At 65.7% G+C, this 56,931-nt stretch carries 53 protein-coding genes and 2 pseudogenes (1 of these 55 only partly in view); 25 read left to right on the top strand and 30 right to left on the bottom strand.

Features of this window, described 5'->3' with window-relative positions:
- The 5 genes from VGT77_RS01885 to VGT77_RS01905 form a co-directional block, all read right to left on the bottom strand.
- Window positions 1-328 (bottom strand): FAD-binding oxidoreductase (locus tag VGT77_RS01885; protein ID WP_327459019.1); only part of this gene is annotated, 328 nt, incomplete at its 3' end.
- Window positions 328-1,560, bottom strand: a complete 1,233-nt coding sequence (locus VGT77_RS01890; protein ID WP_327459021.1) for an MFS transporter — start codon at window positions 1,558-1,560, stop codon at window positions 328-330. The genes VGT77_RS01890 and VGT77_RS01885, both read right to left, overlap by 1 nt.
- The gene (locus VGT77_RS01895; RefSeq protein ID WP_327459023.1) at window positions 1,557-2,273 is read right to left on the bottom strand and encodes a hypothetical protein; all 717 of its coding nucleotides are present in this window, start codon (window positions 2,271-2,273) and stop codon (window positions 1,557-1,559) included. The genes VGT77_RS01890 and VGT77_RS01895 overlap by 4 nt, the downstream gene beginning before the upstream one ends.
- Window positions 2,270-2,719 (bottom strand): VOC family protein, encoded by a 450-nt coding sequence (locus VGT77_RS01900; RefSeq protein ID WP_327459025.1) that lies wholly within the window; start codon window positions 2,717-2,719, stop codon window positions 2,270-2,272. Before VGT77_RS01900 ends, VGT77_RS01895 begins: the two co-directional genes overlap by 4 nt.
- Window positions 2,720-2,939: 220 nt before the next feature.
- On the bottom strand, window positions 2,940-5,516 hold the full coding sequence (locus VGT77_RS01905; RefSeq protein WP_327459027.1) for a TonB-dependent receptor: 2,577 nt from the start codon (window positions 5,514-5,516) through the stop codon (window positions 2,940-2,942).
- A gap of 131 nt (window positions 5,517-5,647) precedes the next feature.
- On the opposite strand from VGT77_RS01905, the gene VGT77_RS01910 reads away from it, so the two are divergent.
- Genes VGT77_RS01910 through VGT77_RS01935 form a run of 6 tightly spaced genes read left to right on the top strand, consistent with a single transcriptional unit; the run spans window position 5,648 to window position 11,142 of the window.
- Window positions 5,648-6,322: a hypothetical protein gene (locus VGT77_RS01910; RefSeq protein ID WP_327459029.1), complete on the top strand. Its 675-nt coding sequence runs from the start codon at window positions 5,648-5,650 to the stop codon at window positions 6,320-6,322.
- 43 nt (window positions 6,323-6,365) lie between these two features.
- Window positions 6,366-7,196, top strand: a complete 831-nt coding sequence (locus VGT77_RS01915; RefSeq protein WP_327459031.1) for a CoA ester lyase — start codon at window positions 6,366-6,368, stop codon at window positions 7,194-7,196.
- Window positions 7,189-7,698 (top strand): MaoC family dehydratase, encoded by a 510-nt coding sequence (locus tag VGT77_RS01920; RefSeq protein ID WP_327459033.1) that lies wholly within the window; start codon window positions 7,189-7,191, stop codon window positions 7,696-7,698. The genes VGT77_RS01915 and VGT77_RS01920 overlap by 8 nt, the downstream gene beginning before the upstream one ends.
- A 2-nt stretch (window positions 7,699-7,700) precedes the next feature.
- Window positions 7,701-8,879 carry an acyl-CoA dehydrogenase family protein gene (locus VGT77_RS01925; protein ID WP_327459035.1) on the top strand — a complete coding sequence of 393 codons (1,179 nt, stop codon included), beginning with the start codon at window positions 7,701-7,703 and terminating at the stop codon, window positions 8,877-8,879.
- Window positions 8,876-10,069, top strand: a complete 1,194-nt coding sequence (locus VGT77_RS01930; protein WP_327459037.1) for a CoA transferase — start codon at window positions 8,876-8,878, stop codon at window positions 10,067-10,069. The genes VGT77_RS01925 and VGT77_RS01930 overlap by 4 nt, the downstream gene beginning before the upstream one ends.
- On the top strand, window positions 10,069-11,142 hold the full coding sequence (locus VGT77_RS01935; protein WP_327459039.1) for a CoA transferase: 1,074 nt from the start codon (window positions 10,069-10,071) through the stop codon (window positions 11,140-11,142). The genes VGT77_RS01930 and VGT77_RS01935 overlap by 1 nt, the downstream gene beginning before the upstream one ends.
- On the opposite strand, the gene VGT77_RS01940 is transcribed toward VGT77_RS01935, so the two are convergent.
- Window positions 11,139-11,882: a GntR family transcriptional regulator gene (locus tag VGT77_RS01940; protein WP_327459041.1), complete on the bottom strand. Its 744-nt coding sequence runs from the start codon at window positions 11,880-11,882 to the stop codon at window positions 11,139-11,141. The genes VGT77_RS01935 and VGT77_RS01940 overlap by 4 nt on opposite strands.
- 38 nt (window positions 11,883-11,920) lie before the next feature.
- Here VGT77_RS01940 and VGT77_RS01945 point away from each other — a divergent pair, with 38 nt between their 5' ends.
- The 9 genes from VGT77_RS01945 (at window position 11,921) to VGT77_RS01985 (ending at window position 20,736) form a co-directional block, all read left to right on the top strand.
- A complete protein-coding gene (locus tag VGT77_RS01945; protein WP_327459043.1) occupies window positions 11,921-13,138 on the top strand; it encodes an MmgE/PrpD family protein in 1,218 nt (405 codons plus the stop codon).
- Entirely contained in the window at window positions 13,135-14,487 is a 1,353-nt protein-coding gene (locus VGT77_RS01950) for an MmgE/PrpD family protein (RefSeq protein WP_327459045.1), read from the top strand. The genes VGT77_RS01945 and VGT77_RS01950 overlap by 4 nt, the downstream gene beginning before the upstream one ends.
- On the top strand, window positions 14,484-15,848 hold the full coding sequence (locus tag VGT77_RS01955) for a phenylacetate--CoA ligase family protein (protein ID WP_327459047.1): 1,365 nt from the start codon (window positions 14,484-14,486) through the stop codon (window positions 15,846-15,848). Before VGT77_RS01950 ends, VGT77_RS01955 begins: the two co-directional genes overlap by 4 nt.
- A 94-nt stretch (window positions 15,849-15,942) precedes the next feature.
- Window positions 15,943-17,130 carry an amidase gene (locus VGT77_RS01960; RefSeq protein WP_327459049.1) on the top strand — a complete coding sequence of 396 codons (1,188 nt, stop codon included), beginning with the start codon at window positions 15,943-15,945 and terminating at the stop codon, window positions 17,128-17,130.
- The gene (locus VGT77_RS01965) at window positions 17,127-17,435 is read left to right on the top strand and encodes an REDY-like protein HapK (protein WP_327459051.1); all 309 of its coding nucleotides are present in this window, start codon (window positions 17,127-17,129) and stop codon (window positions 17,433-17,435) included. Before VGT77_RS01960 ends, VGT77_RS01965 begins: the two co-directional genes overlap by 4 nt.
- Window positions 17,432-18,229, top strand: a complete 798-nt coding sequence (locus VGT77_RS01970) for an SDR family NAD(P)-dependent oxidoreductase (RefSeq protein ID WP_327459053.1) — start codon at window positions 17,432-17,434, stop codon at window positions 18,227-18,229. The genes VGT77_RS01965 and VGT77_RS01970 overlap by 4 nt, the downstream gene beginning before the upstream one ends.
- Window positions 18,226-19,095 (top strand): polysaccharide deacetylase family protein, encoded by an 870-nt coding sequence (locus VGT77_RS01975; protein ID WP_327459055.1) that lies wholly within the window; start codon window positions 18,226-18,228, stop codon window positions 19,093-19,095. The genes VGT77_RS01970 and VGT77_RS01975 overlap by 4 nt, the downstream gene beginning before the upstream one ends.
- Window positions 19,092-19,847: an enoyl-CoA hydratase/isomerase family protein gene (locus VGT77_RS01980; RefSeq protein WP_327459057.1), complete on the top strand. Its 756-nt coding sequence runs from the start codon at window positions 19,092-19,094 to the stop codon at window positions 19,845-19,847. Before VGT77_RS01975 ends, VGT77_RS01980 begins: the two co-directional genes overlap by 4 nt.
- A complete protein-coding gene (locus VGT77_RS01985; protein WP_327459059.1) occupies window positions 19,837-20,736 on the top strand; it encodes a VOC family protein in 900 nt (299 codons plus the stop codon). Before VGT77_RS01980 ends, VGT77_RS01985 begins: the two co-directional genes overlap by 11 nt.
- Here the strand turns inward: VGT77_RS01985 and VGT77_RS01990 are convergent.
- The 3 genes from VGT77_RS01990 to VGT77_RS02000 are packed head-to-tail and all read right to left on the bottom strand — an operon-like array spanning window position 20,733 to window position 22,328.
- Entirely contained in the window at window positions 20,733-21,707 is a 975-nt protein-coding gene (locus VGT77_RS01990) for a quinone oxidoreductase (protein WP_327459590.1), read from the bottom strand. The two genes, VGT77_RS01985 and VGT77_RS01990, sit on opposite strands and share 4 nt — an antisense overlap.
- Window positions 21,708-21,714: 7 nt before the next feature.
- Window positions 21,715-22,017 carry a YciI family protein gene (locus VGT77_RS01995; RefSeq protein ID WP_327459061.1) on the bottom strand — a complete coding sequence of 101 codons (303 nt, stop codon included), beginning with the start codon at window positions 22,015-22,017 and terminating at the stop codon, window positions 21,715-21,717.
- Complete coding sequence (locus VGT77_RS02000; RefSeq protein ID WP_327459063.1) at window positions 22,017-22,328, bottom strand: DUF1330 domain-containing protein; 312 nt, start codon at window positions 22,326-22,328, stop codon at window positions 22,017-22,019. The genes VGT77_RS01995 and VGT77_RS02000 overlap by 1 nt, the downstream gene beginning before the upstream one ends.
- Window positions 22,329-22,453: 125 nt before the next feature.
- On the opposite strand from VGT77_RS02000, the gene VGT77_RS02005 reads away from it, so the two are divergent.
- The gene (locus tag VGT77_RS02005; protein WP_327459065.1) at window positions 22,454-25,024 is read left to right on the top strand and encodes a TonB-dependent receptor; all 2,571 of its coding nucleotides are present in this window, start codon (window positions 22,454-22,456) and stop codon (window positions 25,022-25,024) included.
- A gap of 40 nt (window positions 25,025-25,064) precedes the next feature.
- Here the strand turns inward: VGT77_RS02005 and VGT77_RS02010 are convergent, their stop codons facing one another.
- Window positions 25,065-25,964 carry a DUF1838 family protein gene (locus VGT77_RS02010; RefSeq protein ID WP_327459067.1) on the bottom strand — a complete coding sequence of 300 codons (900 nt, stop codon included), beginning with the start codon at window positions 25,962-25,964 and terminating at the stop codon, window positions 25,065-25,067.
- 88 nt (window positions 25,965-26,052) lie between these two features.
- On the opposite strand from VGT77_RS02010, the gene VGT77_RS02015 reads away from it, so the two are divergent.
- From VGT77_RS02015 to pepN, 4 genes are all read left to right on the top strand, one after another.
- Entirely contained in the window at window positions 26,053-26,793 is a 741-nt protein-coding gene (locus VGT77_RS02015; RefSeq protein WP_327459069.1) for a hypothetical protein, read from the top strand.
- The gene (locus VGT77_RS02020; RefSeq protein ID WP_327459071.1) at window positions 26,790-27,404 is read left to right on the top strand and encodes a chromophore lyase CpcT/CpeT; all 615 of its coding nucleotides are present in this window, start codon (window positions 26,790-26,792) and stop codon (window positions 27,402-27,404) included. Before VGT77_RS02015 ends, VGT77_RS02020 begins: the two co-directional genes overlap by 4 nt.
- A gap of 300 nt (window positions 27,405-27,704) precedes the next feature.
- Window positions 27,705-30,071 (top strand): transketolase, encoded by a 2,367-nt coding sequence (locus tag VGT77_RS02025; RefSeq protein WP_414713346.1) that lies wholly within the window; start codon window positions 27,705-27,707, stop codon window positions 30,069-30,071.
- A 66-nt stretch (window positions 30,072-30,137) separates the two neighbouring features.
- Complete coding sequence (pepN, locus tag VGT77_RS02030; RefSeq protein WP_327459073.1) at window positions 30,138-32,714, top strand: aminopeptidase N; 2,577 nt, start codon at window positions 30,138-30,140, stop codon at window positions 32,712-32,714.
- 147 nt (window positions 32,715-32,861) lie between these two features.
- Here pepN and VGT77_RS02035 read toward each other — a convergent pair whose 3' ends face one another.
- The 11 genes and pseudogenes from VGT77_RS02035 to lgt form a co-directional block, all read right to left on the bottom strand.
- Window positions 32,862-33,410 (bottom strand): ABC-type transport auxiliary lipoprotein family protein, encoded by a 549-nt coding sequence (locus VGT77_RS02035; protein ID WP_327459075.1) that lies wholly within the window; start codon window positions 33,408-33,410, stop codon window positions 32,862-32,864.
- A gap of 98 nt (window positions 33,411-33,508) precedes the next feature.
- Window positions 33,509-34,450 (bottom strand): MlaD family protein, encoded by a 942-nt coding sequence (locus VGT77_RS02040; RefSeq protein ID WP_327459077.1) that lies wholly within the window; start codon window positions 34,448-34,450, stop codon window positions 33,509-33,511.
- Window positions 34,450-35,250, bottom strand: a complete 801-nt coding sequence (locus VGT77_RS02045; RefSeq protein ID WP_327459079.1) for an ABC transporter ATP-binding protein — start codon at window positions 35,248-35,250, stop codon at window positions 34,450-34,452. The genes VGT77_RS02040 and VGT77_RS02045 overlap by 1 nt, the downstream gene beginning before the upstream one ends.
- On the bottom strand, window positions 35,247-36,356 hold the full coding sequence (locus VGT77_RS02050) for an ABC transporter permease (protein ID WP_327459081.1): 1,110 nt from the start codon (window positions 36,354-36,356) through the stop codon (window positions 35,247-35,249). Before VGT77_RS02050 ends, VGT77_RS02045 begins: the two co-directional genes overlap by 4 nt.
- A 47-nt stretch (window positions 36,357-36,403) precedes the next feature.
- A complete protein-coding gene (locus VGT77_RS02055) occupies window positions 36,404-37,717 on the bottom strand; it encodes a cystathionine gamma-synthase family protein (RefSeq protein WP_327459083.1) in 1,314 nt (437 codons plus the stop codon).
- A gap of 49 nt (window positions 37,718-37,766) precedes the next feature.
- Complete coding sequence (gene pgeF / locus VGT77_RS02060; RefSeq protein WP_327459085.1) at window positions 37,767-38,528, bottom strand: peptidoglycan editing factor PgeF; 762 nt, start codon at window positions 38,526-38,528, stop codon at window positions 37,767-37,769.
- Entirely contained in the window at window positions 38,525-39,040 is a 516-nt protein-coding gene (locus VGT77_RS02065; protein ID WP_327459087.1) for a GNAT family N-acetyltransferase, read from the bottom strand. The genes pgeF and VGT77_RS02065 overlap by 4 nt, the downstream gene beginning before the upstream one ends.
- The gene (locus tag VGT77_RS02070; protein WP_327459088.1) at window positions 39,037-40,092 is read right to left on the bottom strand and encodes a class I SAM-dependent methyltransferase; all 1,056 of its coding nucleotides are present in this window, start codon (window positions 40,090-40,092) and stop codon (window positions 39,037-39,039) included. Before VGT77_RS02070 ends, VGT77_RS02065 begins: the two co-directional genes overlap by 4 nt.
- Window positions 40,093-40,166: 74 nt before the next feature.
- Window positions 40,167-40,286, bottom strand: a pseudogene (locus VGT77_RS15565) (PEPxxWA-CTERM sorting domain-containing protein); the annotation flags it as partial.
- A 162-nt stretch (window positions 40,287-40,448) separates the two neighbouring features.
- A pseudogene (locus VGT77_RS02075) lies at window positions 40,449-41,633 on the bottom strand (esterase-like activity of phytase family protein); the annotation flags it as partial.
- Window positions 41,634-41,713: 80 nt separating this feature from the next.
- Window positions 41,714-42,574, bottom strand: coding sequence for a prolipoprotein diacylglyceryl transferase (gene lgt / locus VGT77_RS02080; RefSeq protein ID WP_327459094.1), 861 nt, complete (start codon window positions 42,572-42,574; stop codon window positions 41,714-41,716).
- Window positions 42,575-42,636: 62 nt separating this feature from the next.
- On the opposite strand from lgt, the gene VGT77_RS02085 reads away from it, so the two are divergent.
- Window positions 42,637-44,334: a class I adenylate-forming enzyme family protein gene (locus VGT77_RS02085; RefSeq protein ID WP_327459096.1), complete on the top strand. Its 1,698-nt coding sequence runs from the start codon at window positions 42,637-42,639 to the stop codon at window positions 44,332-44,334.
- 7 nt (window positions 44,335-44,341) lie between these two features.
- Here the strand turns inward: VGT77_RS02085 and VGT77_RS02090 are convergent, their stop codons facing one another.
- The 3 genes from VGT77_RS02090 to VGT77_RS02100 form a co-directional block, all read right to left on the bottom strand.
- Window positions 44,342-44,803 carry an SgcJ/EcaC family oxidoreductase gene (locus tag VGT77_RS02090; RefSeq protein ID WP_327459098.1) on the bottom strand — a complete coding sequence of 154 codons (462 nt, stop codon included), beginning with the start codon at window positions 44,801-44,803 and terminating at the stop codon, window positions 44,342-44,344.
- 126 nt (window positions 44,804-44,929) lie between these two features.
- Window positions 44,930-46,042, bottom strand: a complete 1,113-nt coding sequence (locus tag VGT77_RS02095) for a LuxR C-terminal-related transcriptional regulator (RefSeq protein WP_327459100.1) — start codon at window positions 46,040-46,042, stop codon at window positions 44,930-44,932.
- 170 nt (window positions 46,043-46,212) lie between these two features.
- Window positions 46,213-47,091, bottom strand: coding sequence for a PEPxxWA-CTERM sorting domain-containing protein (locus tag VGT77_RS02100; protein WP_327459102.1), 879 nt, complete (start codon window positions 47,089-47,091; stop codon window positions 46,213-46,215).
- Between the two features lie 385 nt (window positions 47,092-47,476).
- On the opposite strand from VGT77_RS02100, the gene topA reads away from it, so the two are divergent.
- The 4 genes from topA (at window position 47,477) to VGT77_RS02120 (ending at window position 52,267) form a co-directional block, all read left to right on the top strand.
- Window positions 47,477-50,014, top strand: a complete 2,538-nt coding sequence (gene topA / locus VGT77_RS02105) for a type I DNA topoisomerase (RefSeq protein ID WP_327459104.1) — start codon at window positions 47,477-47,479, stop codon at window positions 50,012-50,014.
- A gap of 171 nt (window positions 50,015-50,185) precedes the next feature.
- Complete coding sequence (locus VGT77_RS02110; RefSeq protein WP_327459106.1) at window positions 50,186-50,944, top strand: histidine phosphatase family protein; 759 nt, start codon at window positions 50,186-50,188, stop codon at window positions 50,942-50,944.
- The gene (locus tag VGT77_RS02115; protein WP_327459108.1) at window positions 50,941-51,816 is read left to right on the top strand and encodes an NAD(P)H-hydrate dehydratase; all 876 of its coding nucleotides are present in this window, start codon (window positions 50,941-50,943) and stop codon (window positions 51,814-51,816) included. The genes VGT77_RS02110 and VGT77_RS02115 overlap by 4 nt, the downstream gene beginning before the upstream one ends.
- A gap of 52 nt (window positions 51,817-51,868) precedes the next feature.
- Complete coding sequence (locus tag VGT77_RS02120) at window positions 51,869-52,267, top strand: hypothetical protein (RefSeq protein WP_327459110.1); 399 nt, start codon at window positions 51,869-51,871, stop codon at window positions 52,265-52,267.
- Here the strand turns inward: VGT77_RS02120 and VGT77_RS02125 are convergent.
- The 6 genes in view from VGT77_RS02125 to ubiB are tightly spaced (at most 30 nt apart) and all read right to left on the bottom strand, a layout consistent with a single transcriptional unit that may run on beyond the window.
- On the bottom strand, window positions 52,264-53,034 hold the full coding sequence (locus tag VGT77_RS02125) for a HesA/MoeB/ThiF family protein (protein WP_327459112.1): 771 nt from the start codon (window positions 53,032-53,034) through the stop codon (window positions 52,264-52,266). The genes VGT77_RS02120 and VGT77_RS02125 overlap by 4 nt on opposite strands.
- Window positions 53,035-53,041: 7 nt before the next feature.
- Window positions 53,042-53,509, bottom strand: a complete 468-nt coding sequence (locus VGT77_RS02130) for a DUF29 domain-containing protein (RefSeq protein ID WP_327459114.1) — start codon at window positions 53,507-53,509, stop codon at window positions 53,042-53,044.
- 30 nt (window positions 53,510-53,539) lie between these two features.
- On the bottom strand, window positions 53,540-53,977 hold the full coding sequence (gene dut / locus VGT77_RS02135) for a dUTP diphosphatase (protein WP_327459116.1): 438 nt from the start codon (window positions 53,975-53,977) through the stop codon (window positions 53,540-53,542).
- On the bottom strand, window positions 53,974-54,396 hold the full coding sequence (locus tag VGT77_RS02140) for a DoxX family protein (RefSeq protein WP_327459118.1): 423 nt from the start codon (window positions 54,394-54,396) through the stop codon (window positions 53,974-53,976). The genes dut and VGT77_RS02140 overlap by 4 nt, the downstream gene beginning before the upstream one ends.
- Window positions 54,393-55,628, bottom strand: coding sequence for a bifunctional phosphopantothenoylcysteine decarboxylase/phosphopantothenate--cysteine ligase CoaBC (coaBC, locus tag VGT77_RS02145; RefSeq protein ID WP_327459119.1), 1,236 nt, complete (start codon window positions 55,626-55,628; stop codon window positions 54,393-54,395). Before coaBC ends, VGT77_RS02140 begins: the two co-directional genes overlap by 4 nt.
- A 4-nt stretch (window positions 55,629-55,632) precedes the next feature.
- Window positions 55,633-56,931, bottom strand: partial view of a 2-polyprenylphenol 6-hydroxylase gene (ubiB, locus tag VGT77_RS02150; RefSeq protein ID WP_327459121.1) — the 3' portion only. It continues 234 nt past the right edge of the window; only the last 1,299 of its 1,533 coding nucleotides appear in the window; its start codon lies off the right edge, out of view; the stop codon is at window positions 55,633-55,635.

Raw genomic sequence — 56,931 nt, forward strand, 5'->3', positions numbered from 1 at the left:
CTTCGACCGTCACCAGCATGTCGATCGGATCGATGTCGAGGATGCGATCCATCCGTCCGAGATCGACGATCAGCGCGCCGGCCTCCGGGGCGACATAGCCCTTGGTGTAGCTCATCCCGCCGCCGCGAGGCACGATCGCGAGGCCCCGTGCCGCGGCTGCCTTCAAACCCTGCGACAACTCGTCGATGTTCGCCGGGCGGAACACTGCGCAGGGCTGTGGACCTATGCTGTGCACATCCTGCGCGTAGAAGGCGCATTCAGCGGGACCGGTGATGAGCGCGCCGGACGGGAACAGGTCCGCCAGATCGCGTTCCAGCACCGCCGCCATCACGCCACCTGCGGCTTCAGATCTGGGGCCGCGTCCGGATAGCGGCCGAGCAGCAGCAGCAAGGCTCCCCCGATCACGAACATCAGCATCGCGGCCATCAGCATCGGGTCATAGGTGCCGGTCCTGTCGCGCACCATGCCGTAGACGATCGGGCTGATCGCCGAGCCGATGCCGAAGGGCATGTAGAGCGCACCGTAAATCTTGCCGTAATGCGCCATGCCGAAATAGCGGGCGGCGAGGAATGCGATCACGTCCGATTCCGCGCCCGCGGCGAAGCCGAGCAGAAACCCGCCGAGCATCACTTGCGGCAGGTTTGGCGCGGTGCCCATCAGCAGGAAGCAGGCGACCGCCGGCAGCAGCATGGCGGGGGCTGCGACTCCAGGCGCCCAAAAGCGGTCGAACAACAGGCCGACGATGATGCGCCCCGCCAATATGCCCAGCGCGACGACCCCCAGCACGCTCGCCGCCACGGCGGGCGAGAAGCCGTGCAGTCCGACGATCTGCGCCATATGGATATGCGCCCCGCCGTAAGCGAGTGCGATGACGAGGATGGAAGCGAGCAGCACCCAGAAGCGATAGCCGCGCAATGCCTCGCCGATGGTGAGGCCAGTCAGCCGGCCCGTGGCATCAGCCACGCCGGCCGGGCGTTCTTCCGGCCGCGGCTCACGAAACCAGAGCAGGGCCAGCGGGATCGCCACGAGCAGGGGCAGCAGCGCGGTCGCAGGGAATGCGGCGCGCCAGCCGAAGCGCGCAATCGCCGCCTGCGCGATCTGCGGCACGATCAGTGCCGACAGGCTCGTGCCGAGCAGCATGATGCCGAGCGCGAGGCCGCGGTTTTTCGAGAACCACATGCTGACCGCGCGGCTCCAGGTGACGGGCGTCGACCCGATGCCGACCACGCCCAGCACCGCCCAGAACAGATACCAGCCGCCAAGACTCCCCGGCAGCAGATAGAAGCTCGCAAAGACGAGCGCAAAGGCGAGCAGCGATCCGATGGCGACCGGCCGCACCCCGAACCGGTCGGCCAGCCCGCCGAACACCGGTGCAAGCAGTGAGGCAATGATGCCGAAGATGGTCACGCCCGCAGCCGCCTGGGCAAAATCCCAGCCGAACTCCACATGCACTGGCCCGAGCACCAGCGGCAGCACGTTGAACGGCACGGGAGAGGCACCGCAGGCGACGCCGATCAACGCCGCAGCAAGTGGCCGCCAGCCCCGTGCGAACTCGCTCACAGCGCCGCTCCTTTCAGCTCGGCCAGCTCGAACACCGAGTCCATATAGCCGCCGACCTCCCCCTTCACATAGATGAAGTCGCCGTCGCGCGTCAGCCACATGTCGTAATCGGGATGGTTGTTGGTGAGGCCGACAAAGGCGATGCGGTGGCAGTCGAAGGTGCCGGCGGGAACGGTCACCGTCTCCGGACCGACATAGCGCAGCCCGCTCTCGCTGGTGACGATGAAGGGTCCGGTCGCACCGAAATGGTGGAGCGAGTGAAGCAGGTTGCGCCCGAAGAACTGCACGTGGCCGGGGCCCTTGTCGTACGGGAAGGTCGCGCCCAGCCAGCCATCACCTTGCACGGCGTGAATGCCGAAGCCGCGGATCGGCCGCCTGATCGGCATGCGCTGCGATATGCGGCCTTCCGCCTCCGTCCAGCTCTCGCAAGTCGCTTCCGTATCGCTGAACAGGAACCAACCCGTGCCCGTCAGCCGCCCCTGACGCATGATGCGGACATAGGCGTCGCGCGGGTGGAAGTCGGCCTGAACCGAGAGGACGCTGTCGCGCACCACCTCCTCTTCGCCGAACCGCATCTCGCAATGCGCGGCAAAGACGCGCCGTCCGTCGGCTCCGCGCGTGATGCGGATCTCGTCCTGCCCCCACAGCTCGCCGGTGCCGCGCTTCCGATACTCGATCCGGCCCGTCCGGCCGGGGAGGGGGGTGTAGCTCATGCGTTGCGGTGGTCGCGTTCGATCACGTTGATCAGCTGATCGTCGGGCCCGTAGAAGGTCATTTCCCGGAAACGCGGCGTCAGATTGACCGGTGGACAGACGACCTCCCATCCGGCGGCGCGCACCCGTTCGGTGAGCAGGTCAAGTTTCGGCGCGTAGAAGACCAGCACCGCCTCGCCGATGCTGACGGTGCCACGCTTCTTCCTTGCGCGTGGGCGGCTGCCCTGGACCTGGAACAGCCCGATCATGCCGAATGCCGGGCCATCCGCCTTCACGATGCAGGCATCGACCTTGTCAGTCGCCTTCAATCCGATCAGCCGGCCAAGCACTTCGCCCTCAAACCGTCCCTCGAATACGATCTGATCGAGCCCCAGCAGGTCCTTGTAAAAGGCTTTGGCCTTGGCGAGGTCGGACACGAACAGCGCCGTCCGCACGAGGCGGCTCACGTCCAGATCGTTGGCGGCGTGAGCGGGCGCGGCAAGGGAGGAAGCCGCGCCCGCCACCGCGGCAGCCGCGATCAGCTGCCGCCGCGATAGGGAGTGGATGGGCTCTTTTCGCTCGTCCCGAGCGAAGTCGAGGGGCGCCTGCTCCAGGGACCACGCCCCTCGACTAAGGCCTTCGGCCTCCGCTCGGGACGAGCGGGGTGAGTGACCGCTCACAGCGGGCTCAGAAGTTGTAGCGGGCACGGGCCATCCACATCATTGGCGGGTTAATGTAGCTGTAGTTGCTGAGCGACGACTGGTTGTAGACCTCGTCGAAGCAGTTGGTGCACTCGAGCGTGAAGCGCCAGCGATCATTCGGCGCTGTGAGCGCGATGCTGGCATTGACCAGCCATGTCGCAGGCGTCGCCGAACCCGTGATGTAGTTGCCGTTGCCGAACGGATTGGCGGTGAAGCTGCCGTTGACGCCGCTCGACGGCTGGTCACGGATGGTCAGGTTGGCGATCGCCACTTCCTGGCGCGAGCGGTAGCTGGCGTTGACCGACGGGGTTACCGACCAGCCGCTGTCGCCGAACAGGAGCTCGTAGCTCGCGCCCAGGGCGAGCGACCATTTGGGTGTCCGGACGGGGGTCGCGATCGTCCCGTTCGCCGTCACCACACCGTTTGCGCAGGCGGGCGCGTTGTTCGGCGGCGTGCCGGTCGGTGCCGTGTTCGCGCCGTTCGGGATTTGGCCCGCAGCTAGCGCCGCGAGGCAGGAGGCGACCTGGGCGGATACGGACTGAATGCCGTAAGCGTCCGTCGCGGGCGAATTCCGCGGAATGCGGTAATTATCATCCTGCCAGCCGACATTCAGATAAAGGTTCAGCCGGTCGACGGGCACGAAGGTGAATTCGCCTTCGATGCCCTTGTTGCGGTAATCGGCAAAGTTGCGCGTCAGAAAGGTGATCGCGCCGGTGGTCGGGTTGAGCAGGCCGGCGATGATCTGCAGGTCCGTCACGTCGAGGTAGAACGCGGTGACGTTTGCGCGGAAGCGGCGGTCGAACCAGTCGGACTTGAAGCCGACTTCATAGCTCCAGACCTTTTCGGGATCGAAGGGCAGCAGCTGGTTGCCAGCCGTGCCACGTGCGTTCCAGCCGCCTGATTTGAAGCCGCGCGTCGCCGAAGCGAAAGCCAGAAAATTCTCGTTCGGCTTGTAGTTCAACGCGAAACGGGGCGTCCAGATGCTGACGCTCTGCTTCTCGGGGATACGGGTGCCGTTCAGCGCAACAAGGTTCTGACTGACGAGGCAGTTCGCCTCGATGGTGCCATCGTTGCACGAGGCGCGATTGTCGCGGATATTGAAGGTCTTTTCCTCGTCGGTGTAGCGCACGCCCGCGGTCAGCTTCAGCTGATCGCTGACGTTGAAGTCGGCCTGGACGTAGCCCGCGATCGCCTCGGTTTTGTTCTTGAGCGTGCGGTCGGCGAGCAGGAGCGAGAGGTTCGGCGCGACGCCGAAAATGTCGGCAAAGTCGGTGCGGTTGCGCTCGTCGATGTAGAAGATGCCGGCGACATAATCGACGAAGCCGTTGCCCAGCGTGCCGTCGAGCTTGATCTCCTGGCTGAACTGCCGGTGCGTGCCGTCGTTCAGGATGACGAACCCGCCCTGCGGAAAGCCGCGCACCGCCGGCCGCGGATTGGCGACGCTCGGCCCTGCGCGCCCGTCGAAGAAGTCGAGGCCGAATTGCTGGCCCAGATTCACATAGCCGGTGATGAGCGAGAGGGTCGTGTTCTCGCCGATATCGAACTGCAGGTTCGACGTGATGATATCGGTTTCCGCCTTCTGGCCAAGCCCATAGGTCGCCTTTCGACCGGTGATGGCGATCGGCACAGTCGGCGCGACCAGCAGATTGCCGAAGCGCGGCGCCGGCAGTCGTTTTTCCGAATAGCCGGTGGTGACGAAGCGGCCGCCGCAGTCGGTCGGGTTGGCAGGATTGCAGTCAAAGTTGAGGATGTTCTCGCCTTCGGACACGATGCGGGTGTAGCTGCCGCGCCACCGCGCCCAGTCGGCCATGTCGCCCTTGAGGTCGAGGCGGACGCCCCAGCCGTCGTCGTCGTTCAGCCGCTCGCCGGTGGTGATGTTCCTGGCGTAGCCCTTGTCGTCTTGGAAATAGCCGCTGACCTTAGCCGAGAAGGTCGGTGCCAGCGGCAGGTCGACCGAGGCACGGGCGACGATCTTTTCGAAACGACCATAGCCGATCTCGGCAAAGCCGCCGAACTCCTTGCCGGGCTCGCGCATGATCACGTTGATCGCGCCGCCGGTCGTGTTGCGGCCGAATAATGTACCCTGAGGCCCGCGCAGCACCTCTACTCGTTCGACGTCAAACAGCGACAGGTTGTTGGCGTTCTGTCGGGAAAGGTAGATGTCGTCGATATAGGTGCCGACCGGCGGATCGAAGGTCGCGATCGTCTCGGTCGAGCCGAGGCCGCGGAGGAAGTAGCTGTTGGCCGAGCCGATGCCGGTATTGTTCTGCGCAACGAGATTCGGAACGAAGTTGCCGATTTGCAGCGTCGACGAAATGCCGCGCGACTCGAGCTGAGCCGAGGACAGCGCGGTGATCGCGATCGGCACATCCTGCACGCTTTCCTCGCGCCGCTGCGCGGTCACTACGATGTCGGCGATCTGGCTCCCATCGTCGGTTAGGGACTGGGATGCCGGCGGCGCCGCCGGTCCCGAGCCGGACTGGCTCGGCTGGTCCTGGGCGAAGGCCGGATACGCAAGGCACAGGGCCAGACAAGCCGACGATCTCAGCAGCACGGTCCGCATGGTCGATCCTCCCGAGTTGTTCTGCGAGGGGCCTTGTTTCGATGACCCTTTTATGATTTGTCCGGACAACTTTGCCGAAAAGCAAAGGCTGCTGTCAAGCGTGCTTGACGTTGTCCGGTAGGGAGGTGTGCATGGAAGGGCTCGGCTATCCCACGCTCGTCTGGGTGCATGTGCTGCTGTTCGTGCTGTGGCTGGGTGCCGATGTAGGCGTGTTCCTGCTGGGCCAGCATTTCCGCAAGCGGCAGATCTATTCGCTCGACCAGCGGCTTACGCTGCTGAAGCTGCTGGTGCTGGTCGATATGACTCCGCGCTCCGCCTGGGCGCTGATGGTGCCGGTCTCGATTACCCTGTCCTGGGCGGGCGGCTGGTGGGAGGTGCCGGACTGGCTCGTCTGGACGAGCTGGATCGTCGGCGCTTTCTGGCTGTGGCTGGTGTGGGACGCGCATGCGCATGACCAGACTCCCCGGGCCGCCCGCAACCGCCGGATCGAGAACATCCTGAAGTATCTGCTGACCGCCTTTTACCTTTGGCTTGGGCTACAGTCGCTAACTGCCGATCGGCCGATCGAGCCGGACTGGCTGGCATGGAAGGCGACTTTGTTCGGACTGATCTTCGCTGCGGCGATCATGATCGACGTGGCGTTCAAGCCAGTCGCCCCGCTGCTCGGACGATTGCTCGCCGAGGGGTCGTCAGACGCGACCGAACTGCCGTTGCTCCGCCAGATGAATCGGACCCGCATCTGGGTCTGGTGCGTCTATCTATTGCTGCTCGCCACCTCCTGGCTCGGCACGGTGAAGCCGTTCTGAACGCGCTTGACTTCTAAAGTTGTCCGGACAAATCATGCAGGCGATGACCAGGGGAACGGAGGGTGGAGCGCTTGCGGCGCGGATGCAGAGCCTGCTCTTCGTGCCTGGCTCCCGCCCCGACCGCTTCTCCTCGGCACTCGCGTCAGGCGCGGACGCGGCGTGTATCGATCTCGAGGACGCAGTGCCGCCCGACGCGAAGGAAGAGGCCCGGCGCGCGGCCCTCGACGCGCTCGGCGATACCCCTCTTGCGCTCAGGATCAACGCTCTGTCCACTGATCACGGGCAGGCCGATCTCGACTGCCTCGGCACAGCTTCGTGCAAGCCGGCTTTGCTGCTGCTGCCGAAGGTCGAGGACGCCGCGGAGATTGCTCCCGCCGCGGCGCTCGACGTGGGGCTTGTGCCGCTGATCGAGACTCCGCGCGGGCTCAGGCGCGCTCACGAGATTGCCGCTGTGCCCGGTGTCGTCGCCATGATGTTCGGCGGCGGCGACTTGTCGGCCGAGTTGGGTGTGGACCTCGCCTGGGAGCCGCTCGCGGTGGCTCGGGGCATCTTCGTACTCGCCTGCGCAGAGGCCGGCATCCCCGCGATCGATGTGCCTTATCTGCACTTGGACGATGACGAAGGGCTGGCGGCGGAGACGAGCCGTGCCCAGGCGCTCGGCTTTACCGCCAAGGCAGCCATACACCCCAAGCAGATCGCCACCATTCACCGCGTGCTGCGCCCCTCGGCCGAACAGATTGCCGAGGCGCGCGCCGCCGAAGCGGCTTTTCAGGCGGCGGGCGGTGCGGCAGTGCGCTGGAACGGCCGCATGCTCGAAGCCCCGGTCATGCGCCGCTACCGCCGGATACTGGAACAGGAACAAGCTCATGCGTGACGGTTCGATCGAAGTGGCGCCGCGCCGCTATCGCGAAAATTACGGCCGCTATTTCGAGGAGTTCGTCGAAGGCGATGTGTACGAGCATCGCCCCGGCCGCACCATCACCGATGCCGACAATGTCTGGTTCACGCTGCTGACGATGAACACGCATCCGGCACACTTCGACTATGCGTTCGCCGCGAAGACCGAGTTCAAGAAGCCCCTTGTCTGCTCGCCGCTGACGGTTGCGATCATGGTCGGCATGAGCGTGTCGGACGTCAGCCAGAAGGCCGTCGCGAACCTTGGCTGGCAGGACATCAAGCTGGTCCACCCCCTCTTTCCTGGCGACACGCTCTACGCCGAGAGCGAAGTGGTCGAGAAGCGCGAGTCGAAGTCGCGGCCCGAACAGGGCGTGGTGACGATCCGCACCATCGGCAAGAATCAGGACGGCGTCGTCTGCTGCACCTTTCTTCGCACGATGCTGATCTGGAAAAAGGGCTTCGGCCCAATGGACGACTGATCATGGCCACTGCTCCTTCAACCTACCGACCTGCGATGGACCCGGACGAGGAAGCCGCCTTTCTCGAGGCAATCGACAAATGGGTGCAAAAGGAAGTGCGCCCGGTCGTCATGAAATACGACCATGACGATGTCTGGCCGGCCGAGCTCGTCCAGCAAATGGCCGAAATGGGCCTGTTCGGCGCGACGATCAGCCAGGATTATGGCGGGCTTGGCCTGCCGGCGACCACCTATGCCAAGATCGTGGCGCACATCGCTTCCTACTGGATGGCGATCACCGGCATCTTCAACTCGCATTTGATCATGGCCGCCGCCGTGGAGCGATTTGGGACGACGGCGCAAAAGGCCAAGTGGCTGCCCAAGTTCGCGACCGGCGAGATCAGGGGCGGCCTTGCGCTCACCGAACCCAATGCCGGCACCGACCTGCAGGCGATCCGCACCACAGCCGTCCGCGACGGGGACGATTACGTCATCAACGGTACCAAGACTTGGATCTCCAACGGCATTCAGGGCTCCTGCTTCGCTCTGCTGGTCAAGACGGACCCGAAGGCCGACCCCCGCTATAAGGGCATGAGCCTGATGATCGCGCCCAAGGGGCCAGGCTTCACGGTCGGCAAGAAATTCGAGAAGCTCGGCTATCACGCGATCGACAGCGCCGAGCTGATCTTCGAGGATTACCGCATCCCGGCCGATCAGCTGATCGGCGGGGTCGAGGGGCAGGGCTTTTTTCAGGCGACGGGCGGGCTGGAGCTCGGCCGCATCAACGTCGCTGCGCGCGGCGTCGGGCTAGCCGAGGGGGCGCTGCGGCTTGCGACGGAATATGCCCAGGTCCGCCAGACTATGGGCAAGCCAATCGCCGAGCACCAAGCGATCCAGCTCTATCTGGGCGAGATGGTGACACGGGCCCGCGCCGCGCGGCTGCTGACCTTCGACGCCGCGGAGGCCTATGACCGCGGCGAGCGGTGCGACATGCAGGCCGGCATGGCCAAATATTTCGCTTCAGAGGCTGCCGTCGAGAACAGCCAGACCGCGATGCGTATCTTCGGCGGCTACTCCTATTCCAAGGAATACGAGATCGAACGCTTTTACCGCGACTCCATGCTGATGTGCATCGGCGAAGGCACCAACGAGATGCAGCGCCTCATCATCGCCAGGCAATGGCTGAAGCGGAACGCCATTTGAGCTTGAAACTCCCCCTTTCCGGCTACCGGATCCTCTCCGCCGAGCAATATGGCGCGGGGCCTTACGGCACCATGTTCCTGGCCCAGCTCGGGGCGGAGGTGATCAAGATCGAGCCGCCGGGTGTTGGCGATACGGCGCGGGCGGTGGGGCCACATTTCCTGCGGCCGGGGGAGAGCGTCTATTTCCAGACCTTCAACCTCAACAAACGGTCGATCACGCTTGACCTGACCAAGGCCGAGGGGCAGCAGGTGCTGCACCGGCTGGCGGCGGACGCTCATGCCGTCGTCAATAACCTGCGCGGCGACATTCCCGACCGGCTTGGCCTCACCTATGCCGGGCTTTCAGTCAGCAATCCGGCGATCGTCTGCGCTCACCTGTCCGCCTATGGCCGCGACAATGAGCGGGCGCGCTGGCCGGGATACGACTATTTGATGCAGGCAGAGGCGGGCTATCTGTCGCTGACCGGAGACCCGGACGCAGAGCCGACCCGGATGGGCCTGTCGATGGTCGATTTCATCACCGGCACCATCATGACTATCGGGCTTCTCTCCGCCTTGATTGAGGCGAAGGACTGCGGGCGTGGCCGGGACGTCGATATCGACCTGCTGTCGGCGGCGCTCCACCAGCTGAGCTATCCGGCCATGTGGTATATGAACGAGGGCGATGTGACCGGCCGCACCCCGCGCTCCGCCCATCCTTCGGTCACGCCAAGCCAGATGTTCCGCACCGGCGACGGCTGGATGTTCGTCATGGCTCAGCTGCCGAAGTTCTGGACAATCCTGTGCGACCGGATCGGGCGGCCCGATCTGGCGACCGATCCCCGGTTTGCCACCCCCGCAGACCGCCTCGCCAACCGTGCTGCCCTGACTGTCCTGCTGGACGAAATCTTTCTCGCAAGACCTACCCGGCATTGGCTCGACCTGCTGAAAGGCCATGTGCCCGTCGCGCCGGTGTTCGATGTCGCGCAGGCGATCGACAATCCCTATCTCGCCGCGACCCGCATGCTCGGGACTGTCGCGCACCCCGACCGGGCGGACCTGCGCGTGCTCAACAATCCCATTCGCCTTGACGGCCAGCGGCTGCCCAACCGGGCCGCGCCCCTGCTCGGCGCCGACACGGACCAGGTGCTGCGCGAGGCGGGTTATGCGGCCGAGGACATTGCCGGGCTGAGGGCCGCGGGCGCGATCTGATGGGCAGGCTCAGTGGCATCAGGGTGGTCGATCTGACCGTGTTTCTGCCCGGCCCGATGATGACGCTGATGATGGCCGATCAGGGGGCCGATGTGCTGAAGATCGAGCCGCCCGCCGGCGACCCGGCGCGCGACCAGGCGCCGTTCGAGGCCGGCCATAGCGTCTGGTTCCGCAACCTCAACCGGGGCAAACGGAGTCTTGCGCTCGACCTCAAGACCGATGCGGGGAGGGAGCGGCTCTGGCAGGAGATCGCCGGGGCGAACGTGTTCGTTGAAGGCTTTCGGCCCGGGGCTATAGGGCGTCTCGGGTTCGGCTATGACGAGGTCGCCGCGCGCAATCCGCGGATCGTCTATTGCTCCATCTCCGCCTTCGGCCAGACCGGCGCCCTCGCGCATCACCCGGCTCACGATCTGGCGGTTCAGGCGCTCGCCGGATTCCTGTCCGTCAACAATGCACCGGGCGGAGCGCCGGTGGTGCCTGGCGTTCCCGCTGCCGATGCCGCCGCCGGGCTGACGGCGCTCTCGGCCGTGCTGATGGCGCTGATCCAGGCACAGCGGACGGGGCGGGGAGACTATCTCGATATCGCCATGTTCGACAGCCTGCTGCCCTGGAGCGCGCATATCGCCGGCAGCGCGATCATGGGCGGCGAAACTCCGCTGTCGGACAATCAGCGATCCTTGGGCGGCGCCGCCTTCTACCAAATCTATGAAACGGCGGATGGCCGCCATGTCGCGCTCGGCGGGCGCGAGGAGAAATTCGTCCGCAATTTGCTGACGGCGCTTGGCCGAGAGGAGTTGATTCCGGCCGGTCTGGCGCCCGCGGGTGAGCAGGGCGAGCTGATCGACTTCCTCCGCCAGACATTCGCTGCCAAGACCCGTGAGGAATGGGTCGCCTGGTTCGCGGACAAGGACGTCGCCTTTTCCCCCGTGCTCGATTTCCGCGAGGCGCTCGACCAGCCGCACGTCGCAGAACGGGGGCTGCTGGTCGAGCATGAAGGCGCGCACCACATCGCCCCCGCGATACGGACGGCGGATTGGCGGCCTAGCGAAGCGCCGGAGCTCGGCGGATGCTAGCCATCGACGTCGATGTGCATCGCATAGGCAAAGCGGTCGCCAGGATGGTGGCTCGCCGATATCTCGAACAGGCGGCCGGTCGAATCGATGTAGCAGCGCAGGATGCGCAGGCAGGGGGAGCGGCGCGCGATCTTCAGCTCATGCGCGATCTCGGCGGTCGCGGGCACGGCCTGGATGTCCTGCGTCACCGTGGCTATGCGGAGCCCGGCAAGCTGTTCCAGCTGCCGGAAGATCGTCGCCCCGGTAATATCCACCTGGTCCGCCGCCTGCTTCAGCTCCGGATGGATGAAGGCGTCTGTCAGCGCGATCGGTGCGCCCGCCGACTGGCTGACGCGGCAGCCCCGGAAATGCGTCCAGCGGCCTTCCGGCGGCTGCGGCAGTTGCTCGGCGATCTTCTTGGGCACCGCTGCATCGGGCATGCGGGTGAAGTCGATGCGGGTATCGCGGGCATATTGAAGCAGCTCGCCGACGTTGGACAGCGGCTGGTGCAGCGCGCCGCCCCGCGCGGTCGCCGGCTGGATGATCGTTCCCGAACCGCGCTTGCGGGCGATCAGGCCTTCGCTCTGCAGCGCGCGCAAGGCCTCCCGCACCGTGAACCGGCTGACAGAGTAGCGGGCGCAAAGCTCATGCTCCGTTGGAAAGCCGTCCGCCGGAAAGTCGCCCCGCACGATCGCCGCGCGCAAATCGTCGGCCAGCTGCTGGTAACGCGGTTTCCGGGACTCCGGGTCGAGACGCGCCAAAGTTTCTCCTCCGATCGGGCCTTTCACGAGGCGCAGCCATGCCGAGCCTGACGGAGCGGCTGGCGGCTCACCTGCTGCGCCCGGTAGCGGCGAATGTCCAGACAAGAGCGCGGCTGCACCTGCTCGATTGGCTCGGCTGCGTGGCGGCGGCACGGCGGAGCGAGCAGGCGGAGGTCGCCCGGCGCGCCGAGCCCGATGTGCTGACGCGCGCGGCGCTACTCGGCAATGTGCTCGAAATGGATGATGTCCATCGCGGCGCGCTGCTCCACCCGGGCCCGGTGGTCTGGCCTGCGGCGCTGTCGGCGGCGCGCGAGAGAGAAGCGAGCATGGCGGCGCTGCTCGAAGGCGGGGTGCGCGGCTATGAGGCCGTGATCGCGGTCGGCGCCACGTTCGATGCCTGGCATTATGCGCATTGGCACAATAGCGCCAGCGCCGGTGCGTTCGGCGGCGCCGCCGCCGCTGCGTCGGTTTTCGGGCTCGATGCCGAAGCGATCGCCGATGCGCTCGGCCATGCGGGGTCGCTCGCCGGCGGACTGTGGCGGATGCGGCACGAGGCCGGTATGACGAAGCAGCTGCACGTCGCCCAGGCTTCGCTGACCGGGCTGTGGCATGCGCGCCTCGCCCGCGCCGGCGCAGCCGGACCTCGCGCGATCCTGGAGGGCGAGCAGGGGCTCTATGCCGCCATGACGAGGGCGCCGCGACCGATGGTGTTTGGCGCGGGCTGGCAGATGATGGAAGTGAGCTTCAAGCCCTGGGGCGCGTGCCGCCACGTGCATCCCGCGATCGATGCCGCCCTCACGCTCCGCCAGCAGGGGCGGCTATCCGCGCCGGTGCATGTCCGCACCTATGCCGATGCGCTGGCCTTCTGCGATCGGCCCGAGCCGAAGAGTGTGATCGACGCAAAATTCTCGCTGCAGCACGGCGTCGCCATCGTGCTCGACAAGGGCGAGCCGGAACTCGCCGACTTCGAGCCCGGTGCAATCGCCCGGCTGGCGCCGCTGCGCGCACAGGTGACGGTCGCGGAGGATGCCGCCTTCACCGATGCCTATCCCGCGCATTTCGGTGCCGCGATCGGCGACCTTGTGCTTGCGGACACGCTCGGCGATCCGGAGCGGCCGCTCCCGGCCGATCAGGTGGAGGCAAAGGCGCGTGCGCTGATGCAATGGGGCGGCGTCGATCCCGGCCCGCTCGTAGAGGCGGCGCTGACCGGGATGGCGCCCTCCCGCATCCTCGAACTGCTCGAGGCAACCGTGTGAGCGCCACCGCCGCACTTCTCGACTTCGCCGCCGCCGACCACAGGCTGCCGCCGGGCGTGCGCGCCGACACTGAGCGGCTGCTCGCCGATACGCTCGCGGTCGGCGCGGCCGGCGCGACTGCCCCTGGCGCCGATGGCGTGCGCGCCGCTGCTGCCGCCTGGGGGGCGCGACAGGAGGCGCGGATCATCGGCCTGCCGCAGCGTCTGCCCGCGCCATCGGCCGCCTTCGTCAACGGCTTTCAGATCCACTGTCTCGAATGGGACGCAGTGCACGAGCCTGCCGTGGTGCACGCGCTGTCGGTCGTCACGGCGGTGGTGATGGCAGTGCTGGATCGCTTCCAATCTCGTCATTCCCGCGAAAGCCGGAACCCAGTTTCGCCCGCGCCAGGAGAAGAGAGCTGGGTTCCCGCTTCCGCGGGAATGATGAAGGATAGGGAACAAGCCCTGACTGCCCTGGCCACTGGCGTCGACATTGCCGCCGGTCTCGGCCTCGCAGCCGACAGCGCCCTAACCTTCTTCCGCCCCGCCACCGCCGGCTGCATCGGCGCGGCACTCGCCGCGGCGCGGCTCGAGGGGATCGGCCGCGACCGGCTGCCGGACGTGCTCGGCCTTGCTTACTCCTTCTGCGCCGGCACGATGCAGGCGCATGCCGAAGGTTCGATCGCGCTGCCGCTGCAGATCGCCAACGCCGCACGCTCCGCAGTCATGGCCATCGATCTGGTCAAGGCGGGGCTCACCGGCCCGCACGACGCGCTCGAGGGGCCGATGGGCTATTTCACCCTCTTCGAACAGGGCAATCTAGATCGCTACGCCCGCGACCTGGGGCATGTCTGGCGCATCTCCGAAGTCAGTGCGAAACCTTATCCCTCCGGTCGCGCCAGCCATGCCGTGCTCTCCGCACTTGCCGAGCTGCGCGGCGAGGGCGAGATCGTCAGCGTCGAGGCCGAGGTTCCGCCGCTCGTCGCTCGGCTGGTTGGCCGCGCGCCCAAGCCGGACATGACGCCGGCCTATGCCCGGCTCTGCCTCACCACTCTCGCCGAGCTGATGATCGAAGACGGCAGGATCGATCCGCGCCGCTTCGACGACTTGCCGGTTCATCAGCACCGGCTGATCCTGACCGCAGATCGCAACCCTGACCCCAACGCCCTGTCACCACAGCGGCTGGTCGTGCACTTCGCCGACGGTCGTAGTATCGAACGGACGATCCCGCACACGCTCGGCGCGCCCGATGCGCCGCTCGACGCTGGGCAGGCAGCGGCCAAACGCGCGCTTGCCCGCGAACTGGCGCCGCCCGGCCATGACCCGTGCATCTTCGACCAGCCCCTGGCCTACCTCACGGAAAGCGCATGACCTACCCGACCTATTTCGAGGCGCTGGACGCCCGGCAGCTGCTCGCCGACTATCCTATCGGCGAGGCGTTCGTTGAGCGCTACACCGCCATGTCGCGCGACGAACTGCGGGCGCGCCAGGAGCGCGATTTCGCGCGGCTGATGGCGCGGGGATGGCAGGTGCCCTTCTACCGCCGCTTGTGGAGCGCGCGCGGAATCGAGCCCGGCGATATCCGCGGCCTGGACGATATCGGCAAATTGCCCGTCTATGACAAATCCGACCTGATGGCCTCGGTCGCCGAGCATCCGCCGTTTGGCGATTTCGGCGGCGTCGACGGAGCGGACCGCCCGCCCGTCATCTTCCACACCACCAGCGGCACGACCGGCCGCCCTCAGCCCTTGCTGTTCGGGCCCAAGGGGCGCGAGGTGGGCAATCTGCTCGTCGGGCGCATGTATCGCTGGCAGGGACTGCAATCGTCGGACATTGTCCAGTCCGTCTATGGCCACGGCATGATCAATGGCGGCCACTATATCCGCGAGGCCGTCACGCATTTCACAAACGCAATCTTCCTTTCGGCCGGCACTGGGATCGAGACGCGCTCGGCGCAGCAGGTCGGGCTGATGGCTGATTTCGGCGTGACTGTCTTGGTCGGCTTCATCGACTATATCCGAAAGCTCGCCGAAGTCGCGCGGGACGAAGGCTTGCTGGAGCAGCTCCAAGTCCGCATGATCTGCGGCCATCTCGGCACCGAGGATCGCGCCGGCGTGGAGGCCGTCTGGGGCGGTGCCAAGGCGTTCGATTGGTACGGGGTCGGAGACACCGGCTGCATTGCGGGCGAGGGACCGGAACGCGACGGCCTCTATGTCTGGGAAGACGCGCACTATCTGGAGCTGCTGGACGTGGACAGCGGCGCTGAGGTGAACCGCGGCGACACTGGCGACATGGTGGTCACCTGCCTCTACAAGAACGATGTCGCGCCCTGCATCCGCTTCAACACCCACGACATCACGCACGAGCTGGCGGGCACGGGCGAGATCGCGTTCAAGCGCATCGCCGGCTTCAAGGGCCGCAGCGACAATATGGTGAAGCTGCGCGGCATCAACGTCTTCCCCCATGCGATCGGCGCCTTGATCGAGAACCGCGCTGATCTGACCGGCGAATATATCTGTCGCCTGCGGCGCGAGGAGAGCGGGCGCGACGCGATGCTGGTGGTGCTCGAAACCCGCGGCGGGTCGGACCGGGATCAGCTCTCGGCACTGCTGCGCGAGGGCCTCGGCGTGGAGGTGGAGGTCGACTTGTGTCCGCCAGGCGGCACGGCCGCTGCTACCCAGATCGACGTGCGACAGAAACCGATCCGCTTGATAGATGAGCGGGGCCGGTGACGCTGCTTTCGTCATTCCCGCGAAAGCGGGAACCCAGCCCCTCTTGCCTTCTCCACTGGCTCCCCGCTTTCGCGGGCATGACGAGGAGGACAAAATGAGCATCGACTGGCCCAGCCTCGAAACACGAAACCAGCCGCTGAACGCGTTCGTGGACTTCGACCGGTCGGCCGATCCGGGAGACGGCCCGCTTGCGGACCTGACGATCGGCATCAAGTCCAACATCGCGGTCAAGGGACTGCCCTGGACCGGCGGCATGGCGCTGCGCCGTGATGTGGCCGCAGAGCGAGATGCAGCCGTGGTCGCGAAGCTGCGCTCGGCGGGCGCCGCGATCCTCGGCACGCTCAACATGCACGAGGCGGCGCTGGGCGCCACGACCGACAATCACTGGTTCGGCCGCACCCATAATCCGCACCGGATCGGCTATACGCCAGGCGGCTCCTCGGGCGGCAGCGGCGCGGCGGTGGCGGCCGGCCTGTGCGACGCCGCGCTTGGCACCGACACGCTGGGATCGGTCCGCATCCCCGCAGCCTATTGCGGCGTCTATGGCCTGAAGCCGAGCTGGGGCGCGGTCGACAGCAGCGGCCTGGTCTTCCTCGCCCGGCGCTACGACACGATCGGCCCGCTCGCCCGCAGCCTTGACGTCCTGGAGCGAGTGTGGCGGGTGATCGGCCCGTCCAACGGCGCGGCGAGGCCTTTCGATCGCCTGGTGCTGCTAGAGGATCTCGGCGGCGTCGAGGTGCAGCCTGCGGTACGGTCGACGTATCAGAAGGCGGTCGACGCCGTCGGACTGTCGCGGACCGGGCTGACCTTGCCTGGTACTGCGGGTGCCTTGCGGCTCGCGGCACTGGCCGAGATTGCCCGCGAGCTGATCGCGGACCTCGGCTCCGATCGGCATGAGAAGGCGGAGCTGATCTCACCCGAACTCACCTTCATCCTGAATGCTCTCGAAGGTCTCGAGCCGGACCCCGGCCTGCTGGCGCAAACGAAATCCGCGCTGACCGAAGCGCTTGGCCGCGACGGCGTGCTGGTCCTGCCGACCACGCCGCAGGGTGCTTTCGCGCATGGCGGCACGCCTCCCGCCAGCCAAGCTGACTTTACCGGCCTCGCCAACATGGCGGGCCTGCCCGCGCTCGCCTGCCCCGCCGGCAGGGATGCGGAGGGGTTGCCGGTCAGCGTGCAGTTGATCGGGCCTGCAGGCAGCGAGAGCCGCCTGATCGCGCTCGCACGTCAACTCGAATCCGCGCTTGGCGGCGCGGTCTTGCCGGAAGGAGTGGTCCCATGAAGATCATCGCGCTGTTCAATCTGAAACAAGGCGCAAGCCGCGGGGCTTATGAGGCCTGGGCACGCAGCCGCGACCTGCCCGACGTGCGCTCGCTGCCTTCGGTGCAAAGCTTCGAGGTGCTGCGGGCGACCGGCGTGTTGTTTTCCGAAGCCCGCCCCCCTTACGACTATATCGAAGTGCTGGACGTCAGCGCGCTCGACGCATTCCTTGGCGATTGCGGCAGCGACAAGGTGGCAAAGCTTGCCCAGGAGATGGGCGCGTTCACTGATGGCGCCACCTTCATCACCACCGAGGCGCTGGGATGAGCCGGTTCGCGGGCAAGACGATCGTCGTCACCGGCTCGGGCAAGCGCAAGGGGCTGGGCGAGGCCATCCTGCGGCGCTTTGCCGATGAGGGCGCCGCCTGCGTTGTCTCGGACGTGACGATCGACGCGGAGGCGGAGGAGATTGCTTCCGATCTGCGTTTCGGTGGGGCAGAGGTCGAGGCGGTCGCTTGCGACGTCAGCGACGCAGCGCAATGCCACGCGCTCGTCGAAAGGGTGATGGCGCGCTTCGGCCGGCTCGACATCTTCGTCAACAATGCCGGGATCGGTTTCATGATGAAGCCGCTGCTGGAGGTCGAGCCCGCCGATTGGGACAAGGTGCTCGCAGTAAACCTGTCCGGCGCCTTCTACTGCACACAGGCCGCCGCCCGCGCGATGATTGCAGGCGGACGGGGCGGGCGCATCATCAATATCGCCAGCCAGGCAGCCAAGACCGGCTTTCCGCACTTGCCGGCCTATGTGAGTTCCAAGCACGGCATGGTCGGGCTGACGCGGGCAAGCGCAGTCGAGCTCGGCGCGCACGGCATTACCGTGAACGCCGTCTGTCCGAACCACGTTACCACCGGCCTCGGGGCGCAGCAGAACGCCTATTTCTCAAGGCTGCTCGGCTTTTCGAGTGTCGAGGATTATCTCGCCAACATGGCGCGCAAAAACCCGATGGGGAGGCCGGGCCTCGCCAGCGACACCGCCGCCGCCTGTGCCTGGCTGGCCAGCGATGATGCCATTTACGTCACCGGCGAAGCGCTCAACGTCTCGGGCGGGGAGGAAATGCATTGATCCGGGAAGAGCGGCTCGACTGGCCGAACGGCGCGAAGATCGCGCTGTCCATCGTCGTCAATGTCGAGGAAGGCTCGGAAATGACGGTCGCGCGCGGCGACAAGGGCATGGAGCCGGTCGATGAGCTCGGCATCCACATCAAGGCGCCGATCCGGAATTACGGCAACGAGTCCAACTATCTCTACGGCATCAAGGCGGGCGCGCCGCGGGTGGCCAAATTGCTCCGCGACTATGGCGTGAAGGCGAGCTGGACGGTCGCAGCGATGAGCCTCGAAAACCATCCCGAGATCGCCGAGACGATCCGCGACCTGGGGCATGAGCCGGTCAGCCATGGCTGGCGCTGGATCCACCAGTTCAAGATGGACGAAGAGGCGGAGCGCGCCTTCATCCGACGCGCCGCGGACTCGATCGAGCGCACCACCGGCACCAGGCCCAAAGGTTGGCTGAGCCGCTATTTTCACACCGACAATACGCGCCGGCTGTTGATAGAGCAGGGCTTTGCCTACCACATGGACGATTATTCGGGCGACGTTCCCTTCTGGGACGGCGAGACGGTGCCCGGACGCCCGATCGTCATCCTGCCCTACCAGCTCGACACGAATGACATGAAGATGTGGACCGATCCGGCCTACACCCCCGCAGCCTGGCTGGACTATGCCCGCCACAGCTTCGACCAGCTCTACCGCGAAGGCGAGCGGGGCAATCCCAAGATGATGAGCCTGGGCCTGCATCTGCGCATCATCGGCCGCCCAGGCCGGATCTGGGCACTTGAACACTTCCTCCGCCACGTCCGCGCCTGCGAGGACGTCTGGGTGACGACACGCGCCGAGATCGCGGATTGGTTCGCGCGCGCGGTGCCAGCGTGAGCCTAGCGCTTGGAATCGAGGGTTCCATCGCCCGCCTGCGCATCGACCGGGCGCAGAAGCGGAACGCGTTCAACCAGGCGATGTGGGAGGCACTTCCCCGCCTGGTCGGGCAAGCCATGGCAGACCCCAAGGTCCGCCTGCTTGTACTCGAGTCCGCCACGCCCGGCATTTTCTGCGCCGGCGCGGACATCTCCGAGCTCCTCGACAAGTCACCGGACGCCAGCTGGCGCGCCGCGAACCATGCGGCGATCAACCGCGCCCAGTATGAACTCACGCGCGCGTCGAAGCCGACCCTCGCCTTCATCGACGGCGACTGTGTCGGCGGCGGCTGCGGTTTGGCACTCGCCTGCGACTTGCGCGTCTCGACGCCGCGCGCCCGTTTCGGCATCACCCCGGCCAAGCTCGGCCTTGTCTATCCGCTGCACGACACCAAGCTGCTGGTCGATCTCGTCGGCCCGTCCCAGGCCAAGCGGCTGCTGTTCACCGGCACGCTGATCGATGCGGACGAGGCGCTCAGGATAGGTCTGATCGACCGTATCGCCGACACCCCCGACGCCGAGGTCGAAGCGATCGCCGCCGCGTCGCCGCATAGCCAGCGCGAGACCAAGGCGATGATCCGCCGCATCCTCGACGGACAGACCGATGGCGACGAGGCGACCCGCGCCGCCTTCGCCGATGCGTTCACCCTACCGGACTTCCAGGAGGGGGTGCGCGCATTCACCGAGAAGCGGAGGCCGAGCTTTGGCAACTGATTTCCTGACCCATGGCCGGATCCTGGGCGGCGTGATCGCGACGCCCGATCTTGACTTGGCGCTGTCGGACTACCGCGACAGGCTCGGCCTGCAGCTGGTCGGGCAGGGCCCAGTCGCGCAGGTTCTGGCGGAAAGCTGGGGCACGCCGGGCGTCGCTGGCGCTCGCTCGGCAACGCTGCGGCCGGCGAGCGGCGCGCATTGCTTCATCCGCCTCGTCGAACAGCCGCTGCCGCCCGGCTTCCGCCCCACCCGCACCTTCGGCTGGGCCGCCTATGAGATGACGGTGCAAGACGTGTACGGCTGGCCGGACCGTCTCGCCGGCTCGGGCTTCGAGATCGTCGGCCCGCCCAAGCCGATCGAGGGCCTACCCTATTTCGTGCCGATGCAGGTCGTTGGCCGCGGTCGGGAAATGATCTATCTGAACCAGGTCGCCTGCGACACGCCCAGCTCCGACCTGCCAATGGCACAGTCTCCCACCGATCACATCTTCATCGTAATCCTCGCGACGCCCGATCGCGAGGCGGCAATGCGCTGGTACCAGCGCTGGCTCGGACTCGATGCCGGCGGCGTCTACACGCTCGAATATACGATGATCAACAAGGCCTTCGACCTGTCCGCGGGCACGCAATCGACGATATCCATGCTGCAAAAGGGTCGGCTGCCGATCATCGAAGTGGACGGTTATCCGCCCGCCGCGACCGAAAGGGAGACGAACGCCGGCATGCTCCCCCCCGGCAACGCACTGGTGACGCTGGCCGTGGACAGCCTCGATCTCGGCCTGCCTTTCATTGCCCCGCCGACGCGGCACGACGGCTCCCTCTATGGCGGCCGCCGGAGTGCGACCGTACGGGGACCCGCCGGGGAACTGCTGGAACTGGTCGAGCTCTAGGGAAGCAGCACCGTCGATCCGCTCGTCTTACGACCTTCCAGATCGCGGTGCGCCTGGGCGGCATCCTCCAGCCCATAGCGCTGCCCGACCGTGACCTTCACTTTGCCCGACCGGATCATCTCCCACAGCCGCTCCAGACCGGCACGGCGTTCTTCCGGCGTGGCATAGTAATCGAACAGCGTCGGCCGCGTGTTGTAGAGCGAGCCCTTGGTCGCGAGCACGCCCAGGTTGATCCCGCTGACAGGCGCCGAAGCATTGCCATAGCTGACGATCAGCCCGCGCCGGCCGGTCGCGTCCAGCGACGCCTCCCAAGTGTCCATGCCGACTCCGTCGAACGTCACCCGAACGCCGGCGTCGCCGGTCAGTTCGCGCACGCGCTTGGCCGTGTCCTCCCGCGTGTAGAGGATGACATGGTCGGCGCCCGCCTCGCGGGCAAGCGTGGCTTTTTCCTCGCTGGAGACGGTGCCGATTACTTGGGCGCCGACCGCCTTCAGCCATTGCACGAGGATAAGGCCGACGCCGCCGGCTGCGGCGTGGACGAGCACCGGCCAGGCGGCCTCCACCTTGGCGCAGCGCTCGACCAGAAACTCGGTCGTGCAGCCCTTGAGCAAGGCGGCGGCGGCGATCTCGTCCGAGACATCGTCGGGGATCGGCAGCAAGGCGTCGGCGGCAATGTTGCGTTCGCTCGCATAAGCGCCACGATGCGGGCCAAAGGTGCCGACCCGGTCACCGACTGCCCAACCGGTGACCCCGTCGCCCACGGCCTCGATGATGCCCGCCGCTTCAAGCCCGAGCCCGGAGGGCAGCTCGACCGGATAGATGCCGCGGCGGTGATAAGTGTCGATGTAATTGAGCCCGACCGCCGTCTGCCGGACCCTGACTTCGCCGTGTTCAGGCGGCGGCAGCTCCACGTCTGTCCATTCGATCACCTCGGGACCGCCGGTCCGCTCGAAACGTGCAATGCGCGCCATCATCACCTCACCAGATCTTGCCGCCAATCCATGTCCCTGCCGCCGCAAGGAAGGGCTGGATTTCAATATCCGCCCACACGCCCGCCGCGAAATAGGGATCGCTTTCCAGCAGCGAGCGTGCCTCGGCAGCGTCGGCCACGTCCAGCACGATCAGCGAGCCGATAATGACACCTTTGTCATCCTTCAGCGGACCCGCGACCGCGACCTGGCCCATGATCTGCTCGACCCGGGCGAAATGCGCCGCACGATGCGCATCCCTTTTCGCGGCGCTGTCCGGTGCATCGCGAGCGATGATCGCAAAGTGGGGCATCAGCTTGCTCCGTTGATCGAAGGCGCCTCGATCAGCAGCACGCGGCAGTCGGCAAGGCCCTCGCGCAGCTGCTTCGCCTCGCCATATTCCGGGCTGTTCCAGAAGGCGAGGGCGGCCGCACGGTCCGGCCATTCTGAGATCACCACGGAGCTCCCCTCGGCATCGTCGCCCTCCAGCACCAGCGCGCCCGGAGCCCGCAAGACGTAGCGTCCGCCGAACTTCGCCACGAGTTCAGCCGCGCGCGGAGCATAGCCGGCCAGGAACGCCGCCCGGTCCCGAATATCGGCAGTGACGATCAGATAGGCAGCCACACGAACCTCCTGTTGCAAGATTGCGACACTCTCGCCCTCGCTATCCATCCTCCGGATAATTTGTCTGGACAAATTTTGCTGCGAGTGGAAGCTTTGGAGTGAAACGAAATTAGGGGGAGATGCAAATGCGCGGCATTGGGAAGGCCATTCTGCTCGGGATGACGGCGCTGTCAGGGTCGGCCGCTTGGGCGCAGACGGATACGGCCGCAACCGAAGACCGCGGCGGCATCGAAGAGATCGTCGTTACCGCGCGCAAGGTTGAGGAGACGCTCGCTGACGCCCCCGTGACCGTGTCCGCCGTCACGTCCCGCCTGATCGAGGAACAGGGACTGCGCTCGATCGACGAGTTCGCGCGCCAGGCAACCGGCATCAGTTTCAGCCAGGCATTTGGCCGCTCGACGGATCGCCCGGTCATACGCGGCCAGTCGAACGTGCTTGCCGGCGTGCAGTTCGGCGTGGAGACGGGCGCCGCTTATTTCGTCGATGGCATCTATTATCAAGGCGACATTCAGGGCTTCGACCCGGAATCGATCGCTCGTGTTGAGATCATCAAGGGGCCGCAGTCCGCGCTATACGGACGCAACACCTATGCAGGCGCGATCAACTACGTGACCAAAGATCCGTCGGAGACGCTGACCGCCACGATCACCGGCCGCGCCGCCGAATACTCCGAGGCCGATATCCTCGGCTCTATCTCCGGTCCGATCCTCGGCGACAAGCTCGGCTTTCGCGCGGGCGCCCGCTACTACACTTATGGCGGCCAGTATCGGAACCAGCTGACCGGACGAAAGGTGGGGCAGGAAGAGACCAAGTCCGCCTATCTGACGCTCGTCGCCGAACCCACGGACGACATCCGCATCCGCCTGCGCGGCCAATATCAGGAGGACCGCGACGGCCCGCTCGCGCTCTTTCTCACCGGGGCCGAGAACAACAACTGCAAGCCCGGCTTCCGCTCCCTCGCCTTCCGCCAGCGCAACCTGCCGCCGCCGGCGCCCGGTCCGATCTTCCAGCCTTCGCTCTACGGCATCAGCAACAACAATAATCAGTATTTCTGCGGCGCCATTCAGCCGCGCCCCAACGGCGTGAGGCTCAACACCGACCCGGTGCAGACGGTCGGCTTCGGCGTGCGCGACGGCACGGCTTTCGACGGCATCGAGAACAAGCAGTTTCTCGCCTCCGCCATCGTCGATTGGGATATTGGCGGGTCGGGCTGGGTGCTTTCCAGCATGACCGGCTACCGCGACAACCGTAACCGGTTCGGGACGGACTCGGATCATTCGGAGGCCTTCTTCTTCCTCTTCCCGCCGATCCCCGGCCCGGAAGTGGAGCCTGCCTTCACCAACTCGAACCGCGACAAGACCTGGGACCTGAACCAGGAAGTCCGGATCACCTCGCCGCAGGACCGGGCGCTGAAGGGCATGATCGGCGCCTTCTATTTCAAGCAGGAGATCGAGACGGTCGACCTGACCTTCGCCAACCCAAAGCGTGGTGAACCTCTCGGCTCAAACAACTCGTCGATCTCGACGATTGAAAATGTCGCGCTGTTCGGCCTGCTCACTTGGGACGTGACCGAGCGGCTGAGCATCACCGGCGAACTCCGCTATTTCGAAGAGACCAAGCGCCTGATCGACCGTGTCGCGGCGACGTCGCAATTCTGCGCGGGCGTCGGACAGTCGCAGCGAACCCAGTTCGGCTTCACCGGCACGTGCCTGCCCAAGGGCAAGTGGGACGGCCTCGATCCGCGCGTCACGATTAACTTCAAGCCCAACGACGACCTGCTCCTCTACGCAATCTACGCGCAGGGGCGGAAGCCGGGTGGCTTCAACGGCACCGGCGGCCTGTCCGCGCTCGCCCAGACCGGCGAGGACCTGACGCTCTACGATCAGGAAACGGCGAAAGGCGGCGAACTCGGCGTGAAGTGGAACACGCCGGACGGTATGTTCGGCCTGACCGCGGCGGCCTTCTACAACCGCCTGTCTGACGTCCAGCTGACCCGCTCCATTCCGCCCTCGGCACCGGGGCAAACCACGACCTCCGTCGCCGTCAACACCGGCGACGCCCGTACGATCGGCTTCGAAGTCGAGGCCCGGATCGCGCCGGCCCGCGACCTCAACATCTATCTCGGCGGCAGCTTCACCGACGCGAAGTTCACCAAAGGCTGCGATTTCGACTTTTTCGTGCTGAACTCGGGCGGCCTGCAGCCGAACTTCAGCACGGCGAACCCGACCGCGGCCGGCCTGCCGCTCTGCAATATCGACGGCAAGCGGCTTCCGCTCGCCTCCAAATGGATCTTCAACGGCTCCATAAACTGGGAGCCGCCGATCACGGACGAGATCCGGCTGGTCGCGAACACCAGTTTCAGCCTGGAGGATCGCAAGTTCATCCAGACCGACAATCTCGCCTATGTGCCTGGTGCCTTCATCATGAACGCGCGGCTTGGCTTTAAGACCGACCGGTTCAGCATCGTCGCCTTTGCGCGTAATCTGACCGACGAGGACGCGCCGCCGCTCGCGACGCGCTGGTTCGACTATCGTTACGGTAACGGTGCGCGAAATCTGCCGGCTCCGGTGGGCGGTCTGCGCCTCGGTACGTTCGACGGCAAGGCGGCCGTGATCGACACCGGTGCGCCGCGCGCCTTCTTCACGGCCTTGCGTAAGGGCCGCACCTTCGGCGTCGAAGGCTCGCTGCGCTTTTGAAGTTTGGCCGCCCCGGCGTTCTGACCGGGGCGGCCGCTATTCAGTGGTTCGGCGCCTTGGCCGGCACATCGCCATTCTTCGCGTCGACCTTCTTCTTGAACACGGTCCAGGTGGTTTCGTTCGGCCGCGCATCGTCGCCCGGCGGCGGTGAGGTATAGGCCGGATAGTTGGCCGCGATTTCCTGCTTTAGCACGGCAGGCAGCTCGTCATAGCTTTTCAGTTTGGCGCCCATCGCGTTGAAGATGATCAGGCCCTGGCGACTGCCCATCTTCATCCACGGCATCCAGTTGGAGATGCGCACCCAGGACACGGAAGGATAGGCCGTCGGCTTGGACGTATCGAGCAACTCGTCGGCGCGCGCCGCAAAGTCGAAAATCTCCATCGCGTGATAGTCGTTACCGACATAGGCCTGATAGTCGCCGCCCAGCACATTGTGATAGAAGAGCGGCACTTCGAGCGGCATCTGCACCCAGGGGCCCATCCGCTTCATATTGACCGTATAGGGCTTGCCGTCGGCGCCAGTCGGAAAGCTCGGACGGCCGTTCACGGGATCGTTGGCGATGTGCATCACCTCCACCGTCTCACCGGTCCAGGGATTTTTCCATTCGCGCAGCACCTGGCCGGTCGCCGGATCGAGATAGAGCATGACCTCGCGGCTGACCTGGCGATAGCCTTTGCCGCGCTGCGGATCGGTGACGGCGACGCACTGGCGGATGTTCATGCCTTCGCCCGTGAAGAGCAGCCGGTCACGCTCGCCCTCGACGCGCGAATAGACCTTGCCAGACCAGTAATAGACCGCCGGCTGGCCGTCCTTCTCGCCGCATTGAGTGCGCTTGGAGATTTCCAGTGCATCCTCAGGCTTGCTCGGGTCGAGCATGCGCGCGGCGGTCGGCGTTGCGGCGGCGCCGGCCAGCAGCAACGCGGTGATCAACTTGGTCATTCAGACTCCCCTTCTCCTCGTCGCAAACAGGCTATCGTAGCGAGCGTCAAATGCAATATGTCCGGACAACTTTGAGGAGAGAGGGGTGATGCTGACGACGATCGGACTGGCGGCCGCGGCATTGCTGGCCGGCGAGGAGATACTCGACCGGGCCGCGGATGCGGCTGGGGGTGACGAGTGGCTCAATGCGAGGACCCTGGTACTGAGCGGAACGGCCGTCTTCTACGGACCGGCCGGTTCCGAGCCCCGCTCCCGCGCGACCGATTACCGCATGTGGCGCGTCTTCGATCCGGCTCGCAGCGCCGCCCATGGCGCCGAGGGCAAGGTCCGGATCCTCGCCTGCGACGGCAAGCGCCAGCTCTTCACCGTCGGCTATGACGGCAAGACTACGTGGACGGAGCGGGGCGTCACGCCCAAGGCAGAGGCCGATGCCTTCTGGGCGTCCAATTTCGGGTTCGGGATCATCCGCCACGCGCGCAAGCCCGGCTTCAAGGCGGAGCGGGTGCCCGACGACATCGTCGGCAACCACAGGCTCTATATGGTGCGCCTCACCGACCCGGCGGGCGGCACCACGCTCTTCGGCGTCGACAAGCAGAGCTTCGCCATCCGGCTGATGGGTTTCGCGAGCCCGCGCGGCTGGCATGTCCGCACCTATGACGATTTCTACCGCCTGCCAAACGCCCGCTGGCTCCAAGCGCGCAAGGTCACGCTCTACTATAACGGCGTCAAGGCGAACGAAGTGATGTGGCAGCAGGCCAGCGTCAACTTTCCGATCGACGATGCGCTGTTCGCACCCTCGTCCAAGCTCGCTTGCGGAGACGATCGATGATGCTTACCCTGCTCGCTGCCGCTGCGCTTGATCCGCCGCTGGAGGAATATGCGGCGCTGGCCACCGGCCACTTTTCGAGCGCCGCCCAACATCGCAGCGATCCGCGCTATGACGAGGTCGAAACGCGGGTGGTGCGGATCTGGCCGGAACGGACGGACGGCCTCTGGCTTTATCAGGAGCAGGCGATCGTCAATCAGCCTGGCAAGACGCGCGCGCAGGCGCTGGCCTCTCCCTATTTCCAGTTCGTCGCGAGGATCGTTCCGCTGAAATCCGGCAGCTTCAGGCGGGACAATCACCGCGTCCGCGAGGGCGCCCGCTTTGCCGGCGGCAAGACCGGCACCCTCACTCAGGCCGACCTGATGGAGGCGGGCTGCCACAACCGGATCGACCGCATCGCCGCCGCATGGTTCACCGGCACCACGGAAAGCTGCGCCAACCGCTACAAGGGCGCGGCCTCGATGCTCAGCCTGTCCGTCCTCACGAATGGCACCTATGTGAACTGGGATCGCGGCTTCGACCTGGTCGGCGCTCGCGTTTGGGGGCCGGAGGAGGGCGGCTATATCTTCGATCGAGTGGTGGAAGCTGATGTGAATAAGTCTCCGGCCAATTGAGCCTCTGCTGAGCTGATCCGGCATCCGCATAAGAGCGGTTCGTTCGTCCACTTTGCGCCTCTTATTGCAGTCCGGAGCTGCTCGCGAGAGTTAGCTTCATCGCGCAACTCGAACGCATAAACGCCAAGTGCTCAGACGCTTGATGCGCCTGACGAACCCCAGAGGTCCGTCTCGATGGGGTTGAGGCTCCTCATCGGCGGTGTCCGCCGGGCTCACAAGTTGGCGACATGCAAGCGCTAAACCTGTCCGGCTCCTAGCATTCTACTTGTTCTTTATACTGACAAGAGCGATCTGGTCCGGATGACCGCCAATCCGACTGCACAACGCGACCGCAAGATGACGTCCTCGACGATTGATGCCGAAACCGTCGCCGCGCTGGAGGCGATCGATGCGCGGCTCCGCTGGCTGTCCGCCTGGACCATTCACAACGCCAATCACCTGCGAGAAAGCCGTGATGGGCTGAAGGTCGGCGGGCATCAGGCCAGCTGCGCGTCCATGACGGCGATCATGGTGACGCTCTATTTTCACGCGCTCGGACCCAACGACCGCGTCGCGGTCAAGCCGCATGCAGGGCCGTTGCTGCACGCGATCCACTATATGCTTGGCAATCAAAGCCTCGACCAGCTCCAGCGCTTCCGCGGCCTGGGCGGGATGCAGAGCTATCCCAGCCGCACCAAGGACAAAATCCCGGTCGATTTCTCGACCGGCTCCGTCGGCCTGGGAGTCGCGATTACCGCCTTTGCCAGCCTGGTTCAGGACTATCTGATCGCCCACGGCCAGCTCGCCGAAGCCGATGCCGGCCGAATGATCGCGCTGATGGGCGATGCCGAACTCGACGAGGGCAATATCTATGAGTGCCTGATCGAGGCTTATAAGCACGATGTCCGCAACTGCTGGTGGATCATCGACTATAATCGCCAGTCGCTCGACGCAACCACCGCCGACCGCATGTTCCGCCGCTTCGACGACATCTTCGAGACCTGCGGCTGGCGCGTCGTCACGCTGAAGCATGGCCGGCTGCAACGCGAGACGTTCAGGCGGCGCGGCGGCTCGGCGCTCGAACGCTGGATCGATAACTGCCCCAATGCCGAATATGCCGCGCTCACCTATCAGGGTGGCGCCGCGTGGCGGACGCGCCTGGCCGCCGACATCGGCGACAAGCCCGGCATAGCCGATATCCTCGCATCCTTCGACGACGAGGGACTGCACCAGCTGATGACCAATCTTGGTGGCCATTGCGTCGAGACATTGGCCCAAGCGTTCGACGGCGCGAAGGACGACCGTCCCACGCTTTTCATCGCCTATACGATCAAGGGCTATGGCCTGCCCTTTGCCGGGCACAAGGACAATCACGCCGGCCTGATGAACCCGGGGCAGATCGCACAGCTGCGGGCCAGCCTGAGCATCGCCGAAGGGGCCGAGTGGGAGCCTTATGCAGGCTTAGGCGACAATGCGGCCTCTGCGTTGCGCGCGTTCGTCGAAGCCTCGCCGCTGAAGCAGAAGGTGGCCGATCGCGCCTTCGATCCAGTACCGGTGCCCGACCGCCTGCCGGTGCCGGAGGGCGCCGAGCAATCGACCCAGGCGGCTTTCGGCCGCATCCTGCTGGACCTCGCCAAGTCCGGCCATCCGCTTGCCGATCGGATCGTCACCACCTCGCCCGACGTGACGGTCAGCACCAATCTCGGCGCCTTCGTGAACCAGCGCGGCCTGTTCCGCCGCCAGGACCTGGCGGACGTCTTTCACCTGGCGAAGATCCCGTCGGCGCAGCGCTGGGCCGGACATAAGGCCGGGCAGCATATCGAGCTGGGGATCGCCGAACATAACCTGTTCCTGATGCTGGCGGCGCTCGGCCTGTCGGCGCCTTTGTTCGGCACGAGGCTGATGCCGATTGGCACCGTCTACGATCCGTTCATCGCACGCGGTCTCGATGCCCTGAATTACGCCTGCTACCAGGACGCACGCTTCCTCTTGGTCGCGACACCGTCCGGGCTGACGCTGGCGCCGGAGGGCGGCGCGCACCAGTCGATCAACACGCCGCTGATCGGCATGGGCCAGCCGGGTCTCACCTACTACGAGCCCGCCTTTGCCGACGAACTTGCGCTGATCATGCGTGACGCTTTCGCCCGGATGCAGGCGCCCGACGGTGGCTCCACCTATCTGCGCCTCTCGACCCGCAGCATCGCCCAGGTCGATCGCGAGGACGATCGCTGGCAAGAAGGCGCGCTGAAAGGCGGCTATTGGCTGAAGGCGCCCGCGCCGGGAGCGGAGGCGGCGATCGTCTATGCCGGAGCGCTCGCGCCTGAAGCGCTCGCCGCCTGGGAGGCGCTCAAGGACGATATGCCCGGCCTCGGTCTGCTCGCGGTGACCTCGCCCGACCTGCTGCACCGCGGCTGGAGCGCCGCGCGCGCCGCGCGCTGGACGGCGGAGCGGGGAGCGGAGAGCCATGTCGCGCGGCTGCTTGGAAGCCTTAGCCCGACGGCCGGCCTGATCACGGTGATCGACGGTTCGCCTTCAGCCCTGTCCTGGCTGGGCGGCGTGCGCGGCCAGCGGGTCAGCCCGCTCGGCACCGACCGCTTCGGCCAGACGGGCGACCTGCCCGACCTCTACCGCACCTACCGGCTGGATGCCGATGCGATCGTGGAAGCCGCGGCCGAGCTGTTCCTTTAGAGCCGCGGCTGCCCTTTTTCGACGAAACCGTGATGCACCCGCCAGGCTGGCGCGTTAGGCAGGGTTATGGCCGACGTACAGAGTAGCAGCGCACCCAGGATCATCCGACGCGAGGATTATCGCCCGCCCGCGTGGCGCGTGCCCGACATTGCCCTGGAGTTCGAACTCGATCCGGCACGAACCATCGTGCGGGCGCGACTGGCGGTCGAGCGGGCGGGCGAGGGGCCCTTGCTGCTCGATCATGGCGGACAGGAAATGCTCGCGCTGCGCATCGATGGCGCGCCTGCCGACTGGCGTGACGAGGATGGCCGGATCGCGATCGATCTTCCCGGAGCGACGCACCTGATCGAGACCGAGTGCGTGCTCGCGCCCGAGATCAACACTGAGCTGATGGGGCTTTACGCCTCGGGCGGGCTGCTCTGCACCCAATGCGAGGCGGAAGGCTTTCGCCGCATCACGCCGTTTCCGGACCGTCCTGATGTGCTGTCGCGCTATCTGGTGCGGATGACCGCCGATAAGGCGCGTTTTCCCGTATTGCTGTCGAACGGCGGCCGGATTGGAGGTGGCGACCTACCGGACGGCCGTCACTGGGCGGAATGGCGGGATCCATTCCCGAAGCCCAGCTATCTGTTCGCTGTGGTGGCAGGCGACCTGAAGGCCAATCGCGACAGCTTCACGACGATGAGCGGCCGCAAGGTCGAACTCGGGATTTGGGTGCGGGAAGCCGATGTGCCGAAGACCGCGCATGCGATGCAGGCGCTGAAGGACGCCATGGCGTGGGATGAGCGCGTCTATGGCCGCGAATATGATCTGGACATGTTCAACATCGTCGCCGTCGCCGATTTCAACTTCGGCGCGATGGAGAATAAGGGCCTCAACATCTTCAACTCGCGCTACATCCTCGCCGACCTGGAGACCGCAACCGACGCGGACTTCGACGCGATCGCGGCCGTGGTGGCGCACGAATATTTCCACAATTGGTCCGGCAACCGGATCACCTGCCGCGACTGGTTCCAGCTGTCCTTGAAGGAAGGCTTCACCGTCTTCCGCGATCAGCAATTCTCAGCCGATCATGGTTCGGCGGCCGTCAAGCGGATCGAGGATGTGCGGGTGCTGCGCGCCGCGCAGTTCCCCGAAGATTCCGGGCCGCTCGCCCATCCGGTGCGGCCCGACAGCTTCATCGAAATCAGCAATTTCTACACGGCGACCGTTTATAACAAGGGTGCCGAGCTGATCCGGATGATGCACACGCTCGCCGGACCCGAGCGTTTCCGGCGCGGCACCGATCTTTATTTCGATCGGTTCGACGGCCAGGCGGTCACCTGCGATGATTTCGTGGCTGCGATGGAGGAGGGCGCGGGGCTCGACCTGTTCCGCTTCCGCCGCTGGTACGAGCAGGCCGGCACGCCCAAGGTGTGCGCGAGTGTGCGGAGCGAGGGCGCGGACACGGTGGTCGCCCTGCATCAGCATGTGCCGCCGACGCCGGACCAGCCGGCCAAGCAGCCGATGCCGATCCCCTTGCGCATTGCCCTGTTCGGCGCGGAGACGGGCCGCAAGCTGGGCGAAGAGCGGCTGGTGGTGCTGGAGGAAGCGGAGGCAGAGCTGCGCTTCTCCGGCCTCTCCGAACGGCCTGTGCTGTCGATCAATCGCGGCTTCTCCGCGCCGGTGATCGTCGAGAGCGACCGCACGCCTGCCGACCTGGCGCTGCTGTCGGCGCACGACGACGATCCGTTCGCGCGCTACGAGGCACTGCAGCAGCTGATGCTCGACACGCTGATCGTCCGTATCGGCGGCGGTGAGGGCGATCAGTCGGCGGTCGTGGAGGCGGTGCGGCGGACCTTGACCGATCCGGCGCTCGACAAGGCCTTCATCGGCGAGGCTGTGCTGCCGCCGTCCGAGGCGTTCATCGGCGATCAGATGAGCGTGGTCGATCCCGAAGCCATCCACAAGGCGCGCGAAGGGCTGCGCCAGCTGCTCGGCCGGGAGTTGCAGGGCGCGTGGCGTGAGGCTTATCTCGGCAGCGCGTCCAACCGCTTCGAACTGACGCCGGAGGCGAAGGGCGCCCGGCGGCTGCGCAGCGTCGCGCTCGGCTTCCTGATGGCCGGAGGAGCCGAGGACGCGCCCAGTCTGGCCCAGGACCAGTTCCGCGGTGCGACCAACATGACCGATCGCTACGGCGCCTTGAACGTGCTCGTCAGCACCGACGGTGCCGAGCGCGATGAGGCGCTGGCCGCCTTCTACGATCGCTACCGCAGCGATGCCTTGGTGCTCGACAAATGGTTCACCGTTCAGGCGCTGTCGTCACGTTCTAGCGTGTTCGACGACGTGTTGCAGCTCGCCCAACACCGCGACTTCGCCCTCACTAATCCAAACCGGGCGCGTGCCCTGGTCGGCGCCTTTTCCGCCAATCAGCGCGGGTTCCACAGCGGGGGTGAGCGGAGCTATCGCTTCCTCGCCGACACGATCCTGCAACTGGACGCCATCAACCCGCAAACGGCCGCGCGCTTTGTCGCGCCGCTCGGCCGCTGGCGCCGCTTCTCGCCCGATCGGGGCGCGCTGATGCGGACGGAACTGGAACGCATCGTCGGCGCGCCCAAGCTGTCGAAGGACGTCTTCGAACAGGCGAGCAAGAGCCTGGCTTGACCTCAGCGCGTCATCGCGAGGAGCCCTTCGACGCCGCCTGCGGCGTTGCTCAGGATAAACTGCGGCTCCGCCGCAGCGACGAAGCAATCCAGAGCAGCGGGCGCAGGACTGGATTGCTTCGCTTCGCTCGCAATGACGGACGAAACGCTATTTCAGCCAATCCGCCACTTCGACCGCGACCTGATTTGCGGCCTGGTTGAGCGCCACCCCCACGGCCGCTGCTTCGATCTCGGTCACCGGCACGCGCGCTTCGAAGCGGCGGGTCTGGATGGCGGTACCGCGCGCAACGGCGGCGTCGAAGGTTACGACCGCGCTTTGGCTCGCCTCGTCGATGCCGAAAGCCTGGAGCTGCCCGGTCACGCGCGTGCCAGGGTCGAAGCTGAACTGGCGGGCGGAAAGCACCGGTCGCCCTGTGCGCGCGGCAATCACGTCTGAGAGCAGACGCTGGAACAGCCGCGCCGGCGGCTCCACCCATTGCGCTTCCTTCACATAGGCGACGGCGGTGGCGCCGCTGCGCACCGGCACGCGGTTGCTGGCGAGTTCGGCGGGGACGGTGGGGGTGAGCACCGATATCGCCTCTCCGGCCGCGACGCTCTGCGCGGTGCCGGGTGCAATGGTCTGTGCAGGCGTCAGGCGCAGCAGTTCCTCCGGCGGTTTGGCACCGAAGCTGATGCAGCCCGAAAGGGTCACGAACATGAGCAAACCAAGAACCGTTCGGTTCGAGCGAAGTCGAGAAGCGCGTATCTCGACTTCGCTCGATACGAACGGATGCTTTGGCTGGCGCATCATAATCCTCATTTCGGCTCATAGTCGGGAAGTTTGGGGCTGCCGATCAGCGCACCGGCGCCGCCCTGGTTCAACCGCTCGGCGATCCCGCTGAGCGATTCCGACATGTCTCTCAGGTCACGGATCAGGAGGCCAACTTCAGGCAGCGTCTGTTTGGAGAAGGCCTGCACGCCCGGTCGGGCGTCGTTCACGACCGCATCGAGATTGTCGAGACTGCCCCGAGCCCGGTTGATGGTCGCACGCAGGTCGGCGACCAAGGGGCGTCCCTGCTCGTCGAGCAGCTGGTTCGTGGTGCCCGCCAGCTTGCCGATCTGCTCGGCGGCGTTCCCCGCCTGTTGGATCGCCACCCGTGTCTCGGCAATGGTCGCGGCGATCTCCGGCCCGCGGTTGGCAAGGTCCCCACTCAGCCGATCGACATTCTTCAGAATATTGCCGAGCGACTCCTGGTTGCGGTCGTTGAGCAGCATGCTCAGCCGCTCGGTCAGCGTCGACAGGCGCTCGAGCAGTTGCGGCGCGCTGTTGAGCAAGGCGCCCAAGCCGCCCGCCTGGGTCGGAATCACCGGCGCGCCGGCCGGCCCGATCTCGGTGATCGGCGGCGCGCCCCGTTGCGCGCCTTGCAGCAGCAGCGTTGACACACCGGTGAAGCTGCCCTGGATGCTGGCGGTGGTGCCGATCAGCACCGGCACGTCCTCGGCGATCGCGATACGCACGCGGACGAACTCCGGATTGTCCTTCCAGATCTTGATCTCTTCGACCTGGCCTGCAGGCACGCCGCGATAGCTAACTGCCGAACCCCGCGCGAGGCCTTCGACGGACTGCTTGAAGAAGATGTCATAGACCTTCTGCTCAGTGTCGGCGACACGGGCGAGCCAGATGGTGAAGATGGCAGTGGCGATGAGCAGGATCAGCACCACCGATCCGACCAGTACGTGGTTCGAGCGGGTTTCCATCAGCCTTGCACCTTAGCTTGTTCCCGCCGTTCCTCGGCCTGCGCCGCCAGCCGCCCACGCGGCCCTTTGAAATATTCCTGAATCCACGGGTGGTCCAATGCCAATAGTTCCGGGATCGTTCCAACCGCGATCACTTTCCGGTCCGCCAAGACCGCGACCCGGTCGCAAATGGCATAAAGCGTGTCGAGATCGTGAGTGATGAGGAAGACGGTCAAGCCTAGCGTGTCGCGCAGGCTCCGCGTAAGCTCATCGAAGCGGGCAGCGCCGATCGGGTCCAAGCCAGCGGTGGGCTCGTCAAGGAACAGCAGCTCTGGATCGAGCGCGAGCGCACGGGCGAGCCCCGCGCGCTTTTTCATGCCGCCCGACAGCTCGGCCGGGTATTTGGGCCCTGCTTCGGCCGGGAGCCCGGTCATCACCACCTTATAGGCCGCGATCTCGTTCAACAGTTCCTGGGAAAGGTCGGGATAGAATTCCTTCAACGGCACCTGGACATTTTCGGCGACCGTCAGCGTCGAAAACAGCGCGCCGCCCTGGAACAGCACGCCCCAGCGCTTGCGGACGTCCACCGTATCGTCCTCGTCGCGGTCGAGCATCGGTTCGCCGAAGACTTCGACCTCGCCCTGATCCGGCACCTGCAGGCCGATGATCGAGCGCATCAGCACCGACTTGCCGGTTCCCGAGCCACCGACCACGCCCAGGATCTCGCCGCGGCGGACTTCAAGATCGAGCCCGTCATGCACCACCTGCTCGCCGAAGCAGTTCTTCAGCCCGTGCACCCGAATGATCGGTTCGGCGCTCATATCCAACCGATCCGTTCGAAGAAAACTGCGAAAAAGGCGTCGATGACGATCACCAGGAAGATGCCCTGAACCACCGCGGCGGTGGTGCGCAGCCCGACCTGCTCCGCGTCGTTTTCCACGTTCATGCCCTGGTAGCAGCCGGTCAGCGCGATGATCGCGCCGAAGACGGGCGCCTTGACCAGCCCCACGTAAAGGTCGGTGATCGGCACCACTTCGCGCAGCCGCTGCACGAATGAAACCGGCGGGATGTCGAGCGAGATCCAGCAGAAGATGCCGCCACCCACGATCGCGATCAGCGACGCGTACATGCCGAGCAACGGCATCATGATCACCGATGCGAGCACGCGCGGCAGCACCAGCGCCTCCATCGGCGACACGCCGATCGTGCGCATCGCGTCGATTTCCTCGGTCAGCTTCATCGTGCCGAGCTGCGCCGCGAATGAGGAGCCGGAGCGGCCGGCAACCATGATCGCGGTCATCAGCACCCCAAGCTCGCGCAGGGTGATGCGGCCGATCAGGTTGATCGTCAGGAACTCGGCGCCATAGGCCGCCAGCTGCACCGCGCCTTGCTGCGCGATGACGATGCCGATCAGGAAGCTCATCAAGCCGATGATGCCGAGCGCCGAGACGCCCACGACCTCGAAGCGCTGGATCACCGCATTCCAACGAAAACGCCGCGGGTGGCGGATAACCGATCCGGCAGAGACCACCATCGCGCCGAAAAAGGCGAGCAATCCCAACAAGGTGCGGCCGGCGGTCGACGTCGCCGCGCCAATCTCCTCTAGCACCCGCTGGAAGGAAGGCTTTGGGTCCGGCCGCACCTGCACCGGCTCGTGCGCCCGATCGACCTCGTCGATCAGATGCTGTGCCTCCGGACTGGCTCCCGTCAACTTGGCGCCCCGTTCCTCGGCGAAGCGGCTGACAAGATAGGCGCCGATGGTATCGATCCGCTCCGCCCGGCTCAGATCGACGGTTGCGACCGGGCCATCCACCGCCTTCAGCCGGTCCGGCAGGTCACGCACCCGGGCCAGTGTCAGCGAGCCCGTGAATCGGACGACGCGCCCCCCGGCGTCGGTTTCCTCTACGAAATCGGCGGGCGCGGTCATCTCGTTACCAGTGCGAGATAATCCGCAGCCGAGCAAGCTGTTCCCGCCTACACCGCCGCAAGCGCCTGCTCGAAGTCTGCAATCAGGTCGTCGGGATCCTCGACGCCGATCGATATGCGCACCAAATTGTCGGTGATGCCGAGCGCCTGTTTGCGCGCTTCGGGCACCGACAAATGGGTCATCCCGGCGGGGTGCGAGGCCAAAGTCTCGGTGCCGCCCAGGCTCACCGCCAGTTTGGCGATCTTCAGCGCGTCCAGGAAGCGGAAAGCTTCCGGCTCGCCCCCTTTCAAAAATAGCGAGAATGTCGAGCCGGCGCCGGTGCAATGGCGCTGGTAAATGTCCGCCTGCCGGTCGCCTTCCAGGAAGCCGAGATAGCCGACATGCTCCACCTTTGGGTGGCCGCGCAGGAAGCCGCAGACCTTCTGGGCATTCTCGCCGGCTCGGCTCATCCGCAGTTCCAGCGTCTCCAGCGAACGCAGCAGCATCCAGGCGGTGTTCGGATCGGTGATCGTGCCAATCGTGTTGCGCATCAGCCGGATCGGGTCGATCAGCTTCTTGGCGCCAAGCACGCCGCCCGCGACCAGATCGCTATGGCCGCCCGCATATTTGGTCAGCGAATAGACGACCAGATCGGCGCCATGCTGCAGCGGCTTGTGCCACAGGGGCCCGAGGAAAGTATTGTCGATAGCAATCGGAGGCGCGTCCGGGCCGGTGCCGAAGATCGCGTCGCGGCTGGCGGCGACCGCCTGCACGTCGACCAGCGCGTTGGTCGGGTTGGCGGGGCTTTCGAGATAGATGAGCGCGACGCGTCCCGACGCGGCCTTTTGCAGCACCTGGTCGATCTCCTCGCGCGTAGCGCCGGCGGGGAAGTCCAGCCAATGGACGCCGAAGCGCCCGAGGATGCGGGCGATCAGCGTCTCGGTCGCGGCATAGAGCGGCCCTGAGTGCACGATCGTGTCACCCGGCTTCACCATCGACAGGAACAGGGTCGCGATCGCCGACATGCCGGACGAGAAGGAGAGGGCGTCTTCCGCATCCTCCCACACCGCCAGCCGGTCTTCGAGGATTTCCTGGTTCGGACCGTTGAAGCGCGAATAGACCAGCCCCTCGGCGCCACCTGGCCGCTTGCCGGTCACCCCTTCGAAGTGGCGCTTGCCCGCAGCGGCATTCTCGAAGACGAAGGTCGAGGTCAGGAAGATCGGCGGCTTCAGCGAGCCTTCCGACAGCGCCGGATCAAAGCCATGACCCATCATCAGAGTCGCCGGCTTCAACTTGTGGTTGCCGATCATGTCGACGGCTGGCTTCGGCTTGCGGCGTGGCGTCGGCGCGCCAGACAGCTCGGCTTCGGTTTCCTTGGTCATGCGAGAGGCTCCGATCTTCTTCGTTGCGCGTCCTCTAGCGCTGCCAACGCTAAGGCGCGAGGCCGATAAGGCTGATCTGCCGCCCATAGTCGGGTTCGGCCCGGTGGGTAGCCCGGCGGAAGCTGAAGAAGTGGTCAGCATCGGCATAGGTGTCCAGCCCGAGCGCGTCGACGCGCGCCACCCCCGCGGCGGCTAGTCGCGCGGCGACATAGCCCTCCAGGTCGAACAAGTGGTGGCCCGGCTTGCCGGCCGTGAAGAACCGCTCGTTCGCCGGGTCCGCCTCCTCGAAGCGACGCACAAAACCGTCGTCAACTTCGTAGGACGGCCGCGCGATGCAGGGGCCGATCGCCGCGACGATGCGGTCGCGTTTGGCGCCAAGCTTTTCCATCGCTTCAATCGTCGCCTCGGTGACGCCGGAGAGTGCGCCTTTCCAACCCGCATGTGCCGCGCCGACGATACCCGCCTGCACGTCCGCGAGCAGCACCGGTGCGCAATCGGCTGTGAGGATGCCGAGCAGCAGGCCGGGCCGGTCGGTCACCAGCGCGTCGGCCTGTGGGCGCTCGGCAAAGGGCCAAGGCTCCGCGACGACGCAGGTCGGCGAATGCACCTGATAGACGGTCACGAGCTTCGATCCGGGCAGCACCGCCTCGACGGCACGGCGCCGATTCTCCTCGATTGCCGCCGGATCGTCGCCCGATCCGGTGCCGACGTTCAGGCCCGAGCAGACGCCCTCGGATACGCCGCCGCGCCGCCCGAGAAACCCATGCGGTATCCCGTCCAGCAGCGCCGAACGGATCGCCTCGATCGTCACAGCGGCAGCCGCATGATCAGGTCGCGGTCGATCTGTTCGCCCATCGGGAACTCGTAATCGCCCACATGCACGAAGCCGATCTTCTCGTAGAAGCGCATCGCGCGCGGATTATGCTCCCAGACAGTAAGCAGCAGCTCATCGGCGCCCTGAGCCCTGGCCATTTCGATCGTCCAGTCCATCAGCGTGCGCGCTACGCCTGCGCCGCGCACGGCCTGAACCGTGTAGAGCTGGCTGAGCTGGCGCGCCCTCGGCCCGAAATTGCCTTGCGGCAGCCATGGCATCGACAGCTTCGCATAGCCGACGATCACTCCTTCCCGGCAGGCGAGCCGGAAGCGATGGCCGGGATCGCTCAGATGCCGGATCAGATCGCCGGTCGGGCCATAGGCCTTCGCCAGATAGAGGGCGATATCCTCGGCCGAACCGCTATGGCCGAACGTCTCCAGCCACACGGCGCGGGCCATAGCGTCGAGTTCCGGGCCGTCTTCAGGCCGCGCGTCGCGATAGTCGATCATGCCTCGAACCCGGCAGGCTGCGGCCAGCTCGGTGCGGCTAGCGCCAGCGTCTTGAACAACGTCCCCATCTGCTCCGTGCCCGTCAGCCGTTCTACGGCGCCCGCAATCTCTTCGCGCCGCTCAGGAGCGCCTGCCATGAGCCGCTCCGCCCGCGACCATATGCCCATCCGCTCCAACCACTCACCCTGGCCGATCGGCCCGAAGCTCAGCGCTCCTTCCGCCCGCGCAGCCTCGGCGAGGGTCGCAAAATCGACATGGGCGGTGAGGTCGCGCTCCCCGGGCTCTTCGAACGGGTTGGCATACTCGTGCGCACGCACCGCCTGCAGCGTGTCGCCGATCGCCGGGCCTTCATAGCCATAGTCGACGATCAGCGCCGCGCCTCCCTGCGTCGCGAGCCTGTGCCCGATCCGGCGCGCGATCGCTGCGGAAGCAGGCGAAGTCTCGATGATGCTGCCCGGGGGCGCCTCGCGCAGCGCGTCAGGCAGGATGTCATCGAGGGGCGGTCCGCTCGCGACGGGCACGAACAGCGGGTTCGCCCAGGTGACATGCCGCTCCCGCCAGCCACTGGCGGCGCGGACGAGCTGGCGCACGGGCAGGGCATCGAAGAACTCGTTGGCGACGATCAGCAGCGGCCGGTCGCCCGGTAGACCGTCGACGTCGTCGTGAAACGTCGCGCCCGGGCAACGCTGCTGCTGCTGCTCGCGAAGCGAGGGACTGGTTTCAACCAGATGGACGGGCGGAAAGAGCTCGGCGCTGCGCATCGCCCTGAGCGCGTCCGCTGCCAACGTGCCGCGGCCAGGCCCGAGCTCTACATAATACACGTCCGGCTTGCCCGCGCGCAGCCAGAGATCGGCTAGCCACAGACCAATCAGCTCGCCGAACATCTGACTGATCTCCGGCGCGGTCGTGAAGTCCCCGGCCGCACCCAGCGGATCGCGAGTCGCATAATAGTGCCGGTTCGCCGCCGCCATGAAGTGGGCGATCGGGATCGGACCCTGGATCGCGATCGCCGCGGCAATGGCATCGGCGCAGGTGACGGGGGAGGAACCCATGGGCGCCCCCCTATTCGCTCGTCCCGAGAGAAGTCGAGGGGCGCCCGTCCAGAATTCGGTGCTACGCCCCTCGACTACGCTCGGGACGAGCGGAGATTAGTCAAGCCGCGGCGCCGCCGCATCGCAGCACCCGCCAGGCCAAAGCCCGCGATCATCATCGCCCAGGTCGCCGGTTCGGGAACCAGGCCGGCGGCATCGACGCCAGAAATCTTGAAGGCGTAGATGGTGGTCGGGATCAGCGCATAGCCGGCCGGGCAGGCGCCGCCGAGCGGGACCTGGATGCTCCCCGAGCCGGACTTGGCGCAAACGTCGAACTGCACGTTGGACCCGTTTTGCGTGACCGAAAAGTCGTTGTCCGACACTATGTACATGGCGATGCTGCCATCGGTGAGGCGCGGGCCGAAGGTCAGGCCTTCCAGCTTCTCGACCGAGTTGAGGCCCGCTGCCACCAGCGCCGCCTGCACGTCCACGAACAGCTCTTTCTGCACCGCCTTGGCGCCCGCCGGCAGCAGGCCGCCCGGCAGCACGTCGCCGGAGATGTCGGTCGCGCCATCGAGGCGGATCCGATAGACGCGCTTGGTGCCGATCGGATCGGGATCGGCGCTGTTTTCTTCGACGCCCAGTCCGCGATTGTCGCGCTCGATCACCAGGAAGCTGCCGTCCGACAGGGCCGTAATCGACGACACGCCGATATTGCGGCCCTGCGCGTTGGCGCCGAAGTCGCGATTGGTGCCGGGGATGCGGGCGTTGATGTCGGAGAGGCTTTCCAGCTCATAGGTATATTGGCCGGTCGACTGGCCGCTCGCCACGTCGAACTCGACAATGCGCAGGAAGCGGCCGCGGCGACCGTCAGGGTTGCCTTCATTGACCAGCGGGTCCTGCAGGATCGCATAGGCCTTGCTGCCGTCGGGAGAGACGGTCAGGCCTTCATAGCCGCGATTGTCCTGGCGGCCGGCGGCGATGGTCGGGCGGCCGTTCACATAGTCGACCTGCCCGCCAGCGGTCTTGGGCACCAGATTGGCGGGCACTTCAAACGCACGCAGCTTCTTGCCGTTTGCATCGAACTCATAAACGGACGGGCCATATTCGTCGGCGATCAGATAATTGCCGTTCGGCAGCCGGTGAAAGCCTTCGGAGTCGAAGGAACGGCCAAGCGTCGCCACATTGCCGGCGGCGATCTGCGGATTGAGGCCGGTCAGGTTATTGCCGTCCACGTCCTTCAGCAGCGTGGTGCCGACGACCTTGTGGCTGGTGATCGCGCCGGTCGTGAAGTCGATGCCCAGCTTCATCTCGTTGACGCGGGGGGTGAAGGGCAGCACGCCGCCACCGGGTCCGCGATCGGTGATGCCGTAGAATTTGCCGTTGCCGAACACCCAGTCCGAACCGAAGCTCAACCGGTTCTGCGCGCCGCTCGCGCTCTCGCCCGACAGGTCGATGGTGTCCGCCGCCACTTCATATTTGCCGACGAACTGAATGGCCGCCTGAGCGGAGCCCGCCGTGAGGAGTGCGGAGGTAACGAGAAGAAGACGCCCGAGTCGCATGGTTCACCCCTGTTTCCGTGAGGGGTGCGCCAGAGCAGGCCTGCGTGACGCCGTGGTTAACGATTCATTACGTCCGCGTGTCAGGCCACGCTCTGCCCGCCCGCGATCGGCTCCACCCGCTGGCGCCGGCCCTTGGCGGTGGCGATCAGATAGGCGCCGCCGATGATCAGCGGCAGACTCAGGGTCTGGCCCATTGTCAGGCCCCAAGACAGGTTCTCGAGGCCTGCATCGGGGCTGCGCAGCCGTTCCACGGCGACTCGCACCAGGCCATAGCCGAGCGCGAACACGCCGACGAGCTTGCCGGGCTGGTAGCGCGCATCCGTTTTCCAGAACAGGAACCAGAGGATCGCGAACAGCAGCAGCCCTTCGCCTGCGGCCTCGTAGAGCTGACTTGGGTGGCGCGGTTCCGGTCCGGCGCGGGGGAAGACGATGGCCCAGGGCACGTTTGTCGGTCGGCCCCAGAGCTCGCCGTTAACGAAGTTGGCGAGGCGCACCAGGAAGATGCCCGGCGGCACCGCGCAGGCGACATAGTCCATCACCCGCAGTAGGTTCAGGCCGTGCTTGCGCGCCGCATAGACCAGCCCCAGCACCACGCCGATCAGCCCGCCGTGGAAGGACATGCCGCCTTCCCAAAGCTGCAGCACTTCGAGCGGGCGGGCGAGCATCTCGGGCTTGTAGAACAGCACATAGCCGATCCGCCCGCCGAGGATGATGCCAAGCGTCACGTAGAAGACCAGGTCGTCGGCATGGCGCTTCGCCATCGGCGCGCCGGGCTGGTTCAGCAGCTTCAGCAGATACCACCAGCCCGCGAAGATGCCGACAATATAGCCCAGCGAATACCATTTGATCTGGAAGAAGCCGAGATCGAGCGCGACCGGGCTCAGGCCCAGCTGATCGAAGTGAAGATAGCCGGCGGCAGCGGCGAGAAACGGCAGGATCAAGGCTTTCCCCCAGCGATTTGCGCCTGCATAGTGTGCGGCAAAAGAGAAGGCGAGGGGATAGGATGCCGTCGGAACTGGACCTGAAGCTCGACGCGATCATGGACGGGCTGACCGCGCCCGGCGGCATGATGACGCTGACCACCTATGAGGATCACGGCGTCACCCTGCCGATGATCGCGACCGCGCCGCCCGCGCTCTCCTACTATTTCGCGCACTTTTGCGCTCAGCATGGCGACAAGGATTTCCTCGTCTGCAACGATGAGCGGCTGAGCTTCACTCAGGTCTATGAGCAGGCTCGCGCGGTCGCCGGCGCCCTGGTCCAGGGCTTCGGCGTACAGCGCGGCGACCACATCGGCATCGCCGCGCGCAACGCGCCCGGCTGGATCGTGCTCTATATGGGCATTTTGATCGCCGGCGGCGTGGCCACTCTGCTCAACGGCTGGTGGACCGGCCCAGAACTCGCTGACGGTATCGACGAAAGCGACACCAAGCTCGTCTTCGCTGATCCGCCGCGCGCCAAGCGCCTTGCCGAAACCCGGCATAGCGCCGAGGTCGTGGTGGTCGATGTCGGGCTGCCGATCGCCCAGGCCATGGCGCCGGTGCTCGCCCGTGGCGGCGCCGAAACCGAGCTGCCGATGCTCTCCGGCGACGACATCGCGACCATCCTCTTCACGTCAGGCTCGACCGGCCAGTCCAAAGGCGCCATCTCGACTCACCGGGCTGTCGTGCAGGGCACCTTCAACTATCTCGCGCAGACCTTGATGACGCTGCAGCTGGCGACCGAAATGGGCATGGCGCCGACGCTCCAGCCTTGCACGCTGCTGAACGTGCCTTTGTTCCACGTCACCGCCGAAGTGCCGGTGATGCTGCAGAGCTTCGCCATGGGCCGGAAGCTCGTCATCATGCAGAAATGGGACGCCGAAGAGGCGATGCGGCTGATGGAGCGGGAAAAGGTCACCTATTTCGTCGGCGTGCCGCTGATGAGCTTCGAAATTCTCACGCACCCAAACCGGAAGGACTACGACCTCTCCTCAGTGATGGACTTCGCCGCCGGCGGCGCTCCACGACCGGTCGAGCATGTCAAGCGCATCGACGAGGAGATGGGAGGGGCCAAGCCGCTGATCGGCTACGGCCTGACCGAGACCAACGGGGTCGGCTGCGGCAATTTCCGGGACAACTATCTAGCCAAGCCCAACTCGACCGGCCGCGGTTCACGTCCGCTGGTCGATCTCGCCATCCTGGACGATGCCGGCCGGCCGGTGCCGCAGGGCGAGCGCGGCGAGGTGTGCATCCGTTCGATCTGTAACTTCACCGAATATTACAAGAATCCGGATGCGACCAAGGCGGCCTTCACGGATGACCGTTACTTCCGCACCGGCGACATCGGCTATCTGGACGAGGACGGCTATCTGTTCATCGTCGACCGCAAGAAGGACATCATCATCCGCGGGGGCGAGAATATCAGCTGCCAGGAAGTCGAAGCGGCCATCTACGAAAGTACCGACGTCGCCGAGGCCGCCGTGTTCGGCCTGCCGGACGAACGCTTCGGCGAAGTGCCGGGCGCGGTGGTCCATCCGGCTGACGGAGCCACACTGACGGCGGAAGATTTGCAGGCCTTTCTTCAACCTCGCCTCGCCGGCTTTAAAATTCCGGCACGCATCTGGGTGTCGCCGGAACCCCTGCCGCGTCTCGGCACCGAAAAGATCGACAAGGTCTCCCTCCGCAACCGCTATCGCGAGCTGGTGCAGCAGGGCGGCTAGGCGGAGGTCAGCTCGGGTTAGGGACGAGGAAGGCGCGCACGCTCTTGAGCCTCCACGCGCCGCCTTCGCGCTTAGCGACGCTCACGTTGCGGAAGGTTCGCATCAGTTTCCAGCTGCCGTCGGGCTGCTGCTGCTCGACGCGTACGCCTGCGTCGGTGAAGGCGAGGTCCGGCTCGATCAGCTCGACGCGATCGACTTGGGTGATGTGCCGCATCGTGCCCTGCCGCGCGGCGAAGTTGCTCTCAAAGGTGGCACGGATCGCGTCCTGCCCCTCGACCACCGCTCCGCCCGACATGCGCAGGCTGCCGTCCGCGGTGTAGGCGGCCGCCACCCGGCCTGCGTCCTTTTCGTTCCAGGCGGCGTCGGCCGCATCGGCCAAGGCGGCCAGCGCGGCACGATCCGTGACGCTGGGCGCTTCGGCAAGGGCAGGGGCCGCGCACAAGGCAAGCAGCAGGGCAAGGCGCTTCATCGTATCTTCTCCTCGATAGGGTCTCCGGCCCCCAAGCCCCTGGAGCAGAATCAAGCAAATCCGCTTCGACCGGCGTTGCGCCCCTTCTGCCAAGACATGACGAGCATCGACGAGGGCGGGCGATGCTCAGCCGCGCGCGCCCAGCACACCCTGGATTTCGAGCGCCTTGGCGGCGAGCCTGCTCATCGACTGGACGAGCGTAGCCACGTCGACCTGCCGCCGGCAGTTCATCTTAAACAGCACCGACTTGATCTGCACCTTGACGGTGTTGAACGATGCGCCGCGGGCGTCCGGGATTACGCGGCTGCTTTCGCCTTGCGCGATTCGCCAGGCGATGTCCGCTTCCGACGCAGTCAGCCCGAAGCGCTCGGCGAGAAACGGGGCAATATCCGGCGTGACCACTGGCTGGTCGAGCAACAGCATGGCGAGCGGCTTGCCGCGCAACGTCACCGGCGCAATCGTCAGCGGCACCGGGCCGGCGCCCAGCGCGTGGAGCAGCACCAGCTCGGCGGACGGCTCCGAGCGATCGCAGGCCAGCGAGACGCCGCGCGCCAGCGCGGGCGTGGCGGGGACGCCGGCCTCGACACGACCGCGGGCTACGCGGAGCAGCCTTGCATCCCTCAACAGCGCCTCGCCGGCGGGACTGGCGTTCAGCAGCTTCAGGTCACAATCGACCAGCAAGGTCGGCCCGGCCGCCTCGGCAAAGCCGTGTAGCACCGAATGGGTCCGGTCGGCCGCCTCCAGCCGCGCGCGGATCGAGAGCATCCGGCGGAGGTGGCGCGCATGGGCGGTGGGCTGGTCGATCGTCTCCTGCTCGAACGGCTTTTGCGTCCTGCCGCGATGCATCACGAGGCTGCCGCGGCCCCGGGAGTTCTCGACATAAACCCCGATGCAGTGGGCTGTGTCGTCGCCCATCGGCCGCAGCCATTCATTATAGACGATCCCCTTCTGCCAAGCGCCGGGCGGCAGCAAGGCGTTAAGGTCAAGCGCGACATTGGCGACCGGATTGCGGGAATGCGCGACGGTCCATTCGTCAATGAGCGCGAACTCCCGCAGGTAAACGGCCACATCGTCCGGCTTGAAATGCAAGCTATGCGCGAGGAACTGCGCATCGACCTTGTCGAACTGCCACCCGAAAATCGCTGACCGCGCCCCGAAGGCCTGCGCGACCCGGTCCGGCAAGGCCGCGAACGCCTCATCGTCGAACAATGCCTCATACAGTTCGGCGGAGCGGATCATGCAACGGGCAGATTAGCGGTGCGGCGGAGAAAGCGAGGAGGATAGAGTCCGGTTTGGAGAGACTCGCCCTCCGCCGTCATCCCGGCCTCGAGCCGGGAACCCGCTGCCTCTTCCCGAGCCGCGCGAGGAGCGGGACCCCGGCTCAAGGCCGGGGTGACGAAGAGAAAAGCTCAAGCCGCCGCCAACACCCGGCGCCGTCGAGCCGCGAGGCCGATAGCGCCAAAGCCGCCGATCATCAGCGCCCATATGGCGGGTTCCGGGACGGCGCTGGCAGCCAGAAACGCGCCTGATGCAGACGTGAAGCTCACTCCTTGAGGCAAGAAGAGTCGTATGGACGCAGTATTCGAAAAGTCCGCGCTGCTTTCATGACGGGTAAGAGCCGTCAAAGAGACGCCCATGTCGACGTATGGACTTGGCCCAACCAAATCGTACATTGCGTCTATAAAGAAGGTATTGCCACTTCTTTCGATGGAAATGCTCTTCCATCCGGACTCGCCATGAGTGCTCCAGTCCGGAAACGAGTTGTCATGCGATCGAGTGATACCTAATCCAGCACTCCCGTGGTAAGTCGTCCCAAAGGGTCCGTTGGTGGCTTGGAATATGTTAACGTTGAAGTAGCTCTGGAGGCTTCCCGACTGAGTCAACGGGCCAAATACGCCATGATAGAAGAATTGCATCCGGACGGTCGTTGAAGTTTCCGGGGCAGCCTCAATCTTAAACTGCAGCCGGTCGAGAAGGGCCGCACCTCCAGTAGATTCGACATAATCGCTTGATGCTGCGGAGGCGGCTAGTGTTCCTCTAGCAAGGGCGGCTGACGCAAACGCGCTCCCCGTCGGATCGTTCGGTATCCCAAAACCTTTCGACTTGTATGTGACCCGCGATGTCGACCTTGCGATTGGCAGATAGGCTTGGGTCGTGTCGACCACGCCGGGCAATTCGGCGCAGCAAAGGGGAGTTGTCTGTGCATGTGTCGCGACGCCCCAGCTCTGTGCATTTGCGGTGCCGGCCCAACAGCTCGCAATCATCGCAATCCAGACGGAATACTTCATCAGTTTGTCCCCTGTTCAGCAGGGCACGTTCCCGCCGGCCGAGATCAGTTGCGGACCTCTGCTCCCGGCCGGACGGTTTTCCCCTGTTGCATCTGGAGTTTGGCCGCCGCTGTTCGGGCGCTTCCATAACCCGGCCGGGCTAGGCGTGCGATTTGTCTCTGATTTGAACAGCCTTGCGCACCTCTCCCGGCGGGAGTTGTCGAGTCAGCCAGCCGCCTGGCCGGGTGAGGGGTCCTGAACCATCGGTAGTGCGGGACCCCACACCCCGCTCGGCTGGCGCCGAGTCGCCCCCTCCCATCGGGAGAGGGAGGTTCACTGCCCTTGACGAGCCGCTCTCGCCCCTACCACCCTCGCGCGTGCGTACGTAAAGGCCAGAACAGACCCCATGCAGCTTGTCATCGTCGAGTCGCCCGCCAAGGCGAAGACCATCGAGAAATATCTCGGCCGCGATTACCGCGTGCTCGCGTCCTACGGCCATATCCGCGACCTGCCGCCAAAAGACGGGTCGGTCGATCCGGACAATGGCTTTGCGATGGAGTGGGAGACCTATGGCGACAAGGCCAAGCAGCTGAAGGCTATCGCCGACCTCTCGAAGACCGCCGATCGGCTGATCCTCGCGACCGACCCCGATCGTGAAGGCGAGGCGATCAGCTGGCACGTCCAGGAAGTGCTGAAGAAACGCAAGGCGCTGCCCAAGGAAGTGGAACGCGTCACCTTCAACGCGATCACCAAGGCGGCCGTTACCGAAGCAATGGCGAAACCGCGCCAGCTCGACGAGGATCTGATCGATGCCTATCGTGCCCGGCGCGCGCTCGATTATCTGGTCGGCTTCACCCTTTCGCCGGTTCTGTGGCGCAAGCTGCCCGGCGCCAAGTCCGCCGGCCGCGTGCAGTCGGTCGCGCTGCGCCTGATTGTCGACCGCGAACGCGAGATCGAGACCTTCAAGGCCCAGGAATATTGGTCCGTCTTCGCCGACATGGAGCAGGACGGCACCGCGTTTCAGGCGCGGCTGGTGCGCTTCAAGGGCCAGAAGATCGACCGGCTGACGATCGGAAAGGCAGGCGATGCGCAAGCCGCCAAGGCCGCGGTCGAGGCGGGTCGCTTCAGCGTCGCCAGCGTCGAGACCAAGCCGCTCACCCGCAATCCGCCGCCGCCTTTCACCACTTCGACGCTGCAGCAGGAGGCGGCGCGCAAACTCGGCTTTTCCGCCAGCCACACGATGCGGGTCGCGCAGAATCTCTACGAGGACGGCGCGATCACCTATATGCGAACGGACGGCGTGCAGATGGACGGCAGCGCGATCTCCGCGGCGCGCGGCGCGATCGCCAACCGCTATGACGGCAGCTACGTCCCCGACAAGCCGCGCCAGTATCAAACCAAGGCGAAGAACGCCCAGGAAGCGCACGAAGCGATCCGCCCTACAGACTTCAGTCGCGACAAGGTCGGCTCAGGCGATCACGCCCGACTTTACGACCTGATCTGGAAGCGGGCGCTCGCCAGCCAGATGGCGTCGGCGCGGATCGAGCGCACGACTGTCGAACTGGAGGACGGGACCGGCCAGACGGCACTCCGCGCCACGGGTCAGGTCGTGCTCTTCCCCGGCTATCTCGCGCTTTACGAAGAGGGCCGCGACGATGCGGACGACGAGGACAGCCGCCGCCTGCCGCGCCTTTCCCAGGGCGACGCTCCGGTCAAAAAGGCGGTGCATGCCGAACAGCATTTCACCCAGCCGCCGCCGCGCTTTTCCGAAGCGAGCCTGGTCAAGCGGCTGGAGGAACTCGGCATTGGACGCCCTTCTACCTACGCTTCGATCCTGCAGGTGCTGAAGGACCGCGAATATGTGCGGCTGGAGAAGAACCGCTTCATCCCGGAGGAAAGTGGGCGGCTGCTGACGGCGTTCCTGGAGCGCTTTTTCGAGCGGTATGTGAGCTATGATTTCACGGCCGGCCTGGAGGAAGAGCTGGACGAGATCTCCGGCGGTCGCGCCGAATGGCAGAAAGTGCTCGAAGCATTTTGGCGCGACTTCAAGCCGAAGACCGCCGAAGTGATGGAGCAGAAGCCATCCGACATCACGGTTGCGCTCGACGAGTATCTGGCCCCCTTCCTGTTTCCCGAACGGGAGGACGGGACCGACCCGCGCCTTTGCCCGAACTGCAAGGCCGGCAAGCTGGCGTTACGCGGCGGCCGCTTCGGCGCGTTCGTCGCCTGCTCCAATTATCCGGAGTGCAAATATACCCGCCGCTTCGCGCAAGGCGGCGGCGAGGAAACCGCGAACGACAATGGCGACGAGCTGCTCGGGCAGGACCCGGACACGGGCCAGGACGTCACCCGCAAGTCGGGGCGCTTCGGACCCTATGTCCAGCTCGGCGAAGGCAAGGACGCGAAGCGCGCGTCCATCCCGAAGGATGCCGGCGAGCTCGATCTCGCCCTCGCGCTGAAGCTGCTCAGCCTGCCCCGCACGATCGGCGCGCATCCGGAAACGGGTGAGCCGATCACGGCTTCGATCGGCCGCTACGGGCCCTATCTTGCGCACAACGGGAAATATGCGCGCCTGGGCTCGACAGCCGAGGTGTTTGAGACCGGCATGAACGCCGCGGTCGTGAAGCTGGCCGAAGCCGCTGCCGGCGGCGGTCGCCCGCAACGCGGCGCGTCCCGCGAGCCGCTGCGCGTGCTCGGCGCCCATCCGCGCACCGAGGCCGAGATCAGGCTGATGGAAGGCCGTTTCGGCCCCTACGTGACCGATGGCGCGACCAACGCCACCCTGCCAAAGACCGTCGCTCCCGAGGCGCTGACGCTCGAGGAAGCCGCCCAATTGCTCGATGCGCGCGCGGCGGCCGGTGCGGCGAAGAAGAAGGGCAGGGCGGCGCCGAAGAAGGCAGCGGCGAAGAAAGCGCCCGCCAAAAAGGTGGTCAAAAAAGTATAGCTCGGGTCGAACCCACACCATCGTCATCGCGAGGAGCGCACAGACGAAGCGATCCAGTGGTCCGAAGGCTATCTCGGATTGCTTCGCTGCGCTCGCAATGACGAGCTCGACTCGGACCCGTTTCGGGGCCGGATCGTTGCACCTCCGATCGTCACCCGAACGGAGTTCCTCATGGCAAGTCGCTGGCCGAGCGTCCTCTGGCTCGTGCGTCACGGGCAGAGCGCCGGGAATGTCGCGCATGACACGGCGCATGAGCAGGGGCTTGCCCGCATTCCGCTGACCGGCCGCGACGTGGATGTGCCGCTCTCGCCCTTGGGCGAGCAACAGGCCCAGGCTCTCGGCACCTGGTTTGCCAGCGAAGACGAGCGGCCGGACGTCCTGCTCAGCTCCTCCTATGTGCGGGCCCAGCAGACCGCCACCCTGTTTCGGGACGCAGGCGGCTGCGACCCGGCGATCCCGATCTGCGTCGACGAGCGGCTGCGCGAAAAGGAGTTCGGCATCCTCGATGGCCTGACCGCCACCGGCGTCGCCGCCACCTATCCCGATCAGGCAGAGTTCCGCCGTATCCTCGGTAAATTCTATCACCGGCCTCCAGGCGGGGAGAGCTGGGCCGACGTGATCCTGCGCCTGAGGTCGCTGCTCGACACCGTCTCGCTGCACCATGCCGGCGAGAAGGTGATGATCGTCGCGCATCAGGTCGTGGTGCTCTGTCTGCGCTACATCATCGAGAACCTGACCGAAGCTCAGGTGCTCGGCATCGATAAGGAAGGCGATGTCGCGAACTGCTCGATCACCGAATATCGGCTGGATCATGATGCGGGCCCGTTCGGCAAGCTGGTGCTCAGCCGCTACAATGTCACGGCGCCGATGAAAGAGGCAGGCGCGCCGGTCACCACCGCGCCCGAGCCGATCCAGGCGGTGCGCGGGTGATCGCGCTCGACCGGCAATGGCTCAAGGCGCATCCGCTGCCGCCTTTGGACCCGGACACCGACAAGAATGAGCGCGGCCGCGTGTTCATCGTCGGGGGCAGCGCGTTCGTGCCGGGCGCCCTGCGGCTGACCGGAGAGGCGGCGCTGCGCGCGGGGGCCGGCAAACTCCAGTTCGGCACGGTCAGTGAAGCGGCCCTGCTGCTGGGCATGTCGGTGCCGGAGGCCGGCGTGGTCGGCCTCGCGTCGAACAAGGATGGCGAGATTGCCGCGTCGGCTGCCGATCAGGTGATCGAGCATGCCAGCTCATGCAACGCGCTGGTGCTGGGGCCGGGTATGCGCGGCTCTGACGAGTGCAGCGCTCTCGTTAGCCGCGTGGTCGAAGCTCTTCCTGCAACCGTTGCCATCATCCTCGATGCCGGAGCAATCGCCGCCGCGGCGAGCTGCCGCGACCTGCTGCGCGCCCGCTCCGGCGCGTTGATCCTGACGCCCCATCATGGCGAAATGGCCGCGCTGAGCGGGCTTGATGTCGAGCAAATCTCGGAGGACTGCGAAGCGGCGGCAAGGCAAGTCGCGAAGGACCTGAACGCGGTCGTGGCTCTCAAGGCCGCGACGACGGTCATCACCTCGCCGGCTGGCGAATGCCTGCAGTTCGACGGCGGTACCCCCGCACTCGCAACTGGCGGCTCCGGCGACGTTCTCGCCGGCATTGTCGGCGGATTGGCCGCGCGCGGCGCCGGTCCACTCGTCGCGACGGCCTGGTCGGTTTGGGCGCATGGCAAGGCAGGCGAGGATCTGGCGCGAGAGCTGGGCGGCCCCGGCCTGCTCAGCCGCGACCTGCTGCCGAGACTGCCAAAACTTCTGAACAGCGCCTGACACTCGCATGCCGGTCATTCTGCATTCAGCCGATCGGTGCTATATGGTGGACATGCGCAAAATCATCTCTGCTATCGCCTCGACCGCCGCTGCTCTCGGGGCAGCCGCTGCCGCCTCCGCCGCCCCGCTGCCGCCCGAAGAGCGGCTGGCCCGCTTGCTGGAAGGCCGTGTCGCCGGCAAGCCTGTCAACTGCATCAACAACATTAATTTCACCTCGGCCGAGATCATCGACGGGACGGCGATCGTCTATCGGGTCGGCAGCAAGCTCTATGTGAACCGGCCGCGTTCAGGTGCCGACTCGCTTGATCAGGACGACATCATGGTGAGCCGTCCGTTTGGGTCCCAGCTCTGCAGCGTGGACGTGGTGGACTTGATTGATCGCGGCGCGCGCTTTCAGACCGGCTTCGTCATGCTCGGCGAGTTCGTGCCCTACACGCGGGTGAAGCGCTAGCTCGAAAGAACTCCGGCGCCGCATGCGCGGCAACCGGGGTCCTTCACGATCCGGATCGTGCGCAGCACCGGCGTGAGGCCGTCCAGCACATGGACCTTGCCTGCCGGATCCGGTCCGAAGCCGACAATGGCCCGCACCGCCTCCATCGCCGCCCAGCTTCCCACCAGGCCCGCCATCGCGCCGAGTACGCCCTGTTCGGCGCAGGTGTCGCAATCGTCCGCGTCGAAGGCGTCCCCGACGAAGCAACGATAGCAGGGCTTGTCCGCCTCCCAGCCGCGAAACGTGCCGATCTGACCCTGGAATTGGCCCAGCGCTGCCGAGACCAGGGGCACGTGCGCGCGGGTGCAATGGTCCGACACGGTGAGCCGCGTCGCAAAGTTATCGCATCCGTCCAGCACCAGGTCGCAGTCGCCGATCAGCTCCGCGACATTGCCGGCGTCGATCCGTTGAGACACGCATTCCAGGATCAGCTCGGGGTTCAACCGCGCCGCCGCTTGCTGCGCCACCTCGACCTTGTGCCGGCCGATGTCTCCGGTTCCGAACAGTACCTGCCTCTGCAGATTGGACAGGCTCACCACATCGTCATCGATCAACCGCAGGCGCCCAACGCCTGCGGCGGTGAGGTACTGAATGGCCGGGCACCCGATCCCGCCCGCACCGATCACCGTCACGTTGGCCCGCGCAAGCTTCACCTGCCCCGCGCCGCCAATCTCCTTCAGCACGATATGGCGGGCGTAACGGTCCAGCTGTCGGTCGGTTAGGGTCAAGACGCTTTCAGTTAGCCGCAGACCGCTCTTTGCGGATTTCGGCCCAGCTTGGAGGCGTGAGTGGGAAGATATCCTCTTCCAGTTCCGTTTCCTCCCCGGCCTCGTACCGTGCTTCGAGATATGCCTCTTCCAGAATGTCTGGTATCCGAGGCTTGAGGCTGAGATTCTTAGCAATCAGCCGGTCGAAGCGCCGAAGGTGCTCGCGGATAGAGCGGGCCCAAGATGCGCCGCGACGGTCCGGCTGATATTCCCATTTGAGGTGATGGACGAGAGCAACTTTAAGGTTGTTGGTTGCTGCCCGTTGCTCGCTCCGCCCCACGCTTTCGATTTCCTCGACAATGTTCTCAATGTCGGCCTGATCGAACCGACGCTCCCGGAGCAACTGTGCCTGAGCCATCGCCCAGCCATAGCCATCAAGCTCATAGGGCGGCGAAGCAGCTGCAAATGGCGGTGAAGGGCGGCTGGGCTTGTTCACGAAGATGATCCTAGCACAAAATGTGCTGAGCTAAACGCCTGTGGACCCGAAACCGCCCATACCTCGTACGGTCTCGTCCAGGTCCGTCACTTCCGCGAACCGCGCCTGCGTCACCGCCGCGGGAACAAGCTGCGCAATGCGGTCGCCGCGGCGGATGGGGAAGGAATCAGTTCCCAGATTTGCAAGGATCACCTTCACTTCGCCGCGATAATCGGCGTCGATCGTGCCTGGAGTGTTGAGGCAAGTGATGCCGTGCTTCAGTGCCAGCCCGGAACGGGGTCGGACCTGCACTTCAAACCCAGCGGGGATGGCAATGGCGAAGCCGGTCGCCACCGCATGCCGCGCGCCCGGCACCAGGGTCAGATCCTCGGCCGCGACCACATCCATGCCCGCCGCATGTTCGGTCGCATAGGCGGGCAGCGGCAGGCCGTCGCCATGGGGCAGGCGCTTCAGCTGAATCTCGATCATCTCATCCTTGCATCGATGGAATAGCGGCCTGGCCCTTCGGTTGCGAAGAGGATCCCTAAGAACACAAGGATCAGCGCTGGCCACCAGCCGGCAAAGTCCTGCGGCCAGTGAACCATGTAGACGGCGACCACGAAGGTGAAGACGGTGATCAGCCCGGCCCAGCGCGTCAGCAGGCCGAGAATGAAGGCGATCCCGCACAGGAACTGCGCCCAGACGCACAGTGGCGCCATGAACTCGGGGTAGGGAAAGCCGAACTGCGTCAGAAACTTGACGAACTCGTCCATTCGCGCGGCGCTGAAGATATTGTCGTGGCTCTGGTAGATCAAGAAGGCCCCGGTCACGAGCCGGAGCAAGAGCAGCCCAACATCTCCATAGGCCGCGAGTGGCCTCAGCAGCAGCACATCGCCTCGCGTCATCATGCTTCCCCTTTCAGGCCATCGACGATGCACTTGGCGAGCCGCTCCGCGACTTCGGTTTTCGACGAACGCGGCCAGCTTTCGACGGACTGCGGCGTGATCAGGTGAACGCTGTTCTCTTGCCCGCCCATCACATCGCCCGACACGTCATTGGCGACGATCCAGTCCGCGCCTTTCCGCGCCAGCTTGGCCTGGGCGTGTTCGACGACCTTCTCGGTCTCCGCCGCGAAGCCGATCACCAGCCTAGGCCGTCGCGGGTCGCGAGCGAGGCTTGCGAGAATGTCCGGATTTTCGGTCAGCTCGATTCGGGGCGGCGCGCCGCTCTTCTTGATCTTCGAACCGACCGCTTCGACCCGCCAGTCGGCGACCGCGGCAACGAGCACCGCCGCTTCGGCAGGCAGCGCCGCATCGACTGCCGCCGCCATCTCCCGTGCCGTCTCCACGTCTACGCGCTTCACGCCCGGCGGCGTCGGCAGGGCCACCGGCCCGCTGACCAAAGTCACCTGCGCCCCCTGCCGCGCCAGCGCCTCCGCGATTGCGAACCCCTGTTTCCCCGATGAGCGATTGGCGATGTAGCGCACCGGATCGATCGGTTCGTGCGTGGGGCCGGCGGTGACGAGGATGTGCTTGCCCCTCAACCCGCTCGTATCGAGCGAAGTCGAGATACGCTTCTCGACTACACTCGAAGCGGACGGAGACTTGAGTGCTTGCTCCATCGCGTTGAGAATCGCCTCCGGCTCCGGCAGCCGACCCGGCCCATATTCCCCGCAGGCCATCGGGCCTTCGTCCGGCTCCAGCACTGTCACGCCATCGGCACGCAGCCGTTCGACATTCCGCCGTGTCGCCGCATGCTGCCACATGCGCACGTTCATTGCGGGAGCGGCGAGCACCGGTTTGTCAGTCGCCAGCAGCAGCGTGGTCGCGAGATCGTCGGCCATGCCCGCCGCCATCCGCGCCATCAGGTCGGCTGTTGCGGGCGCCACCACCACCAGGTCAGCTTCGCGGCTGAGCTGGATGTGCCCCATCTCCGCCTCGTCCTTCAGGTCCCAAAGGCTGGTATGCACCGGCTGTTCGGACAGCGCCGCAAGCGTCATCGGCGTCACGAAGTGCGCGCCGCCGTCGGTCAGTACGCAGCGCACGCTCATCCCTGCCTTGCGGATCAAGCGGATCAGCTCGCACGCCTTGTAGGCCGCGATGCCGCCGCCGACGATCAGAAGAATGCGTGCCCCCGCCATCCGCTTACGTTAGCAGCAGAGTGAGGCCGGACCCAAGCGCCGCCGCGATCAGGGCCACTGTGCCGTAGCGCCAGCCGCTCCTGATTCCGACCACCTGAATGTCGACAAGGGGCGGCGGGGGCGGGGCGGCGCCGGGCTTGGGCAGTTGATGGTCGAGACGACGGATCAGGTCCGGGATCAGCGCCACCGTGCGCCCGAACTCCACGATCGCGTCCGCCGCCTTGGCTTCGGGACCGATCTCGGACCGCACCCATTCGCGGACGAATGGCGCCGCCGTCTCCCACATGTTGATTTCCGGATCGAGCGCCTGGGCGACGCCTTCGACCATCACCATAGTCTTCTGCAGAAGCAGCAAATGCGGCTGGGTCTGCATGTCGAAATCGCGGGTGATGGCGAACAGCCCGTCGAGCATGTTGCCGATCGAGATGTCCTTGGCCGGCAGCCCGCGCATCGGCTCGCCGACGGCGCGAAGTGCCGTCGTGAACTCGGCGATATTGTGGTGCGGCGGCACATAGCCCGCCTCGAAATGGATCTCGGCGACCCGCTCATAGGTGCCGGTGATCAGGCCGTAGAGGATCTCGGCCAGCCACATGCGGGCGCGCCGGTCGATCCGGCCCATGATGCCGAAATCGATCGCCACGATGGTGCCGTCGTCGCGCACGAACAGATTTCCCTGGTGCATGTCGGCGTGGAAGAAGCCTTCCGAGATCGCCTGGCGCAGGAAAGCACGCACCAGCCGCGCGGCGATCTCCTTCACGTCATGGCCGGCGGCGATCAGCTCGTCGCGCCGGGCGATCTTGATGCCGTCGACCCATTCGAGCGTCATCACCCGCCGAGCAGTGCGCGCCCAGTCGATCGACGGCACGATATAGCCGGGCTCCGCCGCCATGCCCTCGGCCAGTTCGGATGCGGACGCGGCCTCGCGCCTCAGATCGAGCTCGCGCATCGTCCACTGGCGGAAGTTGGCGATGACCAGGCGGGGCCGCAGCCGCTGGAACTCGCCGCCAAACGCTTCCGCCTGCGCCGCGGCCCATTCATAGGTTTCGAGCGCCTTGGCGAACTCCTCCTCGACACCTGGCCGCAGCACCTTCACCGCGACCTGGCGCCCGTCGCTGGTCATCGCGCGATGCACTTGGGCGATCGAAGCCGCGCCGACCGGCTCCGGATCGATCGACTGGAACAGCGCTTCGACCGGCTTACCGAGCGCCTGCTCGATCGCCTTGCGCACCTCCTCGAAACGCGCCGGCGGCAGATCGTCCTGCAGCCGGCTGAGGTCCGCCGCTGCTTCCGGGCCAACCAGGTC

It is taken from the genome of Sphingomonas sp. (genome assembly GCF_035944535.1).
Lineage (GTDB): Bacteria > Pseudomonadota > Alphaproteobacteria > Sphingomonadales > Sphingomonadaceae > Sphingomonas_B.

Excerpts from the sequence above, each read along its gene's own strand:
- VGT77_RS02085 (WP_327459096.1), top strand. The coding sequence starts at position 42,637 with ATGCCGTCGGAACTGGACCTGAAGCTCGACGCGATCATGGACGGGCTG.
- VGT77_RS01970 (WP_327459053.1), top strand. The coding sequence starts at position 17,432 with ATGAGCCGGTTCGCGGGCAAGACGATCGTCGTCACCGGCTCGGGCAAG.
- VGT77_RS02110 (WP_327459106.1), top strand. The coding sequence starts at position 50,186 with ATGGCAAGTCGCTGGCCGAGCGTCCTCTGGCTCGTGCGTCACGGGCAG.
- VGT77_RS01910 (WP_327459029.1), top strand. The coding sequence starts at position 5,648 with ATGGAAGGGCTCGGCTATCCCACGCTCGTCTGGGTGCATGTGCTGCTG.
- VGT77_RS02020 (WP_327459071.1), top strand. The coding sequence starts at position 26,790 with ATGATGCTTACCCTGCTCGCTGCCGCTGCGCTTGATCCGCCGCTGGAG.
- VGT77_RS02100 (WP_327459102.1), bottom strand. The coding sequence starts at position 47,091 with ATGAAGTATTCCGTCTGGATTGCGATGATTGCGAGCTGTTGGGCCGGC.
- VGT77_RS02140 (WP_327459118.1), bottom strand. The coding sequence starts at position 54,396 with ATGATGACGCGAGGCGATGTGCTGCTGCTGAGGCCACTCGCGGCCTAT.
- pepN (WP_327459073.1), top strand. The coding sequence starts at position 30,138 with ATGGCCGACGTACAGAGTAGCAGCGCACCCAGGATCATCCGACGCGAG.
- VGT77_RS02025 (WP_414713346.1), top strand. The coding sequence starts at position 27,705 with ATGACCGCCAATCCGACTGCACAACGCGACCGCAAGATGACGTCCTCG.
- VGT77_RS02045 (WP_327459079.1), bottom strand. The coding sequence starts at position 35,250 with ATGAGCGCCGAACCGATCATTCGGGTGCACGGGCTGAAGAACTGCTTC.
- VGT77_RS02015 (WP_327459069.1), top strand. The coding sequence starts at position 26,053 with ATGCTGACGACGATCGGACTGGCGGCCGCGGCATTGCTGGCCGGCGAG.
- VGT77_RS02050 (WP_327459081.1), bottom strand. The coding sequence starts at position 36,356 with ATGACCGCGCCCGCCGATTTCGTAGAGGAAACCGACGCCGGGGGGCGC.
- VGT77_RS01915 (WP_327459031.1), top strand. The coding sequence starts at position 6,366 with ATGACCAGGGGAACGGAGGGTGGAGCGCTTGCGGCGCGGATGCAGAGC.
- VGT77_RS02120 (WP_327459110.1), top strand. The coding sequence starts at position 51,869 with ATGCGCAAAATCATCTCTGCTATCGCCTCGACCGCCGCTGCTCTCGGG.
- VGT77_RS02010 (WP_327459067.1), bottom strand. The coding sequence starts at position 25,964 with ATGACCAAGTTGATCACCGCGTTGCTGCTGGCCGGCGCCGCCGCAACG.
- VGT77_RS01935 (WP_327459039.1), top strand. The coding sequence starts at position 10,069 with ATGGGCAGGCTCAGTGGCATCAGGGTGGTCGATCTGACCGTGTTTCTG.
- VGT77_RS02055 (WP_327459083.1), bottom strand. The coding sequence starts at position 37,717 with ATGACCAAGGAAACCGAAGCCGAGCTGTCTGGCGCGCCGACGCCACGC.
- VGT77_RS02005 (WP_327459065.1), top strand. The coding sequence starts at position 22,454 with ATGCGCGGCATTGGGAAGGCCATTCTGCTCGGGATGACGGCGCTGTCA.
- VGT77_RS02065 (WP_327459087.1), bottom strand. The coding sequence starts at position 39,040 with ATGATCGACTATCGCGACGCGCGGCCTGAAGACGGCCCGGAACTCGAC.
- dut (WP_327459116.1), bottom strand. The coding sequence starts at position 53,977 with ATGATCGAGATTCAGCTGAAGCGCCTGCCCCATGGCGACGGCCTGCCG.
- VGT77_RS02095 (WP_327459100.1), bottom strand. The coding sequence starts at position 46,042 with ATGATCCGCTCCGCCGAACTGTATGAGGCATTGTTCGACGATGAGGCG.
- VGT77_RS01905 (WP_327459027.1), bottom strand. The coding sequence starts at position 5,516 with ATGCGGACCGTGCTGCTGAGATCGTCGGCTTGTCTGGCCCTGTGCCTT.
- VGT77_RS01955 (WP_327459047.1), top strand. The coding sequence starts at position 14,484 with ATGACCTACCCGACCTATTTCGAGGCGCTGGACGCCCGGCAGCTGCTC.
- VGT77_RS01920 (WP_327459033.1), top strand. The coding sequence starts at position 7,189 with ATGCGTGACGGTTCGATCGAAGTGGCGCCGCGCCGCTATCGCGAAAAT.
- VGT77_RS01960 (WP_327459049.1), top strand. The coding sequence starts at position 15,943 with ATGAGCATCGACTGGCCCAGCCTCGAAACACGAAACCAGCCGCTGAAC.
- VGT77_RS01925 (WP_327459035.1), top strand. The coding sequence starts at position 7,701 with ATGGCCACTGCTCCTTCAACCTACCGACCTGCGATGGACCCGGACGAG.
- VGT77_RS02035 (WP_327459075.1), bottom strand. The coding sequence starts at position 33,410 with ATGTTCGTGACCCTTTCGGGCTGCATCAGCTTCGGTGCCAAACCGCCG.
- coaBC (WP_327459119.1), bottom strand. The coding sequence starts at position 55,628 with ATGGCGGGGGCACGCATTCTTCTGATCGTCGGCGGCGGCATCGCGGCC.
- VGT77_RS01990 (WP_327459590.1), bottom strand. The coding sequence starts at position 21,707 with ATGGCGCGCATTGCACGTTTCGAGCGGACCGGCGGTCCCGAGGTGATC.
- VGT77_RS01965 (WP_327459051.1), top strand. The coding sequence starts at position 17,127 with ATGAAGATCATCGCGCTGTTCAATCTGAAACAAGGCGCAAGCCGCGGG.
- VGT77_RS01945 (WP_327459043.1), top strand. The coding sequence starts at position 11,921 with ATGCCGAGCCTGACGGAGCGGCTGGCGGCTCACCTGCTGCGCCCGGTA.
- VGT77_RS01895 (WP_327459023.1), bottom strand. The coding sequence starts at position 2,273 with ATGAGCTACACCCCCCTCCCCGGCCGGACGGGCCGGATCGAGTATCGG.
- VGT77_RS02040 (WP_327459077.1), bottom strand. The coding sequence starts at position 34,450 with ATGGAAACCCGCTCGAACCACGTACTGGTCGGATCGGTGGTGCTGATC.
- VGT77_RS02090 (WP_327459098.1), bottom strand. The coding sequence starts at position 44,803 with ATGAAGCGCCTTGCCCTGCTGCTTGCCTTGTGCGCGGCCCCTGCCCTT.
- VGT77_RS02070 (WP_327459088.1), bottom strand. The coding sequence starts at position 40,092 with ATGGGTTCCTCCCCCGTCACCTGCGCCGATGCCATTGCCGCGGCGATC.
- topA (WP_327459104.1), top strand. The coding sequence starts at position 47,477 with ATGCAGCTTGTCATCGTCGAGTCGCCCGCCAAGGCGAAGACCATCGAG.
- VGT77_RS01995 (WP_327459061.1), bottom strand. The coding sequence starts at position 22,017 with ATGCCCCACTTTGCGATCATCGCTCGCGATGCACCGGACAGCGCCGCG.